This window comes from Butyrivibrio sp. AC2005 (assembly GCF_000424145.1).
GTDB lineage: Bacteria > Bacillota > Clostridia > Lachnospirales > Lachnospiraceae > Butyrivibrio.
Window position 1 is genome coordinate 465,865 of sequence record NZ_KE384138.1, and the last position, 57,519, is coordinate 523,383.

Here is a 57,519-nt window from a genome sequence, read left to right on the forward strand (position 1 = left end):
ATCATAAATTATAAGCTTTGTTCCATCTTTTTCAAACCACGTATAATGATTGTTTGGATTACCAAGCTGGCTGCTTCCTTTTGTTGCTTTCCTAATTCTGTCCATGAGCTCCCCAGGCGTTGCAGCACCTTGTATTCCTACGGTATATATTCGATTATTTCCTGACATAGTTGAGCTATTGGTATCAGAATCAGCCGAAAACTTGATACTGTATCTGGCTCTGCATCCTGCACAGCATGTAGCATAAAAGCCTTTTCCATCAAGATCACTAACTTTAGATGCATCAAAACCAGCAAGATCTATGTAAGTAGAAACATATGTGTTTCCATTGCCTGCTTGATATGTACTTTTCATTACCCCTGCATTTAATGATTCCTGATCAACTCCGTTCATAAACCATTCCGGAAGATCCCCACCCGAAACCTGTATCTCTTTTTTCGGGACTTTTATTTTCCGCCATACCTTCTCCGTTACTGTTACAGTTTCCATTCTTGCAGGTCTGATTTCCACCCCATCACTTACAATAGTGCGCCCCTGCAAAACCGGAATCTCATTAAACTTTGTTCTATCATGTATCGCATCTATTTCATCTTTTATCTTTTCTATTTCACGCTGACAATCCCATCTGTCGCTCTCTGACATAGTTCCGTTGGCAGCCTGAATGGACAGTTCGTTAACTCTGTGAAGCATGTCATGAACCTCTGCCATTGCTCCATCAGCGATCTGAACAAGGGATATTCCATCATAGGAATTATCCGTTGCCCTATCGAGTCCTCGAACCTGTTTTCTCATCTTTTCGGAAATAGAAAGACCTGCAGCGTCATCAGCCGCACGATTGATCTTGTAGCCGGAAGACAGTTTTTCCTGGGACTTCGCCGAATTTGAAGTTGTTATCCCAAGCTGCCGGTTACTGTTCATAGCCTGCAGGTTGTGCTGAATAACCATACGCTTAACCTCAAATAAATAGTTTGAGCGACGTCCCTTTCACTCTTTGTAATAATCATCGGCTAGATTTCCCCAAATACTTAGACTCATTAATTTTATAATTTTTTAATAATTTATTTTTGTCACATATGGCCCGATATAGTATATGATGATAGATATATATTTTTCCAAGGAAGGAGCGTGGCTTATGATAATACAGAACACTATTTCATCTGCAACTAACGAAAGAATGGTGGAAATTTCTGCAAGTCAGCAGTCCAAGACAACAAAAAAGCTTTCATCAGGCTCCACAATCAACCGAAACGATGATGCCGCCGAATTATCCATCAGTAAAAGTGGCCTTAATCACGCAAGCGAAACCAGTAACAACATCCGTGAAAATATCATATCTTCTGAATCAAAGGTTACTGATACCATCGCTGCTGAAGAGATGGTTAGAGCTTCCGTAAACAATATAAACAAGAACGCCAAGCAGGCAATTACCGCACAGGCTAATCAGACTCCTGACGGTGTAATGTCCGCATTGCATGAGTAAATATTCACGACGGTTGACGCAAATATTATATATACTATACTTAGCAGGCCAATCCTATATAGTTGGCCTGCTATTTTCTTGTAAAATGACAAATACAGCATCTAAGCTTTTCTTATAACCTGCTGTTTTGATTGGTCATGCATGTTACGGCAGTCATTTTACCTAAATCACTCTGCTGTTTTTGTTAATCAAGCCTATTACGGCAGTTATTTTTTCCTAAATCACTCTGCTGTTTTTGTTAATCAAGCCTATTATGGCAGTTATTTTTTTCTAAATCACTCTGCTGTTTTTGTTATCCAAGCTTGTTACGGCAGTTATTTTTTCATAAATCACTCTGCTGTTTTTGTTAACCAAGCTTGTTACGGCAGTTATTTTTTCATAAATCACTCTGCTGTTTTTGTTAACCAAGCTTGTTACGGCAGTTATTTTTTCATAAATCACTCTGCTGTTTTTGTTAACCAAGCTTGTTACGGCAGTTATTTTACTCTAAAATGCACTGTCGTTTTTGATAAACTATCAATTTGCAGCAGTTTTTCCTAAATTAAATGACCCCCAAGAAGTGGACACAGCAAAAATATAATCTGGCGGTATTTTGAACAACGAATCCACCATGTAGACACAAAACTGGCAGGAATTATTTATTAAAAATGTCGTCATCCCAACATGTGGACACGGATTCAGCTGTCTTTGCTGGTATAATTAGCAAGGGGGCTCAGTATGAATCATAAACAAAAACCATTTTACACAGACAAAAAATAAGACTGCTGCTTTATAGATTTCCATAAAAAGCAGCAGTCATTTTCCATTTTTAATAATATTCGTCCCAAGCCTCAGATATTGTTAAAGCTTATTTCTCTCAGCTTCGGCTATTACATGCACTGATTTCTCTCAGCTTCGGCTATTGCATGAACTGATTCCTATCAGCATCAACTATTATATAAACTGATTCCTATCAGCATTGTATTTGTAGCCGATTCCTTCCAGCTTTGTGCAAATGTCCTGAAGCTCATCTTTGCCTATATCAAGACCTTCAGCCATGTTCTCAAGATTGCTGTAATTATCTCTGAGCTGGGTATTGATAAAACTAAGTAGTATTATAGGATCCTTTGGTATCATGTAGTCTCCCCTCATCCGTCAGCCTCGCTGACACCATTCTTCTTTCAGGCCTTAATTGCCCTTGCCACAAGCGCGTCGCCTTCCACATCTATCTCTATTGTATCATGAGGCATTACCTTGTCTTCAAGTATAAGTTTTGCAGAAAGCGTCTCGACATGCTTCTGGACAAATCTCTTAACAGGTCTTGCACCATAGTTGGGATCATAAGCGTTGTCCGCAACATACTGCTCTGCAGCAGGAGTCAGTCTGATGCTTATCTCTCTATCAGCAAGTCTTCTGTTAAGGTCATCAACTATAAGCTTAACTATGCCACCGATATTATCCCTGGTCAGAGGCTTGAAAAGAATCATCTCATCAAGTCTGTTCAGAAACTCAGGTCTGAAGTGTGCATGCAGTTCAGTCATAGTCATATCCTCAGCTTCCTTGCTGATGGTACCATCCTCCTGAATTCCATCAAGAAGGAAAGGCGCACCAATGTTAGAAGTCATTATAAGGATTGTATTCTTGAAATCCACTGTTCTGCCCTGTGAATCCGTAACACGTCCATCATCAAGTATCTGAAGAAGCACGTTGAACACATCAGGATGTGCCTTTTCCACTTCATCAAAAAGCACTACCGCATAAGGTTTTCTACGAACTGCCTCTGTAAGCTGTCCACCCTCCTCATAACCTACATATCCGGGAGGCGCTCCAATAAGCCTGGACACGCTGTACTTCTCCATGTACTCACTCATGTCAATTCTGACTATGTTATTTTCATCATCAAAAAGTGCTGCTGCTAGACTCTTTGCAAGCTCCGTCTTACCCACACCTGTAGGGCCAAGGAACATAAACGATCCAATGGGTTTTCCGGGATCCTTAATGCCTGCCTTAGATCTCATGATAGCCTCTGAAACCTTGGTTACTGCCTCATCCTGACCGATAACTCTCTTATGAAGTTCATCCTCGAGGTGAAGAGTTTTATTCCTCTCACTTTCTGTAAGCTTCGCAACAGGAATTCCGGTCCATCTGGAAATAATACGGGCTATCTCTTCATCGGATACTCTCTCATGAACCAGGGACATATCCTTTGAACCAACCTTCTGCTCCTCTTCTTCCAGCTGCTTTTTCAATTCAGGAATTCTGCCATACTGTAATTCACTGGCTTTTTCAAAATCGCCGCGTCTCTGTGCTATTGCAAGCTCGCTGTTAGCACTCTCAATCTCCTCACGAATAACTGCCAGCCTGTCTACAGCCTCTTTTTCATTAGTCCACTGTGCCTTCTGATTATCAAAATCAGCCTTTAGTTCAGCCAGCTCCTTCTGAAGGTTTGCAAGCCTCTCCTTACTTAAGGAATCATCCTCTTTTTTCAGAGCTGTCTCCTCAATCTGCATCTGCATGATTTTTCTGTTCATCTCGTCAAGCTCAGCAGGCATTGAATCCATCTCGGTTTTAATAAGTGCGCAGGCCTCATCCACAAGGTCTATTGCCTTGTCAGGAAGAAATCTGTCCGAGATGTATCTGTTACTCAGAGTTGCTGCACTTACAAGAGCAGAATCCATGATCTTAACGCCGTGATATACCTCATAGCGGTCCTTCAAGCCTCTTAAGATACTGATAGTATCTTCAACTGTAGGTTCAGAGACCATTACCGGCTGGAAACGTCTCTCAAGAGCCGCATCCTTCTCAATATACTGTCTGTATTCATTAAGTGTTGTGGCACCTATGCAGTGGAGTTCACCCCTTGCAAGCATGGGCTTTAGCATATTTCCCGCATCTAGCGCACCGTCGGTTTTTCCTGCGCCCACAATGGTATGAAGCTCATCTATGAAAAGAATTATCTCTCCGTCAGATTCCTTCACATCCTGAAGAACTGCCTTAAGTCTCTCCTCGAACTCACCCCTGTACTTCGCACCTGCAACAAGGGAACCCATATCCAATGAAAAGATCTTCTTATCCTTAAGATTCTCAGGTACATCACCCTCTGCGATTCGCTGCGCCAGAGCCTCTACAACCGCCGTCTTACCAACACCGGGTTCACCGATCAGAACAGGGTTGTTCTTGGTCTTCCTGGACAAAATTCTTACGACATTTCTTATCTCAGCATCTCTTCCGATTACAGGCTCAAGCTTTTGCGCCTTTGCCTTGGCAACCAGCTCTGTGCCATATTTTTCAAGAGTGTCATATGTTGCCTCAGGGTTATCCGATGTAACCTTCTGATTACCTCTCACCTCTGAAAGCGCCTGCAGGAACCTGTTCCTGTCGATACCAAATGCCTGGAAGATATTTATCATCTCGCGGTTCGGATAGTGAAGCATGGCGAGGATGATGTGCTCAACAGACACATATTCATCCCCCATAGCCTTCATCTCATCTTCACTCTTAAGAAGCACCTTATTAAGGTCAGCTCCAACGTACGGACTTCCTCCCTGCACCTTAGGTCTCTTCTTAAGCGCCTCCTCAACTCTGTTAAGAAAAACTGTATTATCAATACCCATCTTCTCAATCAGCTTGGGAACTATGCTATCCTCTATGGTCAAAAGGCTGTATAACAGGTGCTCCTGTTCTATCTCCTGATTGCCAAAATCAAGAGCCACTTTCTCCATATTCTGAATTGCTTCAATTGATTTTTGTGTAAACTTATCTATCTTCATAACTATCACCTCTCTTGCCGGTTAGTAGTTTTCTGACTGAAAATTTGTTTTTCTTTCTGTTCTACAACTGTTATAACACGATTATTAGCACTCGTCAATAGTGAGTGCTAATCAAAAAACATATATTTTTCCTTTGATGTATTATAGCGATACCATGGTCAAAATATACGCTTTGACAGTTCCCAGCTTTGACTTTTCCCATTCCCGCAGCTTTGCTTTCTCCGAAAGTGGGACAATCAGAGAAAGGTCCATATGAGCATCCTTGAAATATCCGTCCGGCTCTTCACTGAAAAAATAGACATTCCAGATATCATCGGACGCATCCCTGAAGCGTTCAGGCTCAAGATAGATCAAGTTTCAGGAGTACACCTCTGTCTGTATATGGATGCACTCTTTGATAGTCAGTATCAAAAATAAAAATGATTTTAGGCTTTACAAAAAAGACTTCCAAAACTATAAAGTCTTGAAAGTCTCTGTATCAGAAATATTAAATTCGTTTCAGGAGAAAATATATCATCATCTTCCACGCATCGCTTTATCCATATATTTTTCACGGATTGCAAAAGCAATTGTCAAATCTGTAATAAGTCTTGATGCAAGCAGAACGATTCTTGCAGCGATATTCAGAGCAGAACCTACCACCCCAAATACTATATCCATTGCCACTATCAGAATAAACACTCCCCAGGTTCTTGTCCTACCTATATCTTTACCCGACCATAAGAGGAGCAGTAAAACTACTTTAACAAGCATAATAACGCATCCAATTGCGTTACCGTTTACTCCTGTGCCAGCTTCTGCATTAGCATTTCCCGACATTATTATAAGGCAGGAAACAAGTGAACATATACTGGAAGCTGCCACAAACAGCATGAAAATTTTATATAAATCTGCTACGTCTTTTCCGGCTCCTTTAAGCAAATAGGTAACACCGGCGCATATAGCAATAACTATTGTGATATATCCGGCCATTGTGGCAATATGTACGGTTACCATTTCTGGAGGAACCGTGCCTCTTATTAAAGCAATTGCGATCATCACAACGGACACTATGCTCAATATACCGAGTATTGCACTAACTACCAAATGACAGCGCATTAAAGAACTTAACTTCTTTTCCTGCATAAGAATTACCCCCTTCAAGTAAGAAACTTAAAATCATTAATATAATTGTACAAAACCGTATACAGAACTGCAACTGTTTTCCGTGCTTTTAAATGCTTACTCTCTACTTATAAGTCCTTGCTTTCGACGTCAATTATCTCCTGCCTCTCCCCTGACGCCGGATGTATTTCACCTTCCACATCCATAACAACCTTTGAGCCTTCCGGCTCCCCTGTTACATCCCTGCTTTCCACATCGATTATTTCTTTTTTATTTACCTTTTCAACCTTATGAATTCTGGAGATTATCCAGAGATTGGATGCACCGTTATAAACAAGCGCAGCGCCAATTATCTGAACTATATATTTCATGATAAGTTCAGGCTTCATAATAAGAAATAAACCTGCACCAATGGTAAGGCCAGCAAGAATGAGTGCGATCCACCAGTTTTTATAGCTGTTTCTTCCAAGGCTCAGGGTCTCTCCCAGGTTCATCAGACCGCTAAAAAGCATAATTGTTCCTGCTATAACAGGAATCAGCGCCTCAAAAAATCCGGGATTTATAAGAATCCATAATCCAATAACCGCTATAATAAGCCCAAAGCCTATCGAACCATTTTTTGTTATTAAGTTCTGATTCTTAGATGCAAGTCCTGTTACAACAGAAATAACACCCGCAGCCAGTACAGCTCCGCCTATAACCTTTGTAAGGATATTAAGTGAAGTTCCCGGCAAAAAAATTAAAACAAACCCAACTACCAAAAGCGCTATAGCATCAAATAATATATTCTTCTTAAGTCTTATAAAAAATCCCATGTCAGTCACCTTTTTCATATCATAGTAAAAATGCAGACAGTCCTTTTTATTCCCCGTCTTCCTCAGGCATATCTTCCTTGGGCCTGCATTCCTCGAGAAGCCTGTCCATTACCTCATAGATTTCCTCTCTTCCGGCCTTACTTTGAGCAGAGAACGGAAGAAGGAGCCCATCCTCAGGCATACCCAGAGTTTCCTTTATCATGTTAAGATGCTTCTCTATCTGACTTTTCTTTAGCTTATCGGATTTGGTTGCAATTATAATCGGGTTAGCCCCGTTTGCCACAATCCAGTCATACATCAGCTTGTCGTTAGCCGAAGGCTCATGTCTTATATCTATCAGCAGGAAAACCTGTTTCAGCATCACAGACTTATTCAGGTAATTCTCAATCATTTTTCCCCACTGCTTTTTCACCGAGTCAGGGACCTTGGCAAATCCATAGCCAGGAAGATCCACAAGATAGAATTCATTATTGATATTGTAATAGTTTATTGTCTGCGTTTTTCCCGGCTCCTGACTGACGCGCGCATAATGCTTACGATTCATCAGTCCGTTGATAAGGGATGATTTTCCCACATTACTTTTTCCGGCAAACGCAAACTCCGGCTTGTCATTTTGAGGAAGCTTGCTTGTTATTCCTATTACTGTCTCTAAATTTACTTTCTTGATTACCATAAAAACCTCTTTAAGAAAAGGCAGGGATGCACTGCATCTCTGCCCCAAAATTACTTCGCAGGTTTAAGCCTCTTAGCCTCATCCTTGTATACAATAAGAGGACTTGAAGAGCCGTTTACCGCTTCCTCTGTAACAACACATTCTGAAATGTTGTCATCCGAAGGAATCTCATACATAACATCCATCATAGCCTTTTCCATGATGGATCTAAGACCTCTTGCTCCTGTCTTTCTCTCATGAGCAAGTGCTGCAATCTTATCAATTGCATCGTCCTCAAAGGAAAGCTTAACATCATCAAAATCAAACAGTTTCTGATACTGCTTTACAAGAGCATTTCTGGGTTCTGTAAGAATACGTACAAGCGCTTCCTTATTAAGTCCTTCAAGAGTTACACAAATCGGAACACGTCCGACGAATTCAGGAATAAGTCCGAACTTTGTAAGATCCTGAGGTGTAACCTCTTTTAACACTTCACCTATCTCTCTCTCGCTCTTATCAGCTATCTCTGCATTAAAACCGATTGAGTTGCGGTCAAGTCTTGCCTCGACAATCTTTTCAAGTCCGTCAAAGGCACCACCGCAGATGAACAGGATATTGGATGTGTCAATCTGAATAAGCTCCTGATGTGGATGTTTACGTCCGCCCTGCGGAGGAACGCTGGCAGTTGTTCCCTCGATTATCTTAAGGAGTGCCTGCTGAACACCTTCACCTGAAACGTCACGAGTTATTGATACATTCTCACTTTTCTTAGTGATCTTATCAATCTCATCAATATAAACAATACCATACTGAGCACGCTCTACATCATAGTCAGCAGCCTGGATAAGCTTTAAGAGAATATTCTCTACGTCCTCACCGACATAACCGGCTTCTGTAAGAGTTGTCGCATCAGCAATCGCAAACGGAACATTTATTATCTTAGCAAGTGTCTGAGCAAGGTAAGTCTTACCTGATCCGGTAGGGCCGACCATTATTATGTTACTCTTCTGAAGCTCTACTTCATCATCGGCATTGTGAGCCTTAGGCGCCATAACACGCTTATAATGATTGTATACTGCTACAGAGAGAACCTTTTTTGCTTCATCCTGACCGATTACATAATCGTCAAGGAAGTTCTTGATCTCAACAGGCTTTAAAAGATTGATATCCCTGTCGTCATGAGCTATCGGCTCATCTTCGAATTCCTCTTCGATGATATCTGCACAGATATCGACACACTCATCACAGATATAAACACCTGCGGGACCTGCTATCAGCTTCTTAACCTGATTCTGTGTCTTGTTACAAAATGAGCAACGAATTTCACCGTTGTTTTTTCCTGCCATAATTTGTTTTCCTTCTAAAAAATCTTATAATATCAAATCCCTAACCCTTAAGGATTATCAGTCTTATTTATCTTTTTCCTCATCCTTAGGTCTTGATTCGATTACAGAATCAATAAGGCCATACTCAAGAGCCTCCTGAGCTGTCATCCAGTTATCACGCTCAGTATCTGCAGCGATCTGCTCATAAGGCTTTCCTGTGTTCTCGGATAATAATGTATTCAGTTTTTCTTTTGTACGGATAATGTGCTTAGCTGCAATCTCAATCTCAGTAGCCTGCCCCTGAGTTCCGCCAAGAGGCTGATGGATCATAATCTCTGCATTGGGAAGAGCCATACGCTTACCCTTAGCACCACCTGCAAGAAGGAATGCTCCCATACTTGCAGCCATACCGATACAGATTGTGCTTACATCGCACTTGATATAATGCATGGTATCATAAATAGCCATACCGGATGTGATCTCACCACCGGGGCTGTTGATATACATATGAATGTCCTTACTGGGATCTTCAGCTTCAAGGAAAAGCAGCTGTGCTACTACAACACTTGCTGAAACAGAGTTAACTTCTTCACCAAGGAATACAATACGCTCCTTCAAAAGTCTTGAATAAATATCGTATGAGCGCTCACCACGGCTCGTCTGTTCTATGACATAAGGTATTAAACTCATTTAAATCGCTTCCTCTCTGTTATATTTTATATATAATACCAAACCATTATACCCCACTTTATTGATTTTACGCAACCTTTGATAAATGCGCGCAAAAAATGATTTTCTCAAGTCTGCATGATCCGACAAAATAAAAATCTCCCTGAACATTGAAAATTCAGGGAGATTGTAATCCTATTTATTTAAGAAAAGTGATTACTCTTCAGTCTTCTTAGCTGCTGTCTTACGTGTGCGCTTCGGCTTCTCCTCAGCTGCATCGTCGTCCTTCTTAGCTGCTGTCTTGCGTGTGCGCTTCGGCTTCTCCTCAGCTGCATCATCAGACTTCTTAGCTGCTGCCTTTCTTGTAGCCTTCTTAGCACCAACTTCCTTAGCGTTCTCTACAAGGAACTTAGCTGCCTTCTGAACAAGGAGGTCATCCTTAAGAGTCTTGATCTCACGGTCACCCATGAACTCCTTAACCTTCTCAACTTCCATGTTGTACTGCTTAGCCATCTTCTCAAGCTCTTCCTTGATCTCTTCCTCAGCGATCTCGAACTTCTCAGCTGCAGCAACTGCTTCAAGAACAAGTCTTGACTGGATACGCTCAACAGCCTGAGGCTTAACCTGCTCCATAAGCTGCTCAACTGTATTGCCTGTGTACTGCATGTACTGCTGCATGTTCATGCCCTGATACTGAAGTCTCTGAGCAAAATCGTTAACGATCTGGCGCTGCTGTGTCTCAACCATCTTCTCAGGAAGCTCCATCTCAGAATCCTCGATAACAGCCTTAACTGCTTCATCCTCACGCTTAGCCTTAGCCTCAGCCTCTTTGCGCTCTGTGAGCTTCTTCTTAACATCTTCTTTATACTCATCTACTGTCTCAAAATCAGAAACATCGCTTGCAAACTCATCGTTGAGCTCAGGAAGCTCTCTTGTCTTGATGCCCTTAACTGTGCACTTGAATGTTGCAGCCTTACCAGCGAGATCCTCTGAATGATAATCCTCAGGGAATGTTACGTTAACTTCACCCTCTTTTCCGATTTCGAAGCCTACAAGCTGCTCCTCGAATCCGGGGATGAAAGAACCTGAACCGATTGTAAGAGGATAATCTGTGCCCTTACCACCTTCGAAAGCAACACCGTCAACAAATCCCTCGAAGTCAAGAGTTACGATATCACCATCCTCTACGTTACGATCTGTAACCTCGATTGTTCTGGCATTTCTGCTTCTCTCCTGGTCGATCTCAGCGTTGATCTCGTCCTCAGTTACGTCAAGGTCCACCTTCTCAACCTCAACACCCTTGTACTTACCAAGCTTAACTTCAGGCTTAAGAGCTACAGTTGCTGTAAAGATGAAAGGCTTACCAGCCTCGATCTGTGATACCTCAATATCAGGATTGGATACAACGTCCTCACCGCACTCTTCTACAGCCTTAGGATACTCTTCGTTGATAACTTCGTTAGCAGCATCCTCAAAGAATACTTCCTTACCGTACATACGCTCGATCATATGACGGGGAGCCTTACCCTTACGGAATCCGGGAATCTGGATCTTATTCTTCTGCTTGTTGTAAACCTTGTCAATTGCTTTGTCAAAAGACTCTGCTTCTACTTCGATTGTAAGCTTAGCCATGCTCTTCTCGAGCTTTTCTACTGATACGCTCATTGAATTCTTATTCCTCCTATTACTGCATATCTCTAAGATATAAAAAATTGTTTACACAAATGATTTTGTGCTGTTTTTATCTATATAAAAACGACCTGCACTATATCTCCTTGGCACAGTCGCCTACAGATTATAGCACAGGTTGTCAATAATTTCTACTAATTTTTATTTTTAAATATTTCCGAGTCTTGACTCTGAATAGTCATTTTTAATCTTACTCGGCAATCATGTATACATTGCTATACTTTATAGTATCTCAGCGCTCATGTGGGCATTGCTATACTTTATAGTATCTCAGCACTCATGTGGGCATTGCTATACTTCAGATCTCCAGTCACATCCTCATCAAACCACTCGGCAGGATGATATGCCGCTGCTGCCTCCTCACTCGGGAACTCAACCTCGGCGAGAAGCCTTCCTTCAAAGGGAGGCCCGAATACGTCGAGTTCTATCTTTATTTTATTAGTTGCCAGCGCATCCTTTACTTCTTTATTATTCTCCAAAAACTCATCATCAAATCCATCGGAATTAAGTGGGATGAGATATCTCTTTTTCCTTATCACATTTCCATCGGCTTTTTCTACAAGATGCTCATAGGATGTCTTATCGAGAGGCATGTTATATTCTGTCTGGCCGATTTCAGTATGAGCTGTCGATGCCTGTACTGGCAATGTTTCTCCCTTTTCTGCCTGTTCACAGCAATCCTTTTTTTTGACTATATCAGCCTCATCAATTTTTCCAAAATCCTTGCGCCTTTTGTAAGTCATATAGTAACTGTCATCCTGGCGTCTTACCCTGATCGCCGGCGCCACATTAAGATACCCCTGCTCTATAACATGCACGGGGTACTGTTCCAGATTCTCCGGAAGCTTTTTAATTGTGAATTTTCTTTCTATTTCTATTCCCATTTTTCTATGTCTGCCCTACTTACAGCAATTCCCTCATCTTCCAGGGTATTTGTTTTTTGCCTCTGCCCTGATTCCAACAAATCTCGCGCCTTTCAGGGTATTTGTTGTTTACCTCTACCCTGATTACAGCTAATTTCTCTCATTCCAGGGCATATGTTGCACATCTCCTACCCTGATTACAGCTAATTTCTCTCATTCCAGGGCATTTGTTGTTAACCTCTACCCTGATTGCAACTAATCTCTTTCATTCCAGGGCATCTTGTTGTATTTGCCTACCCTGATTACAGCAAATATCCATTATCCCAGGGTATTGATTGCACGCACCACAAAAAACAAACTACAAAGTAAGCAGCAAACACAAGCATTAAAAGCAAGCACCTATTCACAATTACTTATCGTCCCTAACCATGATGCCTAATCAACACCTAAACGCTATCCCTGTCAAACCCTGAACACAATTCCCTTACCAAGCTTATCTGCAGTCTCTTTTCCGCAGAAGCGTTCTACAATAGCAAGGGCAAAGGGGATTGCTGTTCCCATTCCGCGGCTGGTGAGAATATGTCCGTCAACCGTAGTCTCTGTCATCTGTACATCAGCGCCCTTAAGCTCACCTTCAAGACCCGGATAAACACAGGCTTTTCTTCCCTGTAAGAGACCGGCTCTTCCAAACACACCGGGGGCAGCGCAGATAGCACTTATATATTTTCCTGCTGCATCAAAAGCGCGAATCTGCTCCACAAGCTTCTCTGTCTTCTCAAGATTGGTTGTTCCAGGCATTCCTCCCGGAAGCACAAGCATATCCATCTCGTCAAATTTCACTTCATCAAGAAGTTTGTCAGCCTTAACTTCTATTCCATGAGAACCTGTCACCTGAAGAGTTCCCATAACAGAAACCATATCAATTGTGAGTCCTGCTCTTCTGCAGATATCCACAACTGTCAGTCCCTCAATTTCCTCAAATCCATCTGCCAGAAAAATTGCAATATTTGCCATTCCTTTTATCCTCCCTAACATCCAAAATTTTTCGATCAACCATAATCGAGAAAAAATATATCACTTAAAATCTACAACCACCCTAAATCAAACCTTCCATCCACAATTGTAAAAAACACCTGACAGTTATTGTAAAAATCACCTGGCAGTTATTGTAAAAATCACCTGGCAGTTATCACACAAATTCCATAATTACTCTGCCTTAACCTTTATTGCCCCGGAGTCAAATACTCTGCCACGCTCTTCCAAAACCTCTTCCAGCCCCAGTGACTTAAGATGCTCATACTCATCCTTCTGAAGGTTATCAAAATCTACCGACGGACAGCATATCAGGTTATACGCATATTCAACAAGTGCTGTATCAAGCTCAACCGAATATTTCACCTCGGTATCAAGAACCATGCTGGTACTGGGAAAAGTGAACTGATCTTCAACACACAGGTCATATAAATGATTAAACCACTCCTGGCTCTCCCAGGGACAGTTCTCTACCCAGGTTGAGACCTGACCATCTTTCCTGTCCACAAATGAAAAGTGGCCGTTTACGATGCAATAATCATCCGGATTCCCGGAATATCCCATAGCATAGAGCTCATCCTTCGCCATTGCCATTGGTGCTCCTGCCTTGGTATTTTTATGATCCGGAGTGTAATTCACCATTTCGGCGATTTCTGGATCTGCAAGCCAGTTCAGATACTTTATTGCCGCATCTGTCTTATTCTTGCTGATAGCAGGAACCATCACATACATTCCGTAATCAGGCTCTGCCACGTTTCGATATCCTCCATCCTGAAGGTCAAAGCACAGCACCGGATCTACCCTGACGGAGGAGTCCTTTGCCTTAAGCTCAGAAATATATGTAAATGGCGACATAGCGTCATCAACAAAAAATCCTGCCTTTCCTTCAGTGACATCCTTTACATAAGCAGAGTTGTCCTTATCTGCAGTAAAATCAAGAGAAATAATGCCGTCATTGTAGAGCCTGTTAAGTTCTCTTAAACCATCAACTGCCCCATCCGCAACTACCATATATCGCTCGGAATAGATATATGCATCCCTGTCAGACAGGTTATTTACATAAGATCCCACGAAGCCCTGGTAAAAGCGTTCTGAATTGACATCCCCACCCATTGCCCATGGTATCACTCCATCAACTTCACCGGGATTGTTTTCCTTAACTGCATAGAGATAATCTATCAATTCCTTTTTATTGGTTGGAACAGGTAATCCAAGCATATCGCACCAGTCCCTGCGGATATAAGCCATATGTCTTGGGGACTTGAATCCCCTTCTCTTCATGACCGCTACCTGAAGGTCATTGTAGGAGCCCATGTACTGAATGTCGCCTATATACTCTTTAATATTGTCTCCGTATTTTTCGAGAGATTCAGTAAGATCAGCAACCTTACCCTGCTTGGTCATATAACCGAACACTGAGGATGAGTATGTGAAAATTATATCCGGAGCAGTTCCCTCATCCACCATCTTCTTGATAGTCGAATCTGAAGTCGATCTGTCTACACTGATAAAATGAAGATTTATCCCATACTCCTCTTTTACCTTTGCCCGGATCCAGTTGGCAAGCGCATTATCATCAGCCGAATAGCCTTCAGGAAAATTGCCCCTGTCCCATACCATACAGGTAATATAATTCTCATCATCCATAGCATAATCGGATGTGGCATTCTCTTTTTCTTCAAAAATGGAACACCCTGCACAGGAAAAAAGAAGCGTTATAGTTAAAATAGTGCTAATAGTTCTGGAAAAAATGCGCATAGCCTGTCCTCATTAAAACCATTCGTACTACTCTCACAGCAAATCATACATGTCGTTTGGAAGTTGATTCACCCACGCACAGTTCCGCAGGAAAGGTAATATGCCTATGGCTGCTTCTGGACTCTATAATGTCAAACAAAAGCTTTACCGTTTCCCTTGAAATCTGATCAAGTGGCTGCCTTATGGTCGTGAGTCTCGGATTAATGTATCTACCTATTTCCATACCGTCAAAGCCGCAAACGCTTAAATCCTCCGGAACCTTAAGTCCCGCATCTGCTATGGCACGTATCGCACCTATAGCCAGCAAATCCGTCGCGCAGAAAACCGCAGAGAACTCCTTTCCCGAAGACAGCATTCTCTGCATTGTCCTATATCCGTTCTCTACCGAAAAATGCTCCATGTTCTGATCGACGTAGAATATCAATTCCTCATCGACCGCCATACCTCGCTCCAGATAAGCATCCTTGTAGCCCTCAAGCCGCAAATGACCTACCGATCTTCTACCCATAGCCTCAGTCATTATGGCTATGTTCTGATGTCCCAGATTCATGAGATACTGAGTCATATGCCTTGCTTCAAGCCTGTCGTCAACTGAAACAGTCGAGAATTCGCCTCTTCCCTCCTCCTCAAGTGACGAAGCACCTATTGTTGAAAAAACTGCAGGAATCTTAAGCTCTCCCAGTTTAAGTCTGGACTGTTCCGAACCACCTCCCAGGAAAATAATACCCCTCAGTCTTTTCTCCGTCTCCAGCTCCATGGCAACATCGGCCTCCTCTTCGTCAGCCTCAACATGCCTTAGAACCAGAGCATATTTCTGTCTGTCTATCTCCTGTTCTATGATATCGATCATAGGGGAGAAAAATGGATTGGTAACTCCCTTTATAAGTACACCGATGCATTTGGCATCGGTGCGTTTAAGATTACGCGCGCTGTCGTTGGGGACAAAACCTGTCTCCCTTATCACAGCCGTTATTCTTTCACGGGTTGCGGCACTTACGTCAGGGTGACCGTTGATCACCCTCGAAACCGTACTTACGCCTACACCGCACATTTTTGCTATATCAACAATGGTTATTTTAGACATTTGAACATCTTCCGTATGTCTTTGCCATATCAAGCATTCTCTCGGCAAGCTCATCTGTGATTGCGTCACTGCTCATGCGCCATGTCCAGTTCTTACCAAGTGTTGAAGGAGTATTGATTCTGGCTTCTTTTCCAAGTCCCAGATAATCCTGCATGGGAATTACTGCCGTATTTGAAACAGAAGCAAAGGTTGCACGGATAAACTCCCACACAATATCCTTATTGGACTTAATGTTCAGATACTTCTTGGCAAAACGCTTGTCCTCTCTGGGAATAGTGTTAAACCAGCCAAGTGTGGTCTCATTATCATGTGTTCCTGTATAAACAATACTGTTCTGCACATAATTGTGAGGAAGATAATCACTCTCTTCTCTCGCATCAAAAGCAAACTGCAGAATCTTCATTCCTGGGAACTTTGTTCTCTTAACAAGAGCAATAACAGAAGGTGTAAGGTATCCAAGGTCCTCTGCGATGACTCTTATGTCTCCAAGCTCTTTTTTCATAACCTCGAAAAGCTTGTAGCCGGGTCCCTTAACCCAATGTCCGTTCTCAGCTGTGGGATCGCCAAACGGAATTGAATAGTATTCATCAAAACCGCGGAAGTGATCGATACGAACAACATCATAGAGCTCGTAGCAGCTCTTTATACGGTTGATCCACCACTTAAAGCCTGTCTTTTCATGATAATCCCACTTGTAGAGAGGATTGCCCCAAAGCTGTCCTGTTCTTGAAAAAGCATCCGGAGGGCATCCTGCCACAGCAATAGGCATATTCTTTTTATCAAGCTGGAAGAGCTTGGGATTTGCCCATGTGTCAGCTGAATCAAATGCTACATAAATCGGAATATCACCGATAATATCTATACCCTTTTCATTTGCATAAGCCTTGAGTTCAAACCATTGTTTCCTGAAAAGGAACTGTATAAACTCATGGAATCTGATTCTGTCGGCATGCTTAACATTTGCCGCATCAAGAGCCTCTTTTTTCCTAAGTCGTAAATCCTCAGGCCACTCTACCCAGCTAAGTCCGTCATAACGCTTTTTAAGCGCCATATAAAGTGCATAATCCGGAAGCCACTCGGCATTATCCTTTACATATTCATCAAATTCCTTCTTAAAATCCTCATCAGGCTTCTTTGTGCTGTTATCGGATAAACCACTGTTTACATATGCTTTATATAAAACCTCGTAGCGGGTCTTGAAAAGTCTTGCATAATTAATCTCAATTTCATTTGAACCGAAATTGACTTTATCCACTTCCTCCTTATCAAGGAATTTCATTGAAATAAGCTTCTCAAGATCTATAAAATAAGGATTTCCTGCATAGGTAGAAAATGACTGATACGGTGAATCTCCATAGCTTGTAGGTCCAAGCGGAAGAATCTGCCAATAGCTCTGTCCTGACTTAGCAAGAAAATCCACAAAATCATATGCTTCCTTTGAAAAAGCACCGATACCGTACTTTGAAGGAAGGCTGAAAATCGGCATCAGAACGCCGCATGCTCTTTTACTTTTAACTTTTTTTGCCATTTTTTATTATCCTCATCATTCAACAAATTTGTATTATTTGATTATGTGAGTTACGCAATTTTTTATAAAACTCACAGTCCGTTATCTCTTATACCCCAGATAAGATTACGCCACTGCTCCATCTGCTCCGTGGTCATGAAACCATTGGAGGTTCCCATATATCCAATCTTATAGGATGAGAACAAAAGTGCATTCTTAATAGAATTGACAGAGTCCTCTGTCTCCTGATAGTAGTGTAAAAAGCATGAGAATAAAGCATTACCGGCACCGACAGTATTGACAATCTCATTAGTCTTAACTGTCTTGTAATCGGCAATGAACTCTCCCTTTTTATCAAAAAGAATAACACCCTTGGAGCCGCGTCCCATTATGATAATCTCTGTTCCGTAGGTCTTACTGATTCCTCTTATGAAATCATATGGATCTTCTTCTAGCTGATCGTCTGAGAAATAAAGGATGGTTGCTGCATCCAGGAAATCTCTGTTGTACTTTTCCTTTTCCCTGCAGAAATTACGGATATTAACCGCAACCTTCCTGCCATTCTCGGCAGCAGCTATTGCAAAAGGTCTGCAAAAATTCGCATTGGCCAGAACAACCATATCGGCCCAGCTTGCAAGCGGAGCAAACATGGACATGTCGTAGACTTTGTCACGCAGGTCCTTGATATCCTCAAATATCTGTCTTCTGCGTTCCCTGTCATACAATATTACACAGTTTGGTGTTTCCTCCATCTGTTGAACGACGTACTTTGTAGAAAGTTCAATCTTTGTTCCTGGAGGATTGAGATCCTCTACAGATTTATCACGTCCGATAATGGACATGAACTCAACCTCATCTCCCAGCCATCTGAGCGCAAGAGATTCATTGTAAGCATCGCCTCCAAGTCCCGTATAGATAGAGTTCACCTCTGTAGTAAGCGGCGCATATTCTATAGGAACTTTGTTGACCCTTACAATAGTCTCAACCTGCGTAATTCCTGCTACGACGAATTTTCCCATGTGTGCCTCCTTATATGATTAGTAACCATTATTCAGAAAAACAGTTGTTCTGAACAATTACAACATATCGTACGAAATCGCACGAAGCATTTCCATGTACTTCAAAACTTCTTCATAGTAGTCTTCCGGTTGGAAAACGCCCTCCTGAAACATTCGCTCAAGTATCTCTTTGTTTACCATCTCAATCATGTTATCAACAATCTGATAGTTGGCTTCAGGCTTAAACCTTGTGATATCACCCCTGTCAAGAATAGCTCTGATGGATTCATCATAGTGCTCTCTTGTGTCCAATATTGCTGATGCAGCCTCAGGTGTGTCCTCCACTGCAGCATTGTACAAAAACAGCTTAATGTACGGATACTGCTGCATGCACAATGAATACACCCTCTCTACTTCCTCTCGTATTGTGAAAAAATCGGTGATGTCCCTAGATATGCCTGTTGAAATCTCCAAATTGATGACACGAATACTGTAATCATAAACAAACTGATACAATCCAAGCTTTGTCTCAAAATAGTGAAAAATTAGTCCCTTACTGATACCGGCCATCTTCACAATATCGTCCGTACTGGCATGCATATAACCACCGAGAGCAAAAGCTCTAAGTGCTGCATTAATAATACGATCTTGCTTCTCTTTTTTAAGATCAAAAAATTTTTCGTTCATGAAAAAACATTTCTCCTAAAATTGACCGGACTAGTCCATTTCAATATAGCATTTTATATACCTTTTTTCAACGATTTGAAGTCAAATGCTTTTCTTATCTTACGAATTGTTATAAAATATTCTTTACAGAATAAAATTTCTCTGAATTTTCATTATGAAGGGAGACAATATGTCTAAACATTTTGGTAAAGTAGTATTATTTGCAGCCGCTATTGGCGCTGCCGCTGCAGGTGTTTATTATTATCTCACTCAAAAAGATTCCGAACTGGCTGACGATTTCGATGAATTTGAAGATTATGATGAATTCGATGATTTCGAAGATGATGATGCCAACGGACCATGGGGTCGCCGCTATGTAAATCTTAGCAATTCTTCAGACGAGGAAGAGGAAGACAGCAAAGAAGACAGCGAAACTTCTTCTGATGAAACAGATCCCGCTCCTGATAAGACCGAGGAATTCTTCGATGATGATGAGGATGATGACATCAGCGATTTGAAGAAAATGGACGGAGCTATATAAGAATCAACAATTTATAAATACGTCCTCCGCTATATATGTGATTTCGCGCTCGTTAACAATGCTATAATCGCTTGAAATCACATATATAGCGGAGGACTTTTTTTGATATTATCAATCTCTCTATAAAATCACTCTTGAATCATTTACGAATATTATTCGGATGTCGAAGCAGCAGGCACTACTCTTTTCTTTTTTTCAGCAAGCATATCTTTAAGATCGTGTGCCTTATCCTTTATTCTGGGGTTGGCTGTTCTCGATCCGATGATACCCGAGATCATCCTGCTGGCGAGGTCAAAATCATCAATCTCCAAGGCGATTGCTGCCATCAGATAATCGGTTGTAGTCTCATCCATTCCCGCAATCTGACTTTCCGACTGCCTGGCAAGTGTAAAACCATCAAGAGCTTTACGCAGAAGATCCTTTTCCTCAGCCTCATTCGCTTTCTTTTTCTCCGCATAATCAGGTGCTTCGGGATCAAGATGTTCCGTCTCTCCTCTGACCAGCCATGCCATTTTCAGACACAGATACGCTTTTTCGGAATTTTTGGCTTTTTTTACTATAGCTGTCGCAATGGCCAGCTCATAGCGGGCGCGGGCATCTTCATAGCTGTAGGTATTAGTCCCAAAGGTCTGCTTCCTATAATTGGCGCTTATCTTACTTTTTACCTCATCGATCTGAAACTTGGTCAGATTACCAAAGTTCTTTGCCAATATCGAATATCCGCACTCGGGACAGGTTACTACTTCGTATTTAACGGGGTCCATCTCCTCATACACAGGCCGAAGGTCGATATCCTGCCTTTTCATTCTTACTTTTCCCGTTCTTAAAGTCTTAGCAGAAAAATCATAATCACAAATAGGACAGGTGTATTTTTTATCAAAAAGCAATGACGCTTCGTCTATAACAACAGCATTCTTTTTCTGCTGTTGTTCCTCCGCTTTCTTTTTAGGATCCTCATACAGCTCTTCATTTTCTAATGCACTAAGACCAAACTTTTTTAAACCATCCAAAAATCCCATGATAACACCCCTCATTTATGATTTTGTAATGACATAAAGCTATAGATTACTGTTTGGGCAATACAAAAGAACTCTTAAGAGAAACTATGCGGTTGAAAACAGGCGCTCCGTCCTTTGAATCCTTGCTGTCAACACAGAAGAATCCGTTTCTCACAAACTGGAATTTATCGTAAGCCTTTGCTTCCATAAGCTCGGGCTCAAGCTTTGCATTCTTAATTACTGTGATGGAATTAGGATTTAAGTTCAGTGAGCCGTCCTCGTTATAAACACCCTTTTCCTCATCAATAATATTTTCATAGAGGCGAACCTCTGCCTCACCACATTTCTCAGCGGAAACCCAGTGGATTGTTCCCTTTACCTTTCTGCCATCGGGGCTGTCACCTCCTTTGGTTGCGGGATCATATGTGCAGTGGATTTCAGTAACCACTCCATTTTCATCCTTAACACAACCGGTGCAGGTTACGAAGTATGCATTCATCAGTCTGACTTCGTTACCGGGGAAGAGTCTGAAATACTTCTTCGGAGGTTCCTCCATGAAGTCCTCACGCTCGATCCAGAGCTCTCTGCCAAAAGGAATCTCTCTTGAACCAAGCTCCGGTGCCTCCTTGTTATTCTCAATAGGAAGCATCTCTGTCTGTCCCTCCGGATAGTTATCAATGATAAGCTTAACCGGATCAAGAATAGCCATCATTCTCTTAGCCTTAGGCTTAAGATCCTCACGGATACAATACTCGAGCATAGCATAATCAGCTGTGGAATTAGCCTTGCTGATTCCGCAGAGTTCTACGAACTTCTGAATAGACTCGGGTGTGAAACCGCGGCGTCTGAGTGCAGCTATTGAAACAAGTCTCGGATCATCCCATCCGTCAACTATTCCGTCTTCAACAAGCTTCTTGATATATCTCTTACCTGTCACCACATTCTGCAGGTAAAGCTTTGCAAATTCAATCTGGCGCGGAGGATTCTCATATCCGCACTCAATCTTAACCCAGTCATATAAAGGTCTGTGATCCTCGAACTCAAGTGTGCAGATAGAATGTGTAATGCCTTCTTCCGCATCCTCGATAGGATGAGCAAAATCGTACATCGGATAAATGCACCACTTGTCGCCGGTGCGTGCATGTGTCATGTGTGCAACTCTGTAGATGATCGGATCACGCATGTTGATATTAGGTGATGCCATATCAATCTTAGCTCTTAAGGTCATTGCACCATCTTCAACCTTACCGCTCTTCATCTCTTCGAAAAGGCGAAGGTTTTCTTCCACGCTTCTGTCCCTGTTGGGATCATTTTTTCCTGGCTCTGTAAGAGTTCCTCTGTACTCACGCATCTCTTCCGCTGTGAGCTCGGAAACATAAGCCTTACCATTTTTTATAAGCTTAACAGCATTCTCATACATCTTATCAAAGTAATCAGATGCATGGAAAAGTCTGTCCTCATAATCAGCGCCAAGCCACTTCACGTCTTCGATGATAGCATCCATGAATTCTGATTTTTCCTTGGTGGGATTGGTATCATCAAATCTCATGTTGAACTTTCCATTATATTCCTTGGCAAGTCCGTAGTTTAAGAGAATACTCTTTGCGTGTCCTATATGTAAAAAGCCATTCGGCTCCGGAGGGAATCTTGTTACAACGTGATCGTATACTCCCTCTTTCAGGTCTTTATCAATTTCCTGTTCAATAAAATTTCTTGATTCTTCTGACATGTCTTATAATTCCAACTTTCTAATTTGTTATATTCCCCTCAACAGATGCTATTGCACACTTATACAAAATATATTCTATCATCAAATATATTTTTTCTCAAACTCTCCCGCAGTCATGGGGCCGTCGTAATATGTTCCCTGAACAAGCGGTACCTTAAGCTCCTTTAGAATCTTTTCCTGAGCCTCGTTCTCAACTCCTTCCACACACACATTTGCGCCAAGAGCTCCGGAGAGATCCATAAGAGAAAGGATGAGCGATCTTGCATACTCCTCGTTTCCAAGTTCTGAGGATATTGTCTTATCCACCTTGACAGCAGCAAAGGGAAGTGCTCTAAGTCCGCTTATAGAACTGTAGCCGGTTCCGAAATCATCAAGCGAAAGCCTTACTCCCAGCTCACATATTTTTTCCATTGCGCCCTTTGTACGCTCGGTGTTATTCATGGTAAGCGCTTCCGTAACATCAAGTATCAGCTGCTCGGGCTTTATGCCTGCTTCCTCAACGGCAGATTTTAATTTTTCCGAAATATCCGGCTGCATCAGCTGTACCACCGACATGTTTACATGTACGTTAAGCTTTCTCTTTAATTTCTTACTCCAGATTCCGCAGCACTTTGCAGCCTCGCGGAAGACATGCTCACCGATAGGATTTATAAGTCCCAGGTACTCTGCAAGCGAAATGAACTCCGAAGGGCTCACCTTTCCCAAAATCTTACTGTTCCATCTTACAAAAGCTTCAAATGCAACCAGCTTTGGTGTCTTCCCCTTAATATCAAGCATGGGCTGATACTTTACGGTAAATTCCCTGCAACCATCCTCTACCGCCTTGTACATGGCTTTTTCCATATCAAGTCGTCTTATGGTCGACGCATCTATATTCTCCGAATACTGTGAAATCCTGTTCTTACCGGACTTCTTGGCTTCATACATTGCAATGTCGGATTTTCTGATCAGTTCCTCGACTGTATCTCCCGCAGTAGGAAACTCGACGGTACCCATACTCATTGTGCAGTAATAATCGCCATCCTTTAAGTACCAGGGCGTAGCAAAGGCACGCCTTATTTCCTCAAGAATGTTATCAAGCTTGTGATAATTCTCCGGTGGAACAATTATTACAAACTCATCTCCGCCCATTCTGTAGCACGAATTCTGAACACCATCAATATTCTTGATTGCTGCAGATATATCCTGCAGGAGAATATCACCGTACTGATGTCCGAGGCCGTCATTTATTTTCTTGAAATCATCAAGATCAAGATACATGAGCATGCCTTTGGAATTATTTTTTTTCGCTTTTTCCACATAGCTGACCAGGTCTCTCTCACAGCAAAGTCTGTTATAGAGTCCTGTCAAAAAGTCAGTATATGCCTGCTGCTCTATACGCTTTTGGTATATCTTCTTTTCAGTAATCTCATAAATAGCACAGAGTGAAACAAGCCTTCCGTCCACCCACTTTATGCGGGTATAGTAAAGGTCGAACCAGCGGTCCTTTTCTTCATAATAAATCTCGTAGTTTCCGCTATGTGAGCGCGGAGGTATATTTTCCTCAAAAAGTTCCTTTAATGTATTTTTCTGAAGTTCCTTTGCAAAATGCTTTTTCAGACTTCTGTTTGCAAAAAGAAGCTCATCTGTTTTCATGCATCGCACATAAATTGAACTTCCCACATTATCAAGAACGGATTCGAGTGACTGGAAAGAGCTTGCGATTGAATTCTTCTGAAGTCTCTTCGTTATGATGCTCTGCAGAATTCTTATGGAGTCGTTGATGAACTTGATGTCATCCACAACCCAGTCCTTGTTCCGTTTATCCTCTCTGGTCTCAGCAAAGCAGGCATAAAAAGGAGTCTGATCAGATAAGGAAATCGGTACGGAAACAACACCCTGTATTCCAAGATCCTCAAGCTGCTCCTTCTCTCCGGAATTCATTGCCGTACTCGGAGAAACAGCTACCATGTGAGTCCTTCCCAGGAACCAGCACCGGTCAAGATCCTTATCTTCCTCGAAGATTCTGTACACTCCGTCAGCTGTCCATTGCACAACAACATCCATAAGATTATCCTCTGAGTGCATGCGACAGATGAAGGAGTTGCTGATATCAAGATATTCGCAGACCTTCATAAGAATCTGCGTCATAATATCCTCAATTTCATCATCACTATCAAGAAGCGACACTATATCCGTCATAAGCTCTGCCCTGTGGAAGGACACCTTGAAGTCCTCGGACCTCTTAAAGTTCTCAGCTGTAGAAGCTGCTGCCTGATTCACGGACTTATAGCCCTTAACAAGAGTCAGTGAAGTCACTCTAAGAAAATCAAGTGAATTATAGAATTTCTTTTCGTTTGTAATATATGAAAAATCTGTGATAGGCGACTCTGTGTACAGGTCAGGCTCGTACTCCGCATCCTTTAATACAGCACAAACAATCCATACAAGCTGTGCATTCCCTTCAAGCTTAGCTGCAACAGCAGCCACTCTCAGGTTGGGGATAGTCGTTCTCTCAACCGCCTGGTCCTCAAGTTCACCCTCAGTTACCCTCTGAAAAATATTTCTGATGTGAATATCATCCACCGCTTTTTTTATAACGGAGACTTCGTGCATGTCTCCGGAAAAATCGGTGATTTTCTCCCCCGTCATATCAAGACAGCATAAATATACTCCTGCCATAGTGGCAAAACTGTCCTGCCATCTTCGGAGTTCCTTTTCCTTGAGCTTTATGTAATTACCGGAAGTTCTTTTGCTGCCTGACTCCAAGAGCTGTAATCTCCTTACGATTTTTTGATATTAATAACTATTATAACACTATTTAAATTATAGATATGAAAAAAGAGGAAGATTTCTCTTCCCCTCATCCGGCGCTTCGCGCCACCTTCCCCCCAAGGGGAAGGCAATATACAATCTACTGCCTCCCTTGGGATGACAATATACAATCTACTGCCTCCCTTGGGATGACAATATACAATCTACTGCCTCCCTTGGGAAGGCAGTATAACCATCCGCACAAATCCTTGCCTTCCCCTTGGGGGGAAGGTGTCAGCGAAGCTGACGGATGAGGAGATCACTCATCTACGCTGTAGTTAGGAGCTTCCTTAGTGATATGAATATCATGAGGATGGCTCTCTCTAAGTGCAGCGCTTGTCATCTTAATAAACTTACCATTTTCATTGAGAAGCGGGATTGTCTCGCATCCACAATAGCCCATTCCTGCTCTGAGTCCGCCGATAAGCTGGAATACTGTGTCTTCAACAGTTCCCTTATAAGCAACACGGCCTTCAACGCCCTCGGGAACAAGCTTCTTAGCACCCTCCTGGAAGTAACGATCCTTGGAACCGTTCTCCATAGCTGAAATTGAACCCATTCCACGATATACCTTATATTTTCTACCCTGGAAAAGCTCAAACTCACCGGGAGCTTCATCACAACCTGCAAACATTGAACCCATCATGACAACGCTTCCGCCTGCTGCGATAGCCTTTGTGATATCTCCTGAGTACTTGATACCACCGTCTGCTATGATCGGGATACCATACTCTCTTGCTACTGAGTAGCAATCCATTATTGCTGATACCTGAGGAACACCGATACCTGCAACTACACGTGTTGTGCAGATTGATCCGGGACCGATACCAACCTTAACAGCATCAGCGCCAGACTCGATGAGAGCCTTTGTAGCAGCTGCTGTAGCAACATTTCCTGCAACAACCTGAAGATCCGGGAACTTTTCCTTGATCATTCTGAGGCACTTAAGAACGTTCTCTGAATGTCCGTGTGCAGAATCAAGAACTACACAGTCAACCTTAGCATCAACAAGTGCACCTACACGGTCAAGTACGTTGGCACTGATTCCTACACCTGCACCGCAGAGAAGTCTTCCCTGGTCATCCTTAGCTGAAAGAGGATATTTAATGGTCTTCTCAATATCTTTAATAGTAATAAGTCCTACAAGATTGTAGTTATCATCTACAAGAGGAAGCTTTTCCTTCTTGGACTTTGCAAGGATCTGCTTAGCCTCTTCAAGTGTGATTCCTGCCTTAGCAGTTACAAGATTTTCACTTGTCATTGCCTCTCTGATCTTCTGATCGAAATTAGTCTCGAACTTAAGATCACGGTTTGTGATGATACCAACCAGCTTTCTGCCCTCTGTGATCGGCACACCTGAAATACGGAACTTTGCCATCAGTGCGTCTGCGTCAGCAAGCGTATGATCTGGTGAAAGAGAAAAAGGATCTGTGATGACGCCGTTTTCAGATCTCTTAACCTTGTCAACCTCATCAGCCTGAGCTTCGATTGACATGTTTTTATGGATGATTCCGATACCCCCCTGACGTGCCATAGCGATAGCCATGCGGTGTTCTGTTACTGTATCCATACCGGCACTCATCATGGGGATGTTGAGCTTAAGCTTCTTTGTAAGATGTGTGCTTACATCTATCATGTTCGGCACAACCTGTGAATATGCCGGAACCAAGAGTACGTCATCAAAAGTAATTCCTTCGCCAATAATCTGTCCCATTTTTTTCTCCTTTTTAGTCCATAAATACTTTACGAGGTGCAATGTTTTTTACAGCTTCAACCATTTCTCTTGTAGGCTCGAAAACAACTTTTTCTCTGCCATCATAATACATAGTATAAGTAACATCCGGCTGCTGTTCTTCTCCGGATGAAAAATCAAGCAATCTGTAGTTGTCTTTATTACGATATTCGTCCAGATGGTAGGACTTAGACGGCGCAAGCACTTCCATGCGCTCTGCTTCGAATGTTGCTACTCTTTTTCTCTTACTTTTGTTAAGAATCTTGTCTACTGTTATCTCGCGTTCACAGTACTGATATTCATATTCTATAGAAGCATTGAGATTTGCAAAATATACCCCCACCCCAAACGCAACAAACAGAATCATGAAAATGATGTTTCCAGAAAGAAATCCCAGAAGGAAAGAACATACTGCCAAAATAATTGTCAGATACTTAAGAAAAACCATAAGTGGCTGAGATTTTCTGGCAACAAGAACTTCGACGTAACTATTGTCATTCATCATTTTTTTGCATTTTTCCTTTCATATTTTTTAAACGTTATGATATATTAACTGTAAACTCTCGTCAAGAATGCTTACACAACTTAATAAAAAAAGTTTTTTGCGAGTGAGAGTTTCCAGTAAATTAAGAGGTGAAGTAAAAATGAATATCAACGAAGAAAAACACAACCAGTGGCAGGCCCTGAAAGGGATGGGGTTCAAAGCTCACTGGGATTATTTTTGGGATTACTACAAAATTCACGTTATCGTCGCTATAATCGCGATAATTGCTATAGTTTCAATGGCAAAAGACATTATCGGCCAGAAGCCCTATGCTCTTTCCTGTACCTTCATAAACACAGCAAGCATGCAGGAATCCGGCACTTTAAAAGCAGATTTCGAAGAGTATGCGAAAATAGATACCTCAAAGTATGTTGTATCAATCGATGCTTCTTCCACCATTGACCTTAACAATCCCGACCAGTACACAATTGCCAATTCAGAGCGAATTTACGCAATGATCGCAGCAAGAGACCTGGACATCATCATGGCAGATGAAGCGATTTTCAATAATTATATAGGAAATGAAATTTTTCAGGACCTGCGTTTATTTTTCACAGAAGATGAACTGGCAGCTCTCGGAGACAAAGTTATCTACGCAGATCCTGCCACCTTTGAAAAGAAGGACGATGCAGAGAGCATGGATGTAGAGACTACAGCTCCCGCGACCAACAACATTATTGAAAATCCCGATGAATCAGAAAAAGCCAATCTTATTCCCGTAGGAATAAAACTCGAAAACAATGCTCACCTTGATGAGCTCGAGTACTACCCAGGCGAACCCGCCTACATTGGCATTGTAACCGCCAGCGAACGCACAGACATGGCCAAGGACTTTATAAACTTTTTGCTCAATTAAGCCCTGATTCACATAACCATTATTATACTTAGTACCAACTCATAAATTCCATTCAGATATATGTACTTTTCCTTGACCCACAAACCCGTTAAGATATCTGACCATCCTAACGTACAAAGATCACATATTGTCTGAACAAACAGGCGCCGGGACATACATTTGGAAATGCGTAGTTCTCGGACGAGCAGGATGATTTTTAAAATAAAAAACAGTGGAAGCACGACTTCTTTGAGCAACGTCGAAAGGAGTGCTTCCACTGCTTTTTTATTTTAGAAAATCACCGCGCAGACCAAACAAGCACTAACAAATGTATGTCCCGGCGCCGTCCTTTTTACAACTGGGTCATTACGAAGATATCGTAAATGGCTTTGATAGCTTTTTCGAAATCACGGTTCTCAACACCGATGATGATGTTAAGCTCTGATGAACCCTGGTCGATCATACGGCAGTTTACGTTCATATGAGCAAGTGCTGAGAAGATTCGTGCTGCAGTTCCGCGCTGTCTCTTCATACCGCGTCCAACGACTGCAATAAGCGCAAGATCTGACTCAATCTCAAGAAGATCGGGTTTTGCAAGTCTGTGAATTTCTGAAACAACTGCCTGCTCCTTGTCAATGAATTCATCCTGTGCAACGAACACTGTCATAGTATCAATTCCTGAAGGAACATGCTCGATTGAAATATTCTGGTCCTCAAAGGCCTGAAGAACCTTTCTTACAAATCCAACCTCTGAGTTCATCATATCCTTAAGGATATTCACACAGCAAAAGCCTTTCTTTCCGGCAACACCTGTGATTGTGTATTTGGATTTCTTTGCTGTTGATTCAACGATCCAGGTTCCGCTGTCCTCAGGTCTGTTGGTATTTCTGATGTTTATCGGAATGCCTTCTTTTCTTACTGGGAAGATCGCATCCTCATGGAGAACAGAAGCGCCCATGTAAGCAAGCTCTCGAAGCTCTGTATAAGTGATTGTCTCAATCGGAGCAGGTCTGTCAATGATTCTGGGATCTGCAACAAGGAAACCGGAAACATCTGTCCAGTTCTCATATACATCTGCATGAATCGCTCTAGCAATGATAGAACCTGTTATATCTGAACCGCCTCTTGAAAAGGTCTTGATCTTTCCATCTTCATAAGCACCGTAGAAACCTGAAATAACAGCGTGCTCAACACCTGCAAGGCGCTTAGCCATTCTGCGGTTTGTAATTTCAGCATCAAAGCTTCCATCCTCATCAAAAAGCACTACCTCTGCAGGATCGATATACTCAAAGCCAAGATAATTGGCCATGATCTTACCATTTAAGAACTCACCTCTTGAAGCAGCGTAGTCGCTTCCCGCCTTAGCCTTAAAGTTCTTTTCAATCTCTACAAACTCTTCCTTCAAAGTAATCTTTAACTTAAGGCCCTTTATTATCTCATTGAATCTTGCCTCGATTGCAGCAAGCTCCTTTGTAAAGTCCTTGCCTTTTTCCGCAAGCTCGTAGCACTGATAAAGCATATCAGTAACCTTGGTATCAAGGTTTGTTCTTTTTCCGGGAGCGGATACTACAACATATCTGCGCTCCTTGTCAGCCTTGATAATATTGGCTACCTTCTCAAACTGCTTCGCATCTGCACAGGAACTACCACCGAATTTTACTACTTTCATTTTTTCACTCCTCTATTTTTCCCCTCATCCGTCAGCTTCGCTGACACCTTCCCCCCAAGGGGAAGGCTTTTGTTTTTTGCCTTCCCCCTCTGGGGAATGCTTTTGTTTTTTGCCTTCCCCCCAAGGGGAATGCTTTTGTTTTTTGCCTTCCCCCCAAGGGGAATGCTTTTGTTTTTTTGCCTTCCCCCTTTGGGGAATGCTTTTGTTTTTTGCCTTCCCCCTTTGGGGCGCTAATCGTCCGGGGGACGATTGTTCAGCGCGGACCGAAGCGAAGACAGGTGGCGCAAAGCACCGGATGAGGGCTTATTATCACAATAATCTCAAATATCCCTTAGCGCCGCTAAGCTTCTCAAATTTCTCTGCAAAATCGCGCTCTGACATCTCAGGTGATACAAATGCAAACTCACCGTTAACCTTACTGCAGACTACTTCCTTTATATCTCCGAAAAGCTCACGTGCACTGCTCTCTCCGGCAGCATCGCATCTTACAAAGAAGTTTCTGACGTCATCATTTATAGAAGCAACTTCAGCGGGAACATTTTTCATATTCCAGTCGATATGCTTGCCCTTGTGACGGACAATATCAATGACATCCGCAACAACAGCTGAAGCTGTAGCCTTTTTTCCTGCTCCCTTACCGTAATACATTACATCACCGAGCATGTTGCCGTGAACATTGATTGCATTAAATACGCCGTTTACATTTGCAAGTGCCTCATCAAAAGGAATAAGGAAAGGAGCAACCATTGCAAAGAACTTTCCATCCTCTCGCTTGCAGCTTCCAAGAAGCTTGATTGCCATATGAAGCTCTCTGGCATACTCGAAATCCTCACCGGTAATCTTGGTAATTCCTTCTGTATAGATATCCTCGTGCTTAACAAACTGACCACTCATTATGGAAGCAAGGATTGCAGTCTTTCTGCACGCATCATGACCTTCAATATCAGCTTCGGGATTTCTCTCAGCGTAGCCCTTATCCTGAGCAACCTTTAATACGCTGTCAAAATCAGCACCTTCCTGATCCATCTTGGTCAGAATATAGTTTGTTGTTCCGTTTAAGATTCCTGTGATAGAATCAAGTCTCTCATGACGGATAGAATCGTTCATAGAGCGAAGCACCGGAATTCCGCCGCCTACACTTGCCTCAAACAGGTAGCTTACGTTGTTCTTTTTAGCAAGCTCAACAAGCTCAGGTCCGTGAGCTGCAACGAGCTCCTTGTTGGAAGTGCACACGCTCTTTCCGCTCTCAAGCGCCTTCTTGGAAAAAGTGAAAGCCGGCTCAATTCCTCCCATAGTTTCACATATTACCTCGACTTCAGGATCGCTCACGATCACTTCAAAATCGTGAATCACTTTATCTTCATGCTTATCTCCGGGGAAATCGCGAAGATCCAGTATGTATTTAATCTCTACCTTGTCACCTGCGCTGTCCTCAACATGTTCTGCGTTTACATCCAGAACTTCTGCGACACCGCTTCCCACTGTGCCGTACCCCAATACTGCAATCTTTGTCATTTTGACTTCCTCCTGTAGATAAATTTTTCCATAAACCAAGCCAGATAAAACCGGCTGAGTATTTACAACTTACACTTCTGCGCTTCTGCCAATAATCTGTACATTATGTACACGTGGCGAAGACTTCAATTTTCCAATCATATCTGCCATATCGCTTGTAGTCGGCAAAACCTGTATTCCTACCGACAGTGCCGCAACCCCGTTATAGGGTATGGCCTGATGCACCGTCAGGATATTTGCTCCGCATCCCGATATTATTTTCAAAACATCAGACAGCACTCCAAGCTCATCATCCATCTGCAAATTGAGTGTCAGGGTTGTGCCCTGTAGACTATCGTGAAATTCATAGATATCATCTTTATATTTGTAAAAAGAACTACGACTGATCCCCAGGCGCTCCGAAGCCTCATTAACCGTTTTGCATTTCCCTGTATCCAAAAGCTTCTTGGCTTCAAGGACCTTTAGCAAAACTTCAGGAACTGCCTGCTTTTTCAGCACGTAGTACGCTGTCTCTTCCTTCATATTCTGTTCCTCATGAAATATTTAAGATGTCCATGGAAAGACATATGCGATATTTGTTCTTGTACCGCGGACATTTGTACGTCCATGAACGATATTATCACAGAACAGATTTTAACGCAAGCACTTTAGCAAATTAAATTGTAAAAGGAGATGCATTACACATCTCCTTCAAATACCGTTGTCGCAGGACCGGTCATATAAACCACATTTTCTTCCCTGTCCCATTTACATTTTATTTCTCCGCCCCTGACATGTACCGTTATGTTGTCAGAGGTATGGTCGTTCAATACACATGCCACTACTGTAGCGCAGCATCCCGTTCCGCAGGCCAGCGTCTCACCTGTACCACGTTCCCAAACACGCATATGAACATTCTCCCTGTCATCGATAGTCACAAATTCCGTATTGATGCCCTTAGGGAAGAACGCATGGCGCTCAAACCTTGGTCCTATCTTTTCAAGGTCAAGTGTGTCAATATCAACACCTCTGTTCAGGAAAACAACAGCGTGCGGATTACCCATGGACACACAGGTAATTGAATACTCTCTGTCCAAAACCTTTATCGGATAGTTTACCACCTGCTTTGCAGCCATTGCTCTCGCATCCGGCAGTGAAACCGGGATCTCTGCAGGCGCAAGTATAGGTGCACCCATATTTACCCGTACGCTCGTAACTATATCGTCTTCAGTCTTAAGATCGAGGATTCTCACTCTTCCTCCGCTTACTATGCGGAGCTTTTTCTTATCAGTAAGTCCCTTATCATAGACGAATTTTGCCACGCATCGAATTCCGTTTCCGCACATCTCGGAATAAGAACCATCCGCATTGTACATCTCCATCTCGAAGTCAGCCAGGTCATCTTCGAATTTATTTATGAAAATTACACCGTCTCCTCCAACACCGAAATGTCTGTCACTAAGGAGCTTTACAAGATCCGGCTTATCTTCTTTTTCAACTTTTTCCTTGCTGCCATCGATATAGATATAATCATTACCACAGCCATGCATTTTAGTGAAGTGCATAAAATCAGGTCTCCAATCATTAGTATATAAATGATTATACCCACTATTATTTTTATATGTCAAAAGAAAATGAAAGCCCCGGACTATACTCGCCCGGAGCCTTCTGCCCAAATGTTTCGCTCGTTCAGAAAAAGGTCTTTTTTAGTCGGATGTTTTCTTTCCTATCACAGAGCCGAAGTTCTCACCTGATGTCAAGGATCCATGACATACAATGTTCCCATCCTTATCATATTCGAAGGTTATAACCGCCACAAAATTATCTTCCACAAGAGTGCATACTCCTGTGCTCTCATCATATCCTTGAAGCTCTTTCTCAGTCCAAAGGACATTTTCTCCGGTCTCCTTTCTGGTTTCACCGGTAGAACTTATTATCTCAATGGTCATCGTATAATGTCCTATAACTTCCTGAAGTGACGGAACCTTTTTGGCATCCTCTGCCTTAGGCGCAGTATTTCCTGAAGTTGTCGGTTCTGTATTTCCTGTAGTTGTGGGTTCAGTTTCAACCTCTGTCATAGGTCCATCATCATTCTGCGAAGTAGGCGTAGCCGAACTTCCCTGATATTTTGCGTCAGCAAGCATTGCAGGGATAAATCTCTTCACTGTCTCCGATGCAAGATACGGCTGCGTGAAACCAAAATAGTAATAATTGCGGTCAATGATAGTCATATAGCAATACAGACACATACTGCTTGGCATACTTGCATCCATAAAGGATGATTCGCACACAATGCCCTGCGTTCCACCAATATTGGCTCTGTCTTTTCTTACCACATACTTTGAATTCCTGTTGTAGTATTCTTCGAAATAGTCGAGAATTTCCTCATCGCTCATATTGTCATAGTCAGAGCCTGTCAGCTTCTCCGCATGAATCAGCATAAAAGCAGGAATATCCGGAGTAAAGTAGTAGAAAAGTGTATCGGCATCCTCATTTTTTATAAGCTTTGTGGAATCCTTAAAGGTCAGATCCCCATATGTATTTTCATTATCTAATGCAGGAACCTCTAACGCATAATCAGGATAAGAGATTCTAAAATCATTATCTGATGTCTCAAGTCTGAAAGCATGCGCATAGATATCACTCTGAATAAAATCTATCTCAGGAAGCCTTAAATCAGGATTAACGCCATTGTATTTTCCAAATACACGGACATCCTTTCCTACAGCCTCCTGCACCAGCGACCAGTAATTACTTGTACCACCGGCGCCGCAGTAAGCTGCCCAGTTACCTTCAGCAGTCTTCACAATAATAGATTTGGAAACATTATCAAAATCAATTGCTTTTCCTTCTATCCAAATAAGACTCTCTTTAAGTGAATCATTGTTTGCTGCATATTTTGCATAATCAGTGGCTCTCTCAAAGTCCTCTGTATACATTGCTTCTGTATTATCAGCTGCAAAAGCTGTAACCGGCAAAAGTGAAACAGTAATCAGTAAAATAAGTATGCTTGCAAAAATCCTTTTTTTCATATGCGCACTCCTTTTTGTGGCAGTGCGGGAAATGCTTCCCCCACAGTACTTCGGGTTCTTTGTGCTGTCATTATATCATCCATAAAGACAAAAAAGATGCGTGTCACAAAAATGTCATCGACATTTTAGGACACGCATATAATATTTAGATTTTATTTATAAATTATTGTTTTTCATTCAAGGCAGGAATCTATAAATTCTTCCCATGCTCCCTGGCAAGCACGTAAATTCTCTCACTCTCCTCAGTGGGCTCCTCATGAGTGTCTGCATCAATTGCAGTAATAAAGGTCATGCCGGACTGTTCGACAAACTGTCTCATTTCATCCAGAGTATACCCCCTTTGGAGATGTGTTTCTATCGATCTCTCAAATAGCTCGTCACCGGAATCATGTATACCCTCTCCGACCTTATTATCAGAACCTCGCACATCCTTCTTCACAAACAAAGTAAGATCATACTCATTTATATTAGTATCAACATCAAAGAAATTTTCCCAGATAAAACTGCAGTCCTCTCTGTTCTCAGCAATAGTTACATTGCCGATTACATCCCTGTACTTATGAAGAGTATTGAAATCAAACAGGAAAAGTCCGCCCGGATACAGGTAGTTATTAACCTTTGTAAAGGTCTTCCTTATCTGCTCATCCTCAATAAGATAATTGATGCTGTCACATACACTCACAATTGTTCCCGCGGTACAGAAAAGATCCATATCACACATATCCTGTTCGAGGTACATGATATCAAGACCTGCCTTCTCCATCTTGCTTCTGGCAATTCCAAGCATATCTCCGGAATTATCAATTCCTATCATGTCATAGCCAAGCTTAGCCATCTCCTCGGTAAAGCTCCCTGTTCCGCAACCAAGCTCAACCACCAGGTTCTTCTCCTGTAACAGAAGCTTTTCCCTATCCTCCTCGCCGCCAGCGGACTCCTCATAGTCCGAATCTGCTTCAGCCGCAATCTCTGAATCTTCTCCAGTTTTCTTATAAGGAACAGAAATCCCATATCCTGAAATGAGCCGCGATATATACGCAGCCCAATCATGATATGGGGTCTCATCCATAAATTCATCATATACTTTTGCAAAATCTGTATAGGCTTCCATAATTGCCTCCTGTATCTACAGATTATTTTAATGCATTCTTGATCAAATAGCCAGACACGTTTGGGGTATCAGCCTGCAACACCCATGATAGCGCTGGCTGTTACAAAGCTTATAATGCCCATAATAGTACCGGCAAGAGCTATGCCTCCGATAACTGCCATAACACTCTTCTTGAAATCCATATCAAGAATAGAAGCTGCAAGTGTACCTGTCCATGCGCCAGTGCCGGGAACAGGAATACCTACAAAGAGAAGCAGTGCCCAATAAAGACCGCCACCTGCCTTTTCCTGGAGCTTCATTCCACCCTTCTCACCCTTAGTAAGGCAGAAGTTAAAGAAACCACCAATAATCGGCTTATCCTTTCCCCATTCAAGAATTCTTCTTGCAAAGAAGAAAATAAAAGGCATCGGGATCATATTGCCAATAGCAATAATTATGTATGCTAATAAAAGATTAAAGCCAGGAGTTGCCGCTTTAATTCCATGAGCTATCGGAATAGCACCTCTAAGCTCAAAAAGCGGAACCATAGACCAAAAGAACACAATCAAATACTTCTTAAACATTTATTAAAGCCTTTCTAAAAAACCCACATTGTCCGTTCATAATAAAATAAACAAACAAATATAAAACACTCCAATGCAAGATTTTACCAAAAGGAACCTAATCCGACAAGTATTATTTAACAAGCCTCTATTTATGCGGTTCTCCATGGTATGCGTAACACAAACACAAATTTCCGGTACCCATATCGTGGGCGGACTTTTGGAATACTATGACAGGTAGTCCTTAAGGAAGGCTATTAGTTTGTCCATCTCCTCGTCCGTGCCGATGGTTATTCTAAGATGGTTGTAAATTCTGTCGGTGCTCCAGTGCCTTACATAAATTCCTTCCTTTTTAAGCGCAAGGAAAAGCTCTTCACCGGATACCTTATAGTGTTTCGCAAAAATGAAATTCGCCTTGGAATCCGGGAAGGAGAATCCAAGTGATTGCAATTCCTTCTTTACCCGCTCCCTGGTTGCAACTATCTTTGCACAGGTAGCCTTGAAATATGCATCATCCTCTATTGCTGCAACGCCCAAATCAAGAGAAGGCCTGTTCATAGTATAGGAATTGAATGAAAATTTTGCATCCTTCATATATCCAATCAGTTTTTTGGATCCAAAGGCATAGCCGATTCTCATACCTGCCATTGCACGTGATTTGGAGAAGGTCTGCACGATCAGAATGTTATCATATTTTTTTATAAGAGGAAGTGCGCTCTCCCCACCAAAATCGATATATGCCTCATCTATAATGACTACAGAATTTCTGTTATGCTTTACGAGCTCTTCCAGTTTGCTCACAGGTTCATAGATTCCAACAGGTGCATTGGGATTAGCGATTATCACTCCTCCGTTTGGATGCTTTTCTTCATAGTAGTCCTCAAAGTTAATCCTGAAATCATCATCAAGCGGAATCTTTTTATATGGAACCTTGTATAATTCAGCCCATACATCATAAAAGGAATAGGTTATATCAGGAAACAAAATGGGCTTATCAGAATTGAAAAAAGTAAGATAAGCCATAGACAGCACATCATCAGAACCCACTCCTACAAAAATCTGATCCTCCGGTACACTATAGTATTTTGAAAGTGCATCCACCAGGACAGAAGCCTCAGGATCGGGATACAATCTCATATCCTCATACTTCATTGACTCTAAAAGCTTTCTCACACCTGGTGCCGGCGGATAAGGGCATTCATTTGTGTTAAGTTTTATTATATTTTTATCCTGGGGCTGTTCTCCCGGAACATAGGGAACAACCCTTCTTACTGCCTTTTCCCAACTCATTTTCAGCCTCCGATTCTGTAAAATCACTTATTTGTAACATTGTTCATAATATCACACCAAAGTATAAATATACAATTCAATGTTATATTTATGCATCATTTAGTATAACGCTTCCACATCCGTAACTTCGTTATTTTCTACTTTGTAGCTCCATATTGAATGTCCCGGAACCCTGTGCTCCGTCAGATATATTCTGCCGTCAATATAATTCATGTTGTAAGGTGTTCCTCCACCTACAAAATATGCGCTGTAAATCTCTTCGTATTTTCCTTCCGAAAGATCTCCTAAATCCTTTACCCGTAGCATAGTAGCAGCATCCTGACTTCCGGCTACATCAGTTGATACGGTTATGTAAAAATAATCTCCGTCACGCCTTAGAGCAGCCATCCCTGCAATTTCATCAGATACCGGATACTGCTCTACTATATCCAGTGATCTTTTGTCACACTTTATTATCCCGGAAGATGTTCCATCAGACTTTATACCTGACACAAAATATATATAATCTCCTTCAAGATAGAAAGACCTTATATATATCCCATTTAAGGTGCTGGCATTATCAACCATCTCATCTACACCGGGTTCTACATTTTCACATCCGACACGCCTGATCTCAGACAGATACATTTCGGTATTGTCATCCTCATGCCTGAAAACATATATCTCACCTGTAGCTGAGCTCAAAACATAGAATGCCTGCTCCTCCTCATCATACTCAGTATAATGAGGTCTTTTTCCTATATCATTAAAAATCTGAGTGTTTTCATACACTTCATCTTTTTTCTCAAAGACCATAACACGATTATTTTCGGTGTCATCTACGAGCAGAACATTTCCATCTCCTGCTATTGTGTGGGGCTGCTTGACATCCTTTGTTAACACCTTCCACTCTCCAAGCGGAGCCGAGCAGTTATCATTATATATTATCTGGTCATGATAGCAATCAACAATAAACCAGGTATTATCAATTTTTTTTACGCAGGTCGGTACGCTCAATGTAAATTCGGTATTATTTTCACCAAATACCGAATTCCCCTGTGAGACTTTATCCGCTTTTCGTAAATAGCCATCTTCGGACTTCCATGATTTTCCTGCTTCTGTCTCATGAACTGCCACCTGATTCCCTGCATTTCCTTCAATCTCTGTCGTACCACACCCAAGAGCACCTGTAAATAAAGTTAATCCAAATAAAATAGCTGCAATTCTTCGCATTTTCTAATTTGATTTAACCCCTTCTCATTAAATAATAAAGGCAAGCTCTCAAACATCGGAAAGCTTGCCCTTTAAGCATCTTTATAAAATCGCCTGTTGCTTTTCTCCGGAGGGAATCTCCCACTTGTTGGCTTCGTTCTCATAATCTTCCGCAAGATCGAGATTACCCAATTCACGGTAGCATTCAGCTATCTTATGCATAGCCATATCTCCACCCCTGTGTATATCAAGAATCGGCGAAGTCTCATAAGCGGCATTGTAATACCATACTATCGCCTCATCAAGGTCACCCTTCTTCCGGTAGAAATTACCAAGCTCATAGCACATCTCACTTGATGGAATTGTGGTCAGATCCTTAAGTGAATACTTCAGAATTTCCTCCGTTTTCCCATCTATAACAGCGATATGTGCAAGTACGCAGGCTGCTTCCTTTATCTGATCAAGATCACGTCCGTTATCAGCAATTGATTCCTCAAAGAATTCCTTGGAAAGCATGAAATCCTCCTCCGTGCCAACCATAAAGAGTTCTCTGGCATACATATTATGAAGACGTTTACTGATGTATTCGCCCTCTCTCACAGCACGTCTGAATGCGGATAAATCTCTTTCTCCATGATCCTCTGTGGGATTGTGCCAAATTTCCACTTCACTGTTGCAAACCGTAGAATCCAGCTTAACCATCTCATGTATAGGATCATGCCATACATATTTCCGAAGTCTTCTGAAAAGCTTGGGTCTGAGCTCACGATCAAAATTATAAACCGTATTGTGGCTTAACTGATTGCAGTAATACATCTGAACCACATCGATATCAAGCAAATCTATGTCTTCCTTAAGTTGCTTAAATCGCTCGCGATTTTCCTCATCTATGGTCTCGTCTGCATCCGCAGTATAAATGAAATCACAGGTTGCCTGTTCAAAAGAATAGTTCCTGGCATCGGAAAAGCTTCCGGTCCATTCAAACTGAAAGACCTTCGCCCCATAGGACTTGGCTATTTCTATAGTCTTGTCCGTGGAACCGGTGTCGACAATTATCATCTCGTCCACAAGGTCTTTAAGACAATCCAGACAGGTAGCAAGTTTTTCTTCTTCATTCTTAACGATCATACATAAGCTTACTGTAACCATAGAATGCCCCTCACTCAATCACCGAAATAACGATAATTATACACTTATATGTTAGCCAAAACATGTGGCCATGTCAATAAATTGTGGGTATATACATAATAATACGGTCGCGGGCATATATATCCATTCTCGATCTCGTTAAGCAAGCTTATAATCGATCGAGTCTGGACATATATGCCCGCGACCTAACTTTATTGGTATAAGAGTATTTATTATCAGTATTACAATACAATGTGTAATGAATTCCATTTTGTCCAACCATTGTAGTCAGGAGATAATCATGTCATATCTTATCGTAACATTCCTTTGTCCGAGGGATAATTAAACTATATAGAGGCCGTACAATTGATATTACTGTACGTAGCCCTCATCATCTATGGATATGCCGTCTGACATCTGGCGCATATGGTTCAAAACTGCTGTCTTGCGCTCGCCGGTGGCTTCTGAAACTGTGCATCCACTTTGAATAGCCGGAATAAACTGAAGCTTCACCTGACCATCCTTGTAGATATTTGCGCGAAGCAAACCTGTCTCAAGTTCCCTGGAATTAAAGAGGAAATTACCAAGACTATAGATAACCGGAACCCCGTTAATATATCCTATTTTCTGCAGGATATGCGGATGTGCCCCCACAATCATATCTGCGCCGGCTTCAACAATTTCAGGTCCCTGCTTTTGTTGCCACCAGTCAATAGCCTCCTGATTCTCTGTTCCCCAGTGGATGCAAACAATAACAAAAGCACCCGTAGCCTTTGCCTCTTTAATCCTGCTAAGCAGTTTATCAATATTAAGACATCTGAAAACACCGGGAGAATTATCCGTTGCCCCTTTTGTATCAGGATTATCAATTCTTTCTATCTCTGTTGCAGAAATAATTGCAATCTTCACACCATTATCAGAAAGATAATATACGGGGTGAGATGCCTCTTCTAAATTAGCGCCCGCTCCTATTCTGGCAACGCCAACATTATCAATTGTTTCAAGCGTATCCAAAAGAGCTGCCTCGCCATAATCATATGCATGATTATTTGCAAGTGTGGCTACGTCTACTCCCATCTGATTAAGGAGCTCTGCCGATGATGGATCAGCTCTGAAGGTGAATGTTTTCCCCTCTGTTGGAGCACCCCTGTAGGAATACGGAAACTCATTATTCACTACCATGATGTCAGCACTTCTCATATATGATAAAAGGCTTCCACCTATCACACCTTCAATTCCGCCTCCATTTTGGCGTATTTTGTTCATAATCGCATAATTGGGATCAAAGAGAATATCTCCTGCAAAGGCCATGGAAACATATTCCTGATTGGCCGGAGTCAAAGCGTGCTCCCACTTTGGATCTGTTATGGCATTATTCTGAGTATCGCTGTTACTGTTATTTTCATCGACAACATCGGTGTCACCAGGTGTTGTCGCTTCAGCTACGTCGATGTTTTCTGTACTTTCAGTGTCTTTGACACTTTCAGTTACAGCATCCTTAGTATTTATTTCATCTGATGTCTGCCCGGTATCTATTTTTGTAGCACCCGGAACCCGAACAGTCTCATTAACTATTTTTTCAGCCAATGGCATTCTTGAATCTTCTTCAATTTCTGTTATACTGCTCCCGGCATTATTTACATTTGATGGTTTTTTTGCAGCTATAGAACAAAGAACCACCGCTCCCACTGTGATTGTCAGCAAAAACGCACACACGAAAGCTATGACTACTCCGTTTACATTTGCTAAATAAATACTGCTGTCATCTTTTTCATCATATAAATCTTTTTTCATAATCCTTTACGGAGAGTTATTCTTCTCCGTCTCCCCGTATTAAGAATAGCACAAAAATGGCTGTTATGCACATTTTGCATAACAGCCATTTAGTTCACACTATACTAATTCAGAATTAATACTTGTTTGATACAACCTTGACACCAGGTCCCATTGTTGTAGCAAGTGAAATGCTCTTAAGGTACTGACCCTTAACAGTTGCAGGCTTAGCCTTTACGATAGCTTCCATGAGAGCTGTGTAGTTCTGCTCAAGCTGCTCTTCTGAGAAAGATGCCTTTCCGATAGGGCAGTGGATGATGTTAGCCTTGTCAAGACGGTACTCAATCTTACCAGCCTTGATATCGTTGATAGCCTTTGTAACATCCATTGTTACTGTACCAGCCTTCGGGTTAGGCATAAGACCCTTAGGTCCGAGAACCTTACCAAGACGTCCTACAACACCCATCATATCAGGTGTAGCAACTACAACGTCAAAGTCAAGCCAACCTTCGTTCTGAATCTTAGGAATAAGCTCCTCGCCACCTACATGGTCAGCGCCGGCAGCCTGTGCCTCGTCAAGCTTTGTTCCCTTTGCAAATACAAGAACCTTAACAGTTTTACCTGTTCCGTGCGGAAGAACAACCGCACCACGGATCTGCTGATCCGCATGACGACCGTCGCAGCTTGTACGAATGTGTACTTCAACAGTCTCATCAAATTTTGCAGTAGCAGACTTCTTAACTAAAGAGATTGCTTCTGCAGCTTCATACTGCTGTGCTCTATCAATGAGCTTAGCAGCTTCAACATACTTCTTTCCGTGTTTCATCTCTTAGCCCTCCGTCAGTCTTCTACTACAATACCCATGCTGCGTGCAGTACCAGCGATCATGCTCATAGCACCCTCGATATCAACTGCATTCAGGTCAGGCATCTTTGTCTCTGCGATCTCTCTGATCTTGTCTTTAGAAATCTTAGCAACCTTGTTCTTGTTCGGAACACCGGAAGCCTTCTGAAGGTTACAAGCCTTCTTAAGAAGAACTGCTGCAGGCGGAGTCTTTGTGATGAATGTGAAACTTCTGTCTGCATAAACTGTGATGACAACAGGAATGATGACATCACCCTTGTCAGCTGTCTTAGCGTTGAACTGCTTTGTGAATTCAACGATGTTAACACCGTGCTGACCAAGAGCCGGACCAACCGGCGGTGCTGGTGTTGCTTTACCAGCCTGGATCTGTAACTTAATGTATCCTTCGACTTTCTTTGCCATAATGGCACCTCCTAGAAATAATGTGGTCAGGCGCATTCCGAGTGTATACTACCGCACTGGCCAAAAAGCTTGGCAAATGCTATACACAAATGCTCCCACTCCAGTTCCCATGAATTGAAATATCTTAATTTCAACCCATCTATATATAGTAGATAAATCTACGATATACCAATTGTTTTTTATCAATTAGCTTGTTACCTTGCGAACTTCTGTAAATCCAATCTCAACAGGTGTCTCTCTACCAAACAGATTAACATTGATAGTAGCACTCTGCTTACCGAAGTCCATACGCTGTACGATACCAACTGTACCATTCCAAACGCCGGCAACTACTGCAATCTCATCGCCCACGCCGAAATCAACAGACATATTCTCAGTCTTGATTCCAAGAGGCTTAATCTCAGCATCTGACAGCGGTACCGGCTTACTTCCGGGTCCCACAAATCCTGTAACACCTCTGGTGTTGCGGACAACATACCATGTCTCGTCGTTCATATCCATGTTAACAAGGACATAACCGGGGAACATCTTACGGCTAACTGTTTTGCGCGCACCATTCTTCATCTCAACAACATCCTGAAGCGGCACACGAACCTCAAATATCTGGTTTTCCAGATGACGATTCTCAATAGTCTTCTCAAGGTTAGCTTTAACCTTCATCTCATAGCCTGAATATGTATGAACAACATACCAGTGAGCGTTTTGGTGAATCGGAGCTTCTGAAGATTCCATGCTCATCTCAGCAGTCACTTCTGTAGCAGCTTCTGCAACTTCATCAGTTGCCTGCACATTCTCCTCTTCAACAGAGTCCAAAGTCAGATCGAGTTCATTTTCATTCTGCATCTCTTCTGCCATAATACTCCTTTATCAAATCTTGGTTATGAAATTAATAAGATAACCAAAAGCATAATCAAACACAGCTATAAGAGCACCGATAATTACGGAAATAATTACAACAGCAGTTGTCTGCTTTGTAATATCTTCTCTTGAAGGCCACATGATCTTATTGAACTCAGCCTTAACACCCTTAATAAAAGAAGATACTTTGCTCTCCTGTGCGGTTTTAGTAGCATTATTTTCGCTCATATCAACTAAACTCCCTTCAACTCAAGGACTTCCTCCATACTAAAATGGAATTACTTTGTCTCCTTGTGCGGTGTGTGCTTCTTGCAGAAAGGGCAGTACTTCTTGATTTCCATTCTGTCGGGATGAGTCTTCTTATCCTTTGTTGTGTCATAGTTACGGTTTTTGCACTCTGTGCAAGCAAGTGTGATTCTTGTACGCATTGTTCATTCCTCCGTGCGTTGTTCTATCGATTTTATGTCCTTATTTTAAGGCATAAAAAAAAGACCTAAATTTTCTGTCGCTTGTATAATATAGCATAGGTCAGTTTACTAGTCAACATGTTTTTTCAGAGCCGGGTAAGCAGTATAAGATGCTCTGAAAATTCTTTTATCGGTCATGTGTTTCTTCTATATTATAGCATATTTTTTATTTAATAATATGTTTATACTTTTTTAATTGACGCTATTGCCTAGCGGATGATACTGTTATAGTAATAAAACATGTCTTTGTATGCCCTCGTGTCGGTTGCCAATGGATTGGCAGAAGCACTCGCACGACATCAAGGAAGAAAGGAGGGGCAGCATGGCAGGCATTGGTATTCATGAAGCTTATAATCATTTCGCGTCGACATACGTCGCCAAAGAGAATGCAAATGTAGACAAGCACAAAAAGAGCGAACTGCAGAATGTCTACAAATCTATTGCAAGGATCAATAAAGAATCCCCTCTTCATGTTTTAAAACAGGATGACTATGCTCAGGCTGAGGCCGTGGGTATTAAAGAGCATGCCCGGGCACTAAAAAGCCAGCTTGAAAATATAAATAATGAAGAAAGTGCTTCTCTTGGTAAAAAATCCGCAGTGTCATCGGATCCTGAAAAAGTTTCCGTTGAATATGTCGGAAAAGGCAGTAGCGGAACATCCGAATTCAATATGGAAGTCAGCCACCTGGCAACCAACCAGATAAATGCCGGCCACTTCCTTGTTCCGGATGAAACGGTTGATCTCCCGAAAGGAAGCTACGCTTTTAATGTAGGAATAAACGGTCACGAATATGAATTCCAGTACAGCATAAGGGACGGCGATACCAACCACGACATTCAGGCAAAGCTCTCACGTCTGATTAATAAAGCAGGTGTTGGTCTCATTGCCGGAATGCAGGAAAGTGCTGATGGAAAAAGCACACTTATCATAGGTTCTAGTGATACAGGTCTTAAACCCGGACAAAACCATAGATTCGAAATAGCAGAATCCCGAAACTTTGAAAATGGAGGAAGCGTATCATATTTCGGTCTCAACCTGATAGCTCAGGAACCGACAAATGCACGCTTTTCCTTAAACGGAACAGAACACAGCTCCTCTTCCAACAGATTCACTGTAGGTAATGAGTTTGAAATAACCCTGAGAGCCCCGACTGAAGAAGGCTCGCCTGTTACTATCGGTGTCAAAAACGAAAGCGATGCTCTTATTGAAAATGTACGGTCACTGGTCAATGGTTACAACGGCTTCATAGACAGTATAAGCAATGTTCAGAGCACCGGCATCAAGAACACCAAGCTTGTAGGAGAAACAGTTCAGATAGCTGAAAGTCACCTGAAAGGAACTTCTGCATACGGAATATCACTAAAAGAAGACGGCCGAATAGATTACAACGCTCAGCTACTAAGAGAAAAATCCGGAGCTGAGCCACCGGCAGAAATAATCACACCTCTTAAGGATTTCGCCAAAGCCCTTGTAACGAAAACGGATGAGATTTCCATCGATCCCATGAAATATGTGGAAAGGCCGGTTTTCAACTATAAGGATCCTCATGGAGGGGACAATCCGTCGCCATATATTACCAGCGAATATAGTGGGATGATGTTCAATAATTACTGCTGAACCTTTTTATGAATAATACGTTCAAAACCATATACTCCGAATAAATCTCGTTGCTTACGCATAATCGATTTATTCGGAGTATATCATTTTTCACTTAGTATTTTCATAAATTCAGCAGATCGAGGCACGCACTTCGTGCATAATCGATTTAATCTGACTATATCCCTTTTCACTTACATATTATTCATACCAAATTCAGCAATTCAAGGTATGCTGCTCACGCATAATCGATTTATTCGGAGTATATCATTTTTCACTTAGTATTTTCATAAATTCAGCATTTCAAGGTGGAATCTGCCATGTCTAATGCGGCGCCGATAACCTGATCCATATTGTAGTATTTGTACTGGCCCAGGCGTCCACCGAATAATACATCACCGAATTCATCAGCAAGTTTTTTGTACTCGGCGAACAGTGAATTGTTCTTATCATCATTCATCGGATAATATGGCTCATCACCGGGCTTCCAGTCTGCAGGATACTCTCTTGTGATAATCGTTCCTTTTCCCTGGCCGAATTCAAAATGCTTATGCTCAATAATTCTGGTATAAGGAATGTCGCGCTCTGTGTAGTTCACAACCGCATTACCCTGATAGTTGTCCACGTCCGGAAGATCCTTTGTCTCAAATCTAAGCGATCTGTACTCCAGATTGCCGAGCTTGTATCCGAAGAACTCATCAATCATTCCTGTGTAGAGGATCTTATTAAAGCTGTCGCCATCCACAGAAGCAAAAGGCTTGGCGGGCACATCCCCATCCATTTTCACAAAATCACGGAATTCAGTCTCGGTCTTTACGGTAATACTGCCGCTCATACTGTTTTCATCTGCACTATCAGCAGTCTCCTGAAGGAGAAGCTTCTTTATTATAGAAGTGTAACCGCCGATAGGTATTCCCTGATATCTGTCATTGAAATAATTGTTGTCGTAAACAAATCTAAAAGGAAGTCTTCTTATTATAAATGCAGGAAGCTCCTTGCAGTCTTTTCCCCACTGCTTCTCTGTGTAGCCCTTAACAAGCTTTTCAAAAACATCGCGACCCGCAAGTGAAAGTCCCTGCTCCTCAAGGTTGGCTGCTTCAAAGCCCTCGCGAATGTCCTGCCCGCTTGCTGCTGCCACGTCAAGTGCTTCAGCCGCTGACTCATCCCCGTTTGCCGCACGCTCCTTGAGAATGCGCTTTACTTCCTTTTGGGCCTGCTCATCGATAATAGCACGAGCCTCATCGGGAGTGCGAATTCCCCAAAGCTTGCTGAATGTATTCATATTAAAAGGAAGATTATAGAGCTCATCATGGAAAACCGCCACAGGGGAATTTATATACTGATTAAACTCAGTAAATCTGTTAATGTACTCCCAAACCTTCTTATCTGATGTATGAAAAATGTGCGCCCCATACATATGTACATTAATTCCCATGCGATTTTCAGTATAAATGTTACCGCCAATGTGCGCTCTCTTGTCTATAACCAGGACATTTTTGCCCGCTCTTGCCATCTCATGAGCAAAGACACAGCCAAATAATCCTGCCCCAACTATCAAATAATCGTACTTCATTATATCCTCCATAAATGAATGACTTCTTATTTGCCTTTTCGGTTTTCATCCAAGAAGTCATGTGTTATGTAAAATTGTACCATAAAAATCGCCATATCAAAACAGCTCCCGGAAAGCATAACTTCCGGGAGCCGTTAATTTTTCTTACTATATATCTTATGCCTGATATTTCTCAAGCGCTGTCATGTCACTCATGTAATCAAGAACCTTTTTACGTCCAACCTTGTTAAGTTTAACATACTGCTGCATTACACGGTTCTCAACAATCTTATTTCCAAGATCAGTCCCCTTTTCAAGTGTACTGAAATCAACAGGATTAAGGTTAAGCTTATCGCACATACGAATAACCGTACCATATGCCATACCTTCTATACCTCTGTCCAATGCTGTAACCAATGTACTATATGGAATCGACATGTCTATCGCAAACTGTCTGACACTCTTGTACTGCGCTAAAATTTCTCTTTTAAGTATTTCAGCCTTTGTCATTTCTTTACCTCCTATCCAATTACTCTCCGCAAAAAAGACACTAAATGTTATTGCGTCATTTTGTAGCAGTTTCAAGTATACCTTATGAACGGTTTTTCGTCACTTATTTTTTTCTTAAATTTTATAATAAAATTCAATAAATTTATCAGCGTTTTTTGGACATAATGCCAAAAAGTGCATGGATTCTGAACATTTTATATCTTGCCCAAAACCCATGCACATTTTTTCGTTTCTGAAAGTCTCACTCAGTCGACAATACTCAAAATGAAATTTTAGAAAAATTAGAAAATTTCAAAATATTTAACGAAATTACATTCAAATTTTTGAAAATATTTTGAATTATTTTTTCGTTTTTTCGTATTTAAAAGTTATCACGTTTCCGTAACAGCATTTAACAGTCTGCCATTTTCTTTCAAATATGTCTTAAGTTTCCCAAGAAGTTGCTCCGGTTTCTCACAAGCGGCAGCCGCATCACCGACAAGGATGTAGTCAAAGCTGTGCTCCGGCCAGGGAAAAGTCACAAGTTCCGGGTCTCCGGCTATCATATCATCCGCCATATATTTGCAAAGCCCGGCAAATACATCCGCCCCCGTAATTCCGGCAGTAAAGCTGTCTGGCATCTGATACTTTATAGCAGAGAGAGTAGTTCCCATACCTGCACTTATATCCAAAATCCGAAGAACCCGGTTATAGAGCTTTTCATGAACATCACTCTCAGAAATAGCCTTCATAAGTGCTGCTATTTTCTCATCTTCCGGAAGTGTGTAATTCCATATATCAAATCCCCACTTCTCCTTAAATTTCTCTCTCCCCACTTCCATGGCATCATTTTTACCGGTGAATCCACTACCACCATGGTGATAGATAAATGCGTTATGGCAAAGAATCTGTCTCCATCCTGAAAGGCAAAGGCGTATTCCGAGATCGTCGTCCTCAAAGTAGCCGGGAGTAAAGCGCTCGTCAAAAAGCATTCCTTTCTTTTCCACCGTCTCGTTGCAATTACCTTCGTGGCCACCTGAAGCACTCTCAGATAACAAGATGCCCTCAACAGCTTCTCGCCTGATCAGCACAGCAAAACCTGTGAGCCTGCATCTTACCTCTATAGGATTCCACATCGGAACATTGTGATCCTTAGCATATCTCTTGGCAGTATCAAGTGCCGTATCAAGACTGATTGTTCGCCACCAGCGGTGCTCCTGCATGCTACATTTTGCTTTTTCCTCCGCACCTCTGCCATCATCTTCAGCCGAAATTCCTTCATCTTCTTTTTTATGTTTCCCGGAAATATCTATCACACTTGCATCCAGTCCCACAAGTGGTCTGGATTCATCCACAGCCGCCTTTTTCAGATAGGGTTCCACTGACTCCATGGAAACCTCCTGCGACGGAGCACAGTTTGTCACAGCACCTGCTGCCCCATTTCGCTTATCGGAATACAATCCCATCTTCAGCCAGAACAGCGCATTTGGCATGATGACAGCATCATTATTAAGGAAAAATACGTCATTTTCAGGATTAGCAGCGCCAAGCCCTATATTGCACCCTCTTGGAAATCCCTCATTCTTTTCATTCTCTATAAGACTAATGTGCTTGTCATTTTCTGCCTGTTCCCGCAAATAACGCAGAACCTCTTCATCCGTAGAGGCATTATCTACAACTATTACCTCATAGCTGTCAGTCTGGCAGTATCTTCTGATGGCGCGCAGACATTCCCTGCAAAGCTCAAGATCGTTATAGGAAACAATCACAATGGACGTCCCCCTTACTCTTGCTCTGTCCCGGACATCCTCCATCGCCTCGCGGATAACCTTCTCATCCTCCGGTTCATCGCAGTAATGGAGTGCATTCTCAAAACACAAAAATGCCTGGTCTGCATTTCGATACCGATAATACAGACCAAGCATAAAATATAATTCGTAATTATCAAAATGGGCGCGAAGCCCCTCAATCAGCACAGCATATTCATCCACACTGCTGCCCTGCTGCTCAAACTCTCCCGCACGTAAAATGAAGGATTCTGCGGATTCACGTTGTTCCTTGATGGCATGTACTTTCATATTGTCCCCCACCTAATAATAAGAAATCTTCTTATCATTATATTATACAAAACAATACGTCAAGACGTCAATTCTCTGCATCCCCCAGGCATTCTTGCAATTATTTCACACTTCAGCAACCGCCTCCTCGGGAATAGGACAAACATATCCCGAAGCAGTTCTTTTCATAAATTCAGCCTTTGCTTCGGCAATAAGCTCCTGATTCTCAAACAAATCTATAGCCGCAGCACACATAACTTTTCCTGCATGAACCGCTGCCTTATGCCCAATACCGGTTCCGGCAGATGACACATTCTGCCAGCTGTGACCAGGGCACCCATTTGGCCAGGCCGCCACATGAATCTGTGCTGTCGGACAATTCCAGCTAACATCACCAACATCAGTTGATCCGGGCTCAAAGGCTTCTCCCATAAAATGTGGAAGAAGAAAGCCATTCATTCCTCCTACCGTACTTTTGAATTCTTCATCACACTCACAATTTCCCGGATTCTCTAAAGCTGCACCCGGATTCACATGAGAAGAATTAAACTGAGCTCTCATTTTCTGCGCCGCCTCAGCATAATCCGCATCAAAAGCAGAACCCAGCCCCGGCGCTGCATCATTTCCTTCGTAAGTCGCTGCAAGCTTTTCCGCAAAGGAAAGCTCTTCCTCAGTATAGGAAGGTACTCCAAGCTCCTCGAAGTTTTCATATAAAACCTTCTCAAGCACGCGGTTTGTCACCGTGTCCGAAAGGCCATCAACAAACTTCCTGTCAAATGTAGTCTCCGTCATAAGTGCAGCGCCTTCTGCAATCTTATCAACACGGTTCTGCAATTCAACTGCCTCTGCCACATGATTTGAACGAACCATGTAAAGAACCTGTGCCCTGGGCTGAACCACATTGGGACTCACACCGCCCGCATCCGTTATTGCATAATGTACACGTGCCTTATCTCCCATATGTTCACGCAAAAATTGCACGCCTATATTCATTAGCTCTACAGCATCAAGCGCACTCCTTCCTTTTTCAGGAGCACCTGACGCATGAGATGCTATCCCATGAAAAGTGTACCGAACCTGAATACAGGAATTGGACGATCCCGTTACAACCTCGTTGCAATCCTCAGGATGCCAGGTAAGTGCCGCGTCAAGCTTTTGCCACTCACCATCACGAGCCATGAAAGCCTTGGATGCACAGCCCTCTTCACCGGGACAGCCATAGAGAATCACAGTACCTCCGGTACTGCTTTTCTCACTACCCGCATCACATTTTTCACGTAATTCCAAATACTTTTTAATTCCGATCGCAGCTGCAAGTGCACCTGTCCCCAGAAGATTATGTCCGCAGCCATGTCCGCTTCCGCCATTGATAAGCGGTTTCTCCTCAAGCGCGCCACACTCCTGTGAAAGCCCGGACAGTGCATCATACTCCGCAAGAATTCCGATTACAGGTCTGCCACTTCCAAAGCTCGCAGAAAAAGCTGTAGGGATACCACAGATTCCCTTCTGAACTTCAAAGCCTTCCTCCTCGCACACCTTGCAATATAAATCACAGGACTTATATTCCTGCAGGGATAATTCTGCATATTCCCAGATTTTATCTGCAACATCGCATATTACGTCTTTCTTATTTTCAATTGCTTCAACCGCTTTTGACTTAATCTCTGTCATATCTCACCCAATAGAACACTATATTTATTTCTATATACTAAGTCCTCTGCCAACCAGTGTATAAGCAGAGGACAGATTATATTATTATAGTACCTTACTTAGAAACTCCTGCAGTCTGGGATGCTTTGGATGATCAAAAATCTCCTCCGGTGTTCCGTGTTCAAGAAGCTTACCGTCAGCCATAAAAAGAACCCTATTTCCAACCTCTCTTGCAAAGCCCATCTCATGGGTAACAACCACCATGGTCATGCCTTCCTTTGCAAGCTGCTTCATAACATCAAGAACTTCGCCAACCATCTCAGGATCAAGAGCTGAAGTAGGCTCATCAAAAAGCATAACCTCAGGCTCCATCATGAGTGCACGGACAATTGCTATACGCTGCTTCTGTCCACCCGACAACTGAATAGGATATGCATCTGCTCTATCCTTAAGGCCTACACGGTCGAGAAGCTCAAGAGCCTTTTTCTTAGCCTCCTCCTCAGGAACATGCTTAACCTTAACAGGCGCAAGAATCATATTCTGCATAATTGTCTTATGCGGAAAGAGATTAAAGTGCTGGAAAACCATTCCCATCTTTTGTCTGTGAAGATCAATATCAACCTTCACCCACTTGCCGTTTTCATCCTTGTATTTTTTCTTTGTTATATCAACATCATCAAAAAGAATCGCTCCGCCTGTGGGTTCCTCAAGCAGATTCAGAGAACGAAGAAAGGTTGATTTTCCACTACCGGAAGGTCCGATAACAACCATAACATCGCCCTTGTCAATATCTATGGACACGCCGTCAAGCGCCTTGATTTTTCCGAAATTATAATGTTTTTCAAGATCCGTAACCTGGATAAGCTTATCTCTTGTCTCCACGGCTCATCCTCCTTTCAAAATATGCAATCACTTTACTTGTAGGGAAGCACAGGCAGAAGTATATTGCTGTCGCAACAAGAAGAGGTTCGATAATAATGAATGTAGCTCCTCTTACTGCATTTACTGCTGACATGATATCCTGCACACCAATTGTATAAGTAATTGCAGACTCCTTGATGATAACAACGAACTCGTTTGCTATAGCAGGGAGAATGTTTTTAATAGCCTGCGGAAGAATAATATACTTCATATTCTGGAACTGGCTCATACCAAGTGATCTGGCAGCCTCAGTCTGTCCGCCGTCAATTGACTGAATACCCGAACGCATAATCTCGCATAAATATGCACCCGAGTTCATACCAAGAGCAACCACGCCCGGGAAAAAGCGCTCGAATTTAATGAATCCCATGAATGTAAAACTGGGAAGCTCAATAAGCGCTCCGAACACGCCGTAGTAAATAATCGCTACCTGTACAATTACAGGTGTTGATCTTAGAATCTCAACATATGCGGTTGCCAGAAAATCGAGAGGATTGAATTTTCCTATAGTCACCCCTATTCCCTTTTCACGCTGATGTCCTTCCTTATCAAGCCCGAGAAAGGCAAGGGGATAAAATCTCGACATTCTCATTGCCGAAAGAATAAGCGCAAGTATAAAGCCAATGGCCACGGTAAAAAGTGAAAGCATAACCGTAACCAGCATACCCTGCCAGAAAAGGCTGGCATAGGGCGAAATCTTAGAAAAATTTTCAATCTGAATAAAGCTGTCCATATCGTCCCTTATCTCCAAAATATTGGTAATTTATTTACATTGTAACATAGATTAACATATTACAAATTCTATTATAATAATTCCCTCTACAAAAGAAAATCTGTATTTTTGAAGGCAAAAATCAAGACCCGGAAATGCATGCACCTCCGAGTCTTTTTCGTCTGGATCTCACACTAAGTTTTTCGTAATCTTACCAAGTGCCCTGTTCCATTGATTACTGATCAAGAAGTCCTTCAATAATATCTCCGCTTGCCTGCTCGTTAGCTGTAGCAACAAACTCATCCATCTTGCCTTCTTCTTTTGCCTTGGCAATTGCCTCGTTTACGCCTGCCTTAAGAGCATCGTTACCCTTGCTGACACCGATAGCGGAACCTTCTGCTCCGTCATAGGGAACCTCAAGAACAACACAAAGCTCAGGATAATTCTTAGCATAGCTCTCTGCAACAGCAGTCTCGATGTAAGCGCCGTCAAGCTTTCCTGCAAGAAGCTCAGCGATGATATCTGTAACCTTAGTAAGCTGAATGATCTCTGCATCAGGGCTGTTGGTCTGAGCAAGATCAACCTGGATAGAACCTGTCTGAGCGCCAACCTCGATATCAGCACTGTTTACATCAGCAAGGCTTGTAAACTTGTCCTTGTTCGCCTGAGTGCATACAAATGACTGTCCGCCTTCATAATAGATATCTGAAAAGTCCATGATTGATTCACGCTTCGGATCGGGTGAAAGGCCTGCTACTCCAAGATCAACTGCCTTTGTCTGAAGCTCCATAAGTACACCGTCAAAATCAACTGGTACAACCTCAAGCTCAAGGCCGAGATAATCAGCAATGTACTGTGCAAGTGCAATGTCAAATCCTGCAAGAGTAGGAGTTCCATCCTCACCTACTGCATAAAACTCATAAGGAGCAAAATCAGGAGAAGTTGCTACTGTGAGCTTGCCGGGTGTTACGGTTGTAATCTCTGCTGATGCGCCAGCTGCACTTTCCTCAGTACTCTCAGCCTCTGCTGCATCTTCTGTGCTCTCTGCTGCGTCTGCACTGTCAGTCTCTGCTGCTTCTGTGCTCTCTGCTGCGTCTGCACTGTCAGTCTCTGCTGCTTCTGTGCTCTCTGCTTCAGCTGCTGCCTCTGTACTCTCCGCCTCAGTAGCTGCTCCTGTACCATTTGATGAGCCGCCACAAGCTGTCATGCTAAAAGTCATTACACCTGTCAAAATAGCTGCGATAAGTTTCTTCTTCATAATATTTGTCCTCCTATTATTCATATATGCAAAAGCTTATGCATAAATATACATTTTTCTCTCTGTTTTCTACATAATAATACACTTGTTAAATATAATCAACCCTAAAATTAAAAAAGGTCAAGAAAATCGTAAATTTTTGGACATGAAAAAGGCGCCTGCAAAAGCAAGCGCCTCTCTCATCCTTAATTATTATAGAGGGAACTATATAATAGAGGAAATCATTTGGGACTTTATTGTCTCACATTTAGTGTCACAAAAGTGTCACATGGTTCAAGCCCAGTATTCATGCTAATCTCAAACGTTTTCGTAAACGTTTTTTACCAAATTCCATCAGAAAGTTGAAAAAGTTTTCCAAGAGTCGGCTCCGCCCAGCTGTACTGATTCATGTATTCCCCCGTAAAGCCTGAGTCTTCACGCTTTCCATCAAGAAAGTCAAAATAGTCACACTCAAAATACTCTTTATTAATTCCAGCCTCGCCGCGTCTTCTGATCAAAGCATCAGAGCATCCAAGCTCTGTAAAAATACGGGTCATGTCTGCAAACAGATTTCTCAAATAGGATCTGTGACTTCCTGCATCATCCTCATCCTGCCAGATTTTTTCCATAATCTGATTGAACGTTCTCATGGCACCGTTGGCATCTATAAGTACCGCCAACAGCTCTCTGGTTTTACTGTATACAAAGTCAAGCGGCACACCATTTTCAGTAAATACCTCAAACTCACCGAAGGTGTGTACCCGCAGTTTATTTTGTTTTGCAGTTTCTTCATTCGTAATAGGGAATCTCAGATGTTCGAATTCCGATTTGACCTTGGCAGCAGTAACAGGCTTCATGATATATCCGCTTGCATACAGTCCAAAGGCCTCTTTCATATAGTCAGAATATCCTGTGACAAAAATAATATTGATACGGGGATTTTTTTCCTGTAGCTTCTTTGCAATATTGATTCCATTTTCTGTTCTCATCTCAACATCAAGAAAAGCTATCTGTGGATTTATCTCATCGACTTCTTCCAGTGCTTTTTTCCCGCTTGTATATCCATGTGTATCGGCTGAAGGCATAGCTTTTTTAATGGCGCTTATACAGCCTTCAAGCGCCAGCTCTTCATCATCAACAGCAATAATCCTCATTGCAATCTCCCTCTACATAAAAACTGTATTTTTCATTCCTCTCCCTTAGGAATCTTAATGGTAGCCTTGGTTCCGACGCCCGCAGTACTCTCAATTATAAGCAGCCCATTGCACATCGTAATAAGTCTCTCCCTTAGATTATCAAGGCCTATGTGCAGTCCTTCACCCTGTTCCACCGAATTTGTATCAAAGCCTACGCCATCGTCCTCGACAACAACATAATAATAGTCTTCTTCCGAAAAGCTTTCAATACGTATCGTTCCTCCATCCTCTTTTTTGTGAATCCCGTGTTTCACCGCATTTTCAGCAAGAAGCTGCACAGACAGTGCAGGAAGGGTAAAAAATTCATCCCTTATGTCATACTTTATTGTAAGTTTATCCCTAAACCTCATTTTTTCAAGGCTGAGATAATTGGTCACATGCTCCATTTCCTTCTGAAGAGTGATACATTCAGCATGTTCTATACTTCCAAGGTTACCTCTTAAATAATCAGAGAAACGTCCGATGGCTTCCTGCGCTTTTTCGGGGTCCTTTTCACACAAAACATATATGGAATTAAGAACATTATATAAGAAGTGGGGCTTAATCTGACTCAAAAGTATCTTGATTCTATCCCTTGATATCTTATCCTCCTGCTCAAGAATAAGTCTCTCCTGCTCGTATTGGAAGGTATTATCCATGTAAACAAGTGACAGGCAAAAGCTATATGGTAAAACCTCAAGTCCTGGGAAAAAGGATCTTATAAATACGCCTATAAGCGGAAAAAATACAATGGATAGCAGACTCATAATGTTATTGAATTTCAGATACTGATGGTAAACAATCATGTAAACCACAGATAACAGCATGATGGAATAGCCCCCAACCTGTCCGATGAAGTAGAGGGCACCTTTTTCAAAGGTATGTCCGTCATATGAAACTACTACTCCCTTGAACAGGGAAATGACCCAAAATGCTGAATATATGACGATAAGCGGAATAATAAATCCTCGAATTTCCAGATTTTTTCCACTCATTCTGGAAATATAATAGGTAACATACAGTGAATAAAAACCAAGCAGCAGGTAGAATCCTATAAAATACATAGAATATGCAATTCTTAGATGAAGCTGCAGCATATTGTCATCCGTAGATATGCAGACAAATGTTTTTGCCAAAAGAACCGCAGCCAGCATAATTGCATCAGCAGCAAGCATCTTAGAAAATTGCAGTCGCTCTTTATTAGATACCTTCCTCATATGAATATCACCGAATAGCTTTATACATATTATCGCAAGAAGAAATGATGATATTCCTATATTTAAATAATCCATTGTATGATCCATGATGTTTTTTCCTTTTGTTTACAAAATTTATCTGTAAAATCTTTTACGGCAGATACCGATAAACACTGCGTTTTATGAAGTCACAATCTTAATATAACAATTTTGGTGACTTGTAATAGTTAATTCCACTTTGTAAGAGTAAATTCCACCTTGTAGGAGTAAATTCCACGGGGTGGAGTTTTCTTTTTACAAAAATGATGGATTTTATCCACATTTACGGCTATAATAGCACAAAAGTCGGAAAAATGCGTATGACAATCAGAAGTCGAGTTCACATTGTCCTGTTAAGAGTTAGTGAATTCCACCCCTAAGAGAGTAGGTATGAAAGTCATCCAACTACGCAGAACTCCGGCTTTTTTATTATGAAATGGAAGTTTCTGCTCCGCAGAAACCTCGGAATTTAATAGTTAATGGTCAAAATACAGGCTGAGACATGATTAACGT

At 42.0% G+C, this 57,519-nt stretch carries 51 protein-coding genes (1 of these 51 only partly in view); 4 read left to right on the top strand and 47 right to left on the bottom strand.

Going from position 1 to position 57,519, the window contains the following annotated elements:
* Positions 1 to 945, bottom strand: partial view of a flagellin N-terminal helical domain-containing protein gene (locus tag G602_RS0122090; RefSeq protein WP_026660968.1) — the 5' portion only. 570 nt of this gene lie to the left of the window's left edge; 945 of the gene's 1,515 nt are visible here — the first part of the coding sequence; it begins with the start codon at positions 943 to 945; its stop codon lies beyond the left edge, outside the window.
* 187 nt (positions 946 to 1,132) lie between these two features.
* On the opposite strand from G602_RS0122090, the gene G602_RS0122095 reads away from it, so the two are divergent.
* Positions 1,133 to 1,480, top strand: a complete 348-nt coding sequence (locus tag G602_RS0122095) for a flagellin (protein ID WP_026660969.1) — start codon at positions 1,133 to 1,135, stop codon at positions 1,478 to 1,480.
* A 933-nt stretch (positions 1,481 to 2,413) separates the two neighbouring features.
* On the opposite strand, the gene G602_RS0122105 is transcribed toward G602_RS0122095, so the two are convergent.
* From G602_RS0122105 to G602_RS29545, 16 genes are all read right to left on the bottom strand, one after another.
* Positions 2,414 to 2,611 carry a DUF4250 domain-containing protein gene (locus G602_RS0122105; RefSeq protein ID WP_242835702.1) on the bottom strand — a complete coding sequence of 66 codons (198 nt, stop codon included), beginning with the start codon at positions 2,609 to 2,611 and terminating at the stop codon, positions 2,414 to 2,416.
* A 29-nt stretch (positions 2,612 to 2,640) separates the two neighbouring features.
* Positions 2,641 to 5,229, bottom strand: coding sequence for an ATP-dependent chaperone ClpB (clpB, locus tag G602_RS0122110; protein WP_026660972.1), 2,589 nt, complete (start codon positions 5,227 to 5,229; stop codon positions 2,641 to 2,643).
* 141 nt (positions 5,230 to 5,370) lie between these two features.
* On the bottom strand, positions 5,371 to 5,583 hold the full coding sequence (locus G602_RS0122115) for a hypothetical protein (RefSeq protein WP_026660973.1): 213 nt from the start codon (positions 5,581 to 5,583) through the stop codon (positions 5,371 to 5,373).
* Positions 5,584 to 5,745: 162 nt separating this feature from the next.
* The gene (locus G602_RS0122120) at positions 5,746 to 6,354 is read right to left on the bottom strand and encodes a hypothetical protein (protein WP_026660975.1); all 609 of its coding nucleotides are present in this window, start codon (positions 6,352 to 6,354) and stop codon (positions 5,746 to 5,748) included.
* A gap of 107 nt (positions 6,355 to 6,461) precedes the next feature.
* Positions 6,462 to 7,148, bottom strand: a complete 687-nt coding sequence (locus G602_RS0122125) for an HdeD family acid-resistance protein (protein WP_207638185.1) — start codon at positions 7,146 to 7,148, stop codon at positions 6,462 to 6,464.
* Between the two features lie 46 nt (positions 7,149 to 7,194).
* Entirely contained in the window at positions 7,195 to 7,821 is a 627-nt protein-coding gene (gene yihA, locus G602_RS0122130) for a ribosome biogenesis GTP-binding protein YihA/YsxC (protein ID WP_026660977.1), read from the bottom strand.
* 50 nt (positions 7,822 to 7,871) lie between these two features.
* Positions 7,872 to 9,146 carry an ATP-dependent Clp protease ATP-binding subunit ClpX gene (gene clpX / locus G602_RS0122135; RefSeq protein WP_026660978.1) on the bottom strand — a complete coding sequence of 425 codons (1,275 nt, stop codon included), beginning with the start codon at positions 9,144 to 9,146 and terminating at the stop codon, positions 7,872 to 7,874.
* A 63-nt stretch (positions 9,147 to 9,209) separates the two neighbouring features.
* On the bottom strand, positions 9,210 to 9,815 hold the full coding sequence (gene clpP, locus G602_RS0122140) for an ATP-dependent Clp endopeptidase proteolytic subunit ClpP (RefSeq protein WP_026660979.1): 606 nt from the start codon (positions 9,813 to 9,815) through the stop codon (positions 9,210 to 9,212).
* Between the two features lie 195 nt (positions 9,816 to 10,010).
* The gene (tig, locus tag G602_RS28050; RefSeq protein WP_044933107.1) at positions 10,011 to 11,459 is read right to left on the bottom strand and encodes a trigger factor; all 1,449 of its coding nucleotides are present in this window, start codon (positions 11,457 to 11,459) and stop codon (positions 10,011 to 10,013) included.
* A gap of 284 nt (positions 11,460 to 11,743) precedes the next feature.
* Entirely contained in the window at positions 11,744 to 12,367 is a 624-nt protein-coding gene (locus G602_RS0122150) for a hypothetical protein (RefSeq protein WP_049945412.1), read from the bottom strand.
* A 441-nt stretch (positions 12,368 to 12,808) separates the two neighbouring features.
* The gene (locus G602_RS0122155) at positions 12,809 to 13,360 is read right to left on the bottom strand and encodes a DJ-1 family glyoxalase III (RefSeq protein ID WP_026660981.1); all 552 of its coding nucleotides are present in this window, start codon (positions 13,358 to 13,360) and stop codon (positions 12,809 to 12,811) included.
* A 192-nt stretch (positions 13,361 to 13,552) separates the two neighbouring features.
* Positions 13,553 to 15,136, bottom strand: a complete 1,584-nt coding sequence (locus G602_RS0122160) for an extracellular solute-binding protein (protein ID WP_026660982.1) — start codon at positions 15,134 to 15,136, stop codon at positions 13,553 to 13,555.
* A 43-nt stretch (positions 15,137 to 15,179) separates the two neighbouring features.
* Complete coding sequence (locus tag G602_RS0122165; protein ID WP_026660983.1) at positions 15,180 to 16,220, bottom strand: LacI family DNA-binding transcriptional regulator; 1,041 nt, start codon at positions 16,218 to 16,220, stop codon at positions 15,180 to 15,182.
* A complete protein-coding gene (gene malQ / locus G602_RS0122170) occupies positions 16,213 to 17,748 on the bottom strand; it encodes a 4-alpha-glucanotransferase (protein WP_026660984.1) in 1,536 nt (511 codons plus the stop codon). Before malQ ends, G602_RS0122165 begins: the two co-directional genes overlap by 8 nt.
* A gap of 71 nt (positions 17,749 to 17,819) precedes the next feature.
* Positions 17,820 to 18,746 carry a carbohydrate kinase family protein gene (locus G602_RS0122175; protein WP_026660986.1) on the bottom strand — a complete coding sequence of 309 codons (927 nt, stop codon included), beginning with the start codon at positions 18,744 to 18,746 and terminating at the stop codon, positions 17,820 to 17,822.
* A gap of 57 nt (positions 18,747 to 18,803) precedes the next feature.
* Positions 18,804 to 19,412 (bottom strand): TetR/AcrR family transcriptional regulator, encoded by a 609-nt coding sequence (locus G602_RS29545; protein ID WP_049945413.1) that lies wholly within the window; start codon positions 19,410 to 19,412, stop codon positions 18,804 to 18,806.
* 169 nt (positions 19,413 to 19,581) lie between these two features.
* Between G602_RS29545 and G602_RS28060 the strand changes: the two genes are divergently transcribed.
* Positions 19,582 to 19,932, top strand: a complete 351-nt coding sequence (locus G602_RS28060) for a hypothetical protein (RefSeq protein WP_049945414.1) — start codon at positions 19,582 to 19,584, stop codon at positions 19,930 to 19,932.
* A gap of 152 nt (positions 19,933 to 20,084) precedes the next feature.
* Here the strand turns inward: G602_RS28060 and G602_RS0122190 are convergent, their stop codons facing one another.
* From G602_RS0122190 to G602_RS0122210, 5 genes are all read right to left on the bottom strand, one after another.
* On the bottom strand, positions 20,085 to 20,951 hold the full coding sequence (locus G602_RS0122190) for a DUF2225 domain-containing protein (protein WP_049945415.1): 867 nt from the start codon (positions 20,949 to 20,951) through the stop codon (positions 20,085 to 20,087).
* 46 nt (positions 20,952 to 20,997) lie between these two features.
* The gene (locus G602_RS0122195; protein ID WP_026660988.1) at positions 20,998 to 22,659 is read right to left on the bottom strand and encodes a glutamine--tRNA ligase/YqeY domain fusion protein; all 1,662 of its coding nucleotides are present in this window, start codon (positions 22,657 to 22,659) and stop codon (positions 20,998 to 21,000) included.
* 81 nt (positions 22,660 to 22,740) lie between these two features.
* Entirely contained in the window at positions 22,741 to 25,407 is a 2,667-nt protein-coding gene (locus G602_RS28065) for a bifunctional diguanylate cyclase/phosphodiesterase (protein ID WP_049945416.1), read from the bottom strand.
* Between the two features lie 304 nt (positions 25,408 to 25,711).
* Positions 25,712 to 27,166 (bottom strand): IMP dehydrogenase, encoded by a 1,455-nt coding sequence (gene guaB, locus G602_RS0122205; RefSeq protein WP_026660989.1) that lies wholly within the window; start codon positions 27,164 to 27,166, stop codon positions 25,712 to 25,714.
* Between the two features lie 13 nt (positions 27,167 to 27,179).
* Positions 27,180 to 27,689 (bottom strand): DUF6106 family protein, encoded by a 510-nt coding sequence (locus G602_RS0122210; protein ID WP_081676124.1) that lies wholly within the window; start codon positions 27,687 to 27,689, stop codon positions 27,180 to 27,182.
* Between the two features lie 139 nt (positions 27,690 to 27,828).
* Between G602_RS0122210 and G602_RS0122215 the strand changes: the two genes are divergently transcribed.
* On the top strand, positions 27,829 to 28,584 hold the full coding sequence (locus G602_RS0122215; RefSeq protein WP_026660991.1) for a hypothetical protein: 756 nt from the start codon (positions 27,829 to 27,831) through the stop codon (positions 28,582 to 28,584).
* Between the two features lie 331 nt (positions 28,585 to 28,915).
* Here G602_RS0122215 and G602_RS0122220 read toward each other — a convergent pair whose 3' ends face one another.
* The 16 genes from G602_RS0122220 to rpmG all read right to left on the bottom strand — a co-directional run bounded on the left by G602_RS0122220 (position 28,916) and on the right by rpmG (position 44,342).
* Positions 28,916 to 30,232, bottom strand: coding sequence for an aspartate kinase (locus tag G602_RS0122220; protein WP_026660992.1), 1,317 nt, complete (start codon positions 30,230 to 30,232; stop codon positions 28,916 to 28,918).
* A 309-nt stretch (positions 30,233 to 30,541) separates the two neighbouring features.
* Positions 30,542 to 31,747 carry a homoserine dehydrogenase gene (locus G602_RS0122230; protein WP_044933112.1) on the bottom strand — a complete coding sequence of 402 codons (1,206 nt, stop codon included), beginning with the start codon at positions 31,745 to 31,747 and terminating at the stop codon, positions 30,542 to 30,544.
* Between the two features lie 69 nt (positions 31,748 to 31,816).
* Positions 31,817 to 32,269 (bottom strand): ACT domain-containing protein, encoded by a 453-nt coding sequence (locus G602_RS0122235; protein WP_026660995.1) that lies wholly within the window; start codon positions 32,267 to 32,269, stop codon positions 31,817 to 31,819.
* Between the two features lie 155 nt (positions 32,270 to 32,424).
* Positions 32,425 to 33,291, bottom strand: a complete 867-nt coding sequence (gene dapF, locus G602_RS0122240; RefSeq protein ID WP_026660996.1) for a diaminopimelate epimerase — start codon at positions 33,289 to 33,291, stop codon at positions 32,425 to 32,427.
* A 141-nt stretch (positions 33,292 to 33,432) separates the two neighbouring features.
* Positions 33,433 to 34,758: a hypothetical protein gene (locus G602_RS0122245; protein WP_026660997.1), complete on the bottom strand. Its 1,326-nt coding sequence runs from the start codon at positions 34,756 to 34,758 to the stop codon at positions 33,433 to 33,435.
* Between the two features lie 190 nt (positions 34,759 to 34,948).
* Positions 34,949 to 35,866 (bottom strand): class I SAM-dependent DNA methyltransferase, encoded by a 918-nt coding sequence (locus tag G602_RS0122250; protein ID WP_026660998.1) that lies wholly within the window; start codon positions 35,864 to 35,866, stop codon positions 34,949 to 34,951.
* Positions 35,867 to 35,934: 68 nt separating this feature from the next.
* Positions 35,935 to 36,429 (bottom strand): COG2426 family protein, encoded by a 495-nt coding sequence (locus G602_RS0122255; RefSeq protein WP_026660999.1) that lies wholly within the window; start codon positions 36,427 to 36,429, stop codon positions 35,935 to 35,937.
* Between the two features lie 207 nt (positions 36,430 to 36,636).
* Positions 36,637 to 37,698, bottom strand: a complete 1,062-nt coding sequence (gene hisC, locus G602_RS0122260; RefSeq protein WP_026661001.1) for a histidinol-phosphate transaminase — start codon at positions 37,696 to 37,698, stop codon at positions 36,637 to 36,639.
* 99 nt (positions 37,699 to 37,797) lie between these two features.
* Positions 37,798 to 38,910 (bottom strand): hypothetical protein, encoded by a 1,113-nt coding sequence (locus tag G602_RS28070; protein WP_049945417.1) that lies wholly within the window; start codon positions 38,908 to 38,910, stop codon positions 37,798 to 37,800.
* An 81-nt stretch (positions 38,911 to 38,991) separates the two neighbouring features.
* The gene (locus tag G602_RS0122270; protein ID WP_044933116.1) at positions 38,992 to 40,038 is read right to left on the bottom strand and encodes a glycosyltransferase; all 1,047 of its coding nucleotides are present in this window, start codon (positions 40,036 to 40,038) and stop codon (positions 38,992 to 38,994) included.
* A 351-nt stretch (positions 40,039 to 40,389) separates the two neighbouring features.
* The gene (locus G602_RS28075; RefSeq protein WP_049945418.1) at positions 40,390 to 41,811 is read right to left on the bottom strand and encodes a CapA family protein; all 1,422 of its coding nucleotides are present in this window, start codon (positions 41,809 to 41,811) and stop codon (positions 40,390 to 40,392) included.
* A gap of 115 nt (positions 41,812 to 41,926) precedes the next feature.
* Entirely contained in the window at positions 41,927 to 42,616 is a 690-nt protein-coding gene (gene rplA / locus G602_RS0122280) for a 50S ribosomal protein L1 (protein WP_026661003.1), read from the bottom strand.
* A 14-nt stretch (positions 42,617 to 42,630) separates the two neighbouring features.
* Positions 42,631 to 43,056, bottom strand: a complete 426-nt coding sequence (gene rplK / locus G602_RS0122285) for a 50S ribosomal protein L11 (RefSeq protein WP_026661004.1) — start codon at positions 43,054 to 43,056, stop codon at positions 42,631 to 42,633.
* A 186-nt stretch (positions 43,057 to 43,242) separates the two neighbouring features.
* On the bottom strand, positions 43,243 to 43,788 hold the full coding sequence (gene nusG / locus G602_RS0122290; protein WP_044933315.1) for a transcription termination/antitermination protein NusG: 546 nt from the start codon (positions 43,786 to 43,788) through the stop codon (positions 43,243 to 43,245).
* A gap of 135 nt (positions 43,789 to 43,923) precedes the next feature.
* On the bottom strand, positions 43,924 to 44,142 hold the full coding sequence (gene secE, locus G602_RS0122295; protein ID WP_026661007.1) for a preprotein translocase subunit SecE: 219 nt from the start codon (positions 44,140 to 44,142) through the stop codon (positions 43,924 to 43,926).
* A gap of 50 nt (positions 44,143 to 44,192) precedes the next feature.
* Complete coding sequence (rpmG, locus tag G602_RS0122300) at positions 44,193 to 44,342, bottom strand: 50S ribosomal protein L33 (protein WP_022760828.1); 150 nt, start codon at positions 44,340 to 44,342, stop codon at positions 44,193 to 44,195.
* 361 nt (positions 44,343 to 44,703) lie between these two features.
* On the opposite strand from rpmG, the gene fliD reads away from it, so the two are divergent.
* Positions 44,704 to 45,999: a flagellar filament capping protein FliD gene (gene fliD, locus G602_RS0122305; RefSeq protein ID WP_026661008.1), complete on the top strand. Its 1,296-nt coding sequence runs from the start codon at positions 44,704 to 44,706 to the stop codon at positions 45,997 to 45,999.
* Between the two features lie 274 nt (positions 46,000 to 46,273).
* Here the strand turns inward: fliD and G602_RS0122310 are convergent, their stop codons facing one another.
* From G602_RS0122310 to G602_RS29550, 9 genes are all read right to left on the bottom strand, one after another.
* Entirely contained in the window at positions 46,274 to 47,551 is a 1,278-nt protein-coding gene (locus tag G602_RS0122310) for a UDP-galactopyranose/dTDP-fucopyranose mutase family protein (RefSeq protein ID WP_026661009.1), read from the bottom strand.
* A gap of 156 nt (positions 47,552 to 47,707) precedes the next feature.
* Positions 47,708 to 48,040 carry a hypothetical protein gene (locus tag G602_RS0122315; protein ID WP_022760825.1) on the bottom strand — a complete coding sequence of 111 codons (333 nt, stop codon included), beginning with the start codon at positions 48,038 to 48,040 and terminating at the stop codon, positions 47,708 to 47,710.
* A gap of 371 nt (positions 48,041 to 48,411) precedes the next feature.
* Positions 48,412 to 50,097, bottom strand: a complete 1,686-nt coding sequence (locus tag G602_RS0122320; RefSeq protein ID WP_026661010.1) for a glycosyltransferase — start codon at positions 50,095 to 50,097, stop codon at positions 48,412 to 48,414.
* 105 nt (positions 50,098 to 50,202) lie between these two features.
* Positions 50,203 to 51,747, bottom strand: a complete 1,545-nt coding sequence (locus G602_RS0122325) for a M20 family metallopeptidase (RefSeq protein ID WP_026661011.1) — start codon at positions 51,745 to 51,747, stop codon at positions 50,203 to 50,205.
* 84 nt (positions 51,748 to 51,831) lie between these two features.
* Entirely contained in the window at positions 51,832 to 52,608 is a 777-nt protein-coding gene (locus tag G602_RS0122330) for an amino acid ABC transporter ATP-binding protein (RefSeq protein ID WP_026661012.1), read from the bottom strand.
* On the bottom strand, positions 52,592 to 53,380 hold the full coding sequence (locus G602_RS0122335; protein ID WP_026661014.1) for an amino acid ABC transporter permease: 789 nt from the start codon (positions 53,378 to 53,380) through the stop codon (positions 52,592 to 52,594). The genes G602_RS0122330 and G602_RS0122335 overlap by 17 nt, the downstream gene beginning before the upstream one ends.
* 214 nt (positions 53,381 to 53,594) lie before the next feature.
* Positions 53,595 to 54,617, bottom strand: a complete 1,023-nt coding sequence (locus tag G602_RS28080) for a transporter substrate-binding domain-containing protein (protein WP_049945419.1) — start codon at positions 54,615 to 54,617, stop codon at positions 53,595 to 53,597.
* A gap of 320 nt (positions 54,618 to 54,937) precedes the next feature.
* Entirely contained in the window at positions 54,938 to 55,750 is an 813-nt protein-coding gene (locus G602_RS0122350; protein ID WP_026661015.1) for a LytR/AlgR family response regulator transcription factor, read from the bottom strand.
* Between the two features lie 32 nt (positions 55,751 to 55,782).
* Entirely contained in the window at positions 55,783 to 57,075 is a 1,293-nt protein-coding gene (locus tag G602_RS29550) for a sensor histidine kinase (RefSeq protein WP_049945420.1), read from the bottom strand.
* Between the last annotated feature and the right edge of the window lie 444 nt (positions 57,076 to 57,519).

Coding starts and splice junctions, on each gene's coding strand:
- G602_RS0122350 (WP_026661015.1), bottom strand. CDS start 55,750: ATGAGGATTATTGCTGTTGATGATGAAGAGCTGGCGCTTGAAGGCTGT.
- G602_RS0122120 (WP_026660975.1), bottom strand. CDS start 6,354: ATGCAGGAAAAGAAGTTAAGTTCTTTAATGCGCTGTCATTTGGTAGTT.
- G602_RS0122165 (WP_026660983.1), bottom strand. CDS start 16,220: ATGTCTAAAATAACCATTGTTGATATAGCAAAAATGTGCGGTGTAGGC.
- G602_RS0122155 (WP_026660981.1), bottom strand. CDS start 13,360: ATGGCAAATATTGCAATTTTTCTGGCAGATGGATTTGAGGAAATTGAG.
- rplK (WP_026661004.1), bottom strand. CDS start 43,056: ATGGCAAAGAAAGTCGAAGGATACATTAAGTTACAGATCCAGGCTGGT.
- hisC (WP_026661001.1), bottom strand. CDS start 37,698: ATGAGTTGGGAAAAGGCAGTAAGAAGGGTTGTTCCCTATGTTCCGGGA.
- G602_RS0122160 (WP_026660982.1), bottom strand. CDS start 15,136: ATGCGCATTTTTTCCAGAACTATTAGCACTATTTTAACTATAACGCTT.
- G602_RS0122230 (WP_044933112.1), bottom strand. CDS start 31,747: ATGACAAAGATTGCAGTATTGGGGTACGGCACAGTGGGAAGCGGTGTC.
- G602_RS0122215 (WP_026660991.1), top strand. CDS start 27,829: ATGAATATCAACGAAGAAAAACACAACCAGTGGCAGGCCCTGAAAGGG.
- yihA (WP_026660977.1), bottom strand. CDS start 7,821: ATGGTAATCAAGAAAGTAAATTTAGAGACAGTAATAGGAATAACAAGC.
- G602_RS0122235 (WP_026660995.1), bottom strand. CDS start 32,269: ATGAAGGAAGAGACAGCGTACTACGTGCTGAAAAAGCAGGCAGTTCCT.
- G602_RS28075 (WP_049945418.1), bottom strand. CDS start 41,811: ATGAAAAAAGATTTATATGATGAAAAAGATGACAGCAGTATTTATTTA.
- G602_RS0122270 (WP_044933116.1), bottom strand. CDS start 40,038: ATGGTTACAGTAAGCTTATGTATGATCGTTAAGAATGAAGAAGAAAAA.
- G602_RS0122335 (WP_026661014.1), bottom strand. CDS start 53,380: ATGGACAGCTTTATTCAGATTGAAAATTTTTCTAAGATTTCGCCCTAT.
- rpmG (WP_022760828.1), bottom strand. CDS start 44,342: ATGCGTACAAGAATCACACTTGCTTGCACAGAGTGCAAAAACCGTAAC.
- tig (WP_044933107.1), bottom strand. CDS start 11,459: ATGAGCGTATCAGTAGAAAAGCTCGAGAAGAGCATGGCTAAGCTTACA.
- G602_RS28080 (WP_049945419.1), bottom strand. CDS start 54,617: ATGAAGAAGAAACTTATCGCAGCTATTTTGACAGGTGTAATGACTTTT.
- clpX (WP_026660978.1), bottom strand. CDS start 9,146: ATGGCAGGAAAAAACAACGGTGAAATTCGTTGCTCATTTTGTAACAAG.
- secE (WP_026661007.1), bottom strand. CDS start 44,142: ATGAGCGAAAATAATGCTACTAAAACCGCACAGGAGAGCAAAGTATCT.
- G602_RS0122320 (WP_026661010.1), bottom strand. CDS start 50,097: ATGAAAGTACATGCCATCAAGGAACAACGTGAATCCGCAGAATCCTTC.
- G602_RS0122245 (WP_026660997.1), bottom strand. CDS start 34,758: ATGAAAAAAAGGATTTTTGCAAGCATACTTATTTTACTGATTACTGTT.
- G602_RS28070 (WP_049945417.1), bottom strand. CDS start 38,910: ATGCGAAGAATTGCAGCTATTTTATTTGGATTAACTTTATTTACAGGT.
- G602_RS0122105 (WP_242835702.1), bottom strand. CDS start 2,611: ATGAGGGGAGACTACATGATACCAAAGGATCCTATAATACTACTTAGT.
- guaB (WP_026660989.1), bottom strand. CDS start 27,166: ATGGGACAGATTATTGGCGAAGGAATTACTTTTGATGACGTACTCTTG.
- G602_RS28060 (WP_049945414.1), top strand. CDS start 19,582: ATGTCTAAACATTTTGGTAAAGTAGTATTATTTGCAGCCGCTATTGGC.
- rplA (WP_026661003.1), bottom strand. CDS start 42,616: ATGAAACACGGAAAGAAGTATGTTGAAGCTGCTAAGCTCATTGATAGA.
- G602_RS0122195 (WP_026660988.1), bottom strand. CDS start 22,659: ATGTCAGAAGAATCAAGAAATTTTATTGAACAGGAAATTGATAAAGAC.
- G602_RS0122125 (WP_207638185.1), bottom strand. CDS start 7,148: ATGGGATTTTTTATAAGACTTAAGAAGAATATATTATTTGATGCTATA.
- G602_RS0122095 (WP_026660969.1), top strand. CDS start 1,133: ATGATAATACAGAACACTATTTCATCTGCAACTAACGAAAGAATGGTG.
- fliD (WP_026661008.1), top strand. CDS start 44,704: ATGGCAGGCATTGGTATTCATGAAGCTTATAATCATTTCGCGTCGACA.
- G602_RS29550 (WP_049945420.1), bottom strand. CDS start 57,075: ATGGATCATACAATGGATTATTTAAATATAGGAATATCATCATTTCTT.
- G602_RS0122325 (WP_026661011.1), bottom strand. CDS start 51,747: ATGACAGAGATTAAGTCAAAAGCGGTTGAAGCAATTGAAAATAAGAAA.
- G602_RS0122190 (WP_049945415.1), bottom strand. CDS start 20,951: ATGGGATTTTTGGATGGTTTAAAAAAGTTTGGTCTTAGTGCATTAGAA.
- G602_RS0122310 (WP_026661009.1), bottom strand. CDS start 47,551: ATGAAGTACGATTATTTGATAGTTGGGGCAGGATTATTTGGCTGTGTC.
- dapF (WP_026660996.1), bottom strand. CDS start 33,291: ATGCACTTCACTAAAATGCATGGCTGTGGTAATGATTATATCTATATC.
- nusG (WP_044933315.1), bottom strand. CDS start 43,788: ATGGAATCTTCAGAAGCTCCGATTCACCAAAACGCTCACTGGTATGTT.
- G602_RS0122175 (WP_026660986.1), bottom strand. CDS start 18,746: ATGGGAAAATTCGTCGTAGCAGGAATTACGCAGGTTGAGACTATTGTA.
- G602_RS29545 (WP_049945413.1), bottom strand. CDS start 19,412: ATGAACGAAAAATTTTTTGATCTTAAAAAAGAGAAGCAAGATCGTATT.
- G602_RS0122210 (WP_081676124.1), bottom strand. CDS start 27,689: ATGATGAATGACAATAGTTACGTCGAAGTTCTTGTTGCCAGAAAATCT.
- G602_RS0122150 (WP_049945412.1), bottom strand. CDS start 12,367: ATGGGAATAGAAATAGAAAGAAAATTCACAATTAAAAAGCTTCCGGAG.
- G602_RS0122250 (WP_026660998.1), bottom strand. CDS start 35,866: ATGGAAGCCTATACAGATTTTGCAAAAGTATATGATGAATTTATGGAT.
- clpP (WP_026660979.1), bottom strand. CDS start 9,815: ATGAGTTTAATACCTTATGTCATAGAACAGACGAGCCGTGGTGAGCGC.
- G602_RS0122255 (WP_026660999.1), bottom strand. CDS start 36,429: ATGTTTAAGAAGTATTTGATTGTGTTCTTTTGGTCTATGGTTCCGCTT.
- G602_RS0122315 (WP_022760825.1), bottom strand. CDS start 48,040: ATGACAAAGGCTGAAATACTTAAAAGAGAAATTTTAGCGCAGTACAAG.
- clpB (WP_026660972.1), bottom strand. CDS start 5,229: ATGAAGATAGATAAGTTTACACAAAAATCAATTGAAGCAATTCAGAAT.
- malQ (WP_026660984.1), bottom strand. CDS start 17,748: ATGGCAAAAAAAGTTAAAAGTAAAAGAGCATGCGGCGTTCTGATGCCG.
- G602_RS0122220 (WP_026660992.1), bottom strand. CDS start 30,232: ATGAAAGTAGTAAAATTCGGTGGTAGTTCCTGTGCAGATGCGAAGCAG.